Source organism: Actinotignum urematis, from assembly GCF_051264595.1.
GTDB lineage: Bacteria > Actinomycetota > Actinomycetes > Actinomycetales > Actinomycetaceae > Actinotignum > Actinotignum timonense_A.
Genome location: NZ_JBOZBG010000001.1, coordinates 230,686 through 288,356, shown reverse-complemented (window position 1 = coordinate 288,356; position 57,671 = coordinate 230,686). Strand labels below are relative to the sequence as shown.

At 63.1% G+C, this 57,671-nt stretch carries 46 protein-coding genes (2 of these 46 only partly in view); 32 read left to right on the top strand and 14 right to left on the bottom strand.

The window, feature by feature from the left end; genetic code table 11:
• From ACRQDJ_RS01255 to ACRQDJ_RS01235, 5 genes are all read left to right on the top strand, one after another.
• On the top strand, positions 1 to 3,879 hold the 3' portion of the coding sequence (locus ACRQDJ_RS01255; protein ID WP_284904391.1) for a metallophosphoesterase. It extends 864 nt beyond the left edge of the window; the window shows 3,879 of its 4,743 coding nt (coding positions 865–4,743); its start codon lies beyond the left edge, outside the window; it ends in the stop codon at positions 3,877 to 3,879.
• 328 nt (positions 3,880 to 4,207) lie between these two features.
• Complete coding sequence (locus tag ACRQDJ_RS01250) at positions 4,208 to 4,855, top strand: ClpP family protease (protein WP_039898292.1); 648 nt, start codon at positions 4,208 to 4,210, stop codon at positions 4,853 to 4,855.
• Positions 4,856 to 4,974: 119 nt separating this feature from the next.
• On the top strand, positions 4,975 to 5,598 hold the full coding sequence (locus tag ACRQDJ_RS01245; protein WP_087071212.1) for an ATP-dependent Clp protease proteolytic subunit: 624 nt from the start codon (positions 4,975 to 4,977) through the stop codon (positions 5,596 to 5,598).
• Positions 5,599 to 5,836: 238 nt separating this feature from the next.
• Complete coding sequence (gene clpX / locus ACRQDJ_RS01240; protein WP_284904389.1) at positions 5,837 to 7,096, top strand: ATP-dependent Clp protease ATP-binding subunit ClpX; 1,260 nt, start codon at positions 5,837 to 5,839, stop codon at positions 7,094 to 7,096.
• Positions 7,096 to 7,575, top strand: coding sequence for a chorismate mutase (locus ACRQDJ_RS01235; RefSeq protein WP_435717723.1), 480 nt, complete (start codon positions 7,096 to 7,098; stop codon positions 7,573 to 7,575). The genes clpX and ACRQDJ_RS01235 overlap by 1 nt, the downstream gene beginning before the upstream one ends.
• A gap of 77 nt (positions 7,576 to 7,652) precedes the next feature.
• On the opposite strand, the gene ACRQDJ_RS01230 is transcribed toward ACRQDJ_RS01235, so the two are convergent.
• Entirely contained in the window at positions 7,653 to 9,488 is a 1,836-nt protein-coding gene (locus ACRQDJ_RS01230; RefSeq protein WP_026428496.1) for an AMP-dependent synthetase/ligase, read from the bottom strand.
• A gap of 130 nt (positions 9,489 to 9,618) precedes the next feature.
• Here ACRQDJ_RS01230 and ACRQDJ_RS01225 point away from each other — a divergent pair, with 130 nt between their 5' ends.
• The 5 genes from ACRQDJ_RS01225 (at position 9,619) to ACRQDJ_RS01205 (ending at position 15,000) form a co-directional block, all read left to right on the top strand.
• Positions 9,619 to 10,524 carry a PIG-L deacetylase family protein gene (locus ACRQDJ_RS01225; RefSeq protein WP_284904385.1) on the top strand — a complete coding sequence of 302 codons (906 nt, stop codon included), beginning with the start codon at positions 9,619 to 9,621 and terminating at the stop codon, positions 10,522 to 10,524.
• A 151-nt stretch (positions 10,525 to 10,675) separates the two neighbouring features.
• Positions 10,676 to 11,662, top strand: coding sequence for a hypothetical protein (locus ACRQDJ_RS01220; protein WP_435717722.1), 987 nt, complete (start codon positions 10,676 to 10,678; stop codon positions 11,660 to 11,662).
• Complete coding sequence (locus tag ACRQDJ_RS01215; RefSeq protein WP_284904381.1) at positions 11,659 to 12,885, top strand: glycosyltransferase family 2 protein; 1,227 nt, start codon at positions 11,659 to 11,661, stop codon at positions 12,883 to 12,885. The genes ACRQDJ_RS01220 and ACRQDJ_RS01215 overlap by 4 nt, the downstream gene beginning before the upstream one ends.
• A complete protein-coding gene (locus tag ACRQDJ_RS01210; RefSeq protein ID WP_284904379.1) occupies positions 12,882 to 14,300 on the top strand; it encodes a sensor histidine kinase in 1,419 nt (472 codons plus the stop codon). Before ACRQDJ_RS01215 ends, ACRQDJ_RS01210 begins: the two co-directional genes overlap by 4 nt.
• Positions 14,301 to 14,328: 28 nt before the next feature.
• Positions 14,329 to 15,000: a response regulator transcription factor gene (locus ACRQDJ_RS01205; RefSeq protein WP_284904407.1), complete on the top strand. Its 672-nt coding sequence runs from the start codon at positions 14,329 to 14,331 to the stop codon at positions 14,998 to 15,000.
• 71 nt (positions 15,001 to 15,071) lie between these two features.
• Here the strand turns inward: ACRQDJ_RS01205 and ACRQDJ_RS01200 are convergent, their stop codons facing one another.
• From ACRQDJ_RS01200 to proC, 11 genes are all read right to left on the bottom strand, one after another.
• On the bottom strand, positions 15,072 to 15,608 hold the full coding sequence (locus ACRQDJ_RS01200; protein WP_284904377.1) for a hypothetical protein: 537 nt from the start codon (positions 15,606 to 15,608) through the stop codon (positions 15,072 to 15,074).
• Between the two features lie 168 nt (positions 15,609 to 15,776).
• Complete coding sequence (valS, locus tag ACRQDJ_RS01195) at positions 15,777 to 18,419, bottom strand: valine--tRNA ligase (RefSeq protein ID WP_435717721.1); 2,643 nt, start codon at positions 18,417 to 18,419, stop codon at positions 15,777 to 15,779.
• A 94-nt stretch (positions 18,420 to 18,513) separates the two neighbouring features.
• Positions 18,514 to 19,239 (bottom strand): tyrosine-protein phosphatase, encoded by a 726-nt coding sequence (locus ACRQDJ_RS01190; protein ID WP_284904373.1) that lies wholly within the window; start codon positions 19,237 to 19,239, stop codon positions 18,514 to 18,516.
• Entirely contained in the window at positions 19,239 to 20,297 is a 1,059-nt protein-coding gene (locus tag ACRQDJ_RS01185) for a metallophosphoesterase (protein WP_284904370.1), read from the bottom strand. The genes ACRQDJ_RS01190 and ACRQDJ_RS01185 overlap by 1 nt, the downstream gene beginning before the upstream one ends.
• On the bottom strand, positions 20,294 to 21,262 hold the full coding sequence (locus ACRQDJ_RS01180) for an ABC transporter ATP-binding protein (RefSeq protein ID WP_435717720.1): 969 nt from the start codon (positions 21,260 to 21,262) through the stop codon (positions 20,294 to 20,296). The genes ACRQDJ_RS01185 and ACRQDJ_RS01180 overlap by 4 nt, the downstream gene beginning before the upstream one ends.
• Positions 21,259 to 22,110, bottom strand: coding sequence for an ABC transporter ATP-binding protein (locus ACRQDJ_RS01175; RefSeq protein WP_284897190.1), 852 nt, complete (start codon positions 22,108 to 22,110; stop codon positions 21,259 to 21,261). Before ACRQDJ_RS01175 ends, ACRQDJ_RS01180 begins: the two co-directional genes overlap by 4 nt.
• On the bottom strand, positions 22,107 to 22,991 hold the full coding sequence (locus tag ACRQDJ_RS01170) for an ABC transporter permease (protein WP_435717719.1): 885 nt from the start codon (positions 22,989 to 22,991) through the stop codon (positions 22,107 to 22,109). Before ACRQDJ_RS01170 ends, ACRQDJ_RS01175 begins: the two co-directional genes overlap by 4 nt.
• Positions 22,988 to 24,028 carry an ABC transporter permease gene (locus ACRQDJ_RS01165; RefSeq protein WP_284904364.1) on the bottom strand — a complete coding sequence of 347 codons (1,041 nt, stop codon included), beginning with the start codon at positions 24,026 to 24,028 and terminating at the stop codon, positions 22,988 to 22,990. The genes ACRQDJ_RS01170 and ACRQDJ_RS01165 overlap by 4 nt, the downstream gene beginning before the upstream one ends.
• On the bottom strand, positions 24,028 to 25,557 hold the full coding sequence (locus tag ACRQDJ_RS01160; RefSeq protein ID WP_284904363.1) for an ABC transporter substrate-binding protein: 1,530 nt from the start codon (positions 25,555 to 25,557) through the stop codon (positions 24,028 to 24,030). The genes ACRQDJ_RS01165 and ACRQDJ_RS01160 overlap by 1 nt, the downstream gene beginning before the upstream one ends.
• Before the next feature lie 123 nt (positions 25,558 to 25,680).
• The gene (locus tag ACRQDJ_RS01155) at positions 25,681 to 26,022 is read right to left on the bottom strand and encodes a hypothetical protein (protein ID WP_284904362.1); all 342 of its coding nucleotides are present in this window, start codon (positions 26,020 to 26,022) and stop codon (positions 25,681 to 25,683) included.
• Positions 26,023 to 26,823: a pyrroline-5-carboxylate reductase gene (gene proC / locus ACRQDJ_RS01150; protein ID WP_284904361.1), complete on the bottom strand. Its 801-nt coding sequence runs from the start codon at positions 26,821 to 26,823 to the stop codon at positions 26,023 to 26,025. It lies immediately after the preceding gene.
• Between the two features lie 146 nt (positions 26,824 to 26,969).
• On the opposite strand from proC, the gene ACRQDJ_RS01145 reads away from it, so the two are divergent.
• Entirely contained in the window at positions 26,970 to 27,752 is a 783-nt protein-coding gene (locus ACRQDJ_RS01145; RefSeq protein ID WP_284904359.1) for an SDR family oxidoreductase, read from the top strand.
• Between the two features lie 10 nt (positions 27,753 to 27,762).
• On the opposite strand, the gene ACRQDJ_RS01140 is transcribed toward ACRQDJ_RS01145, so the two are convergent.
• On the bottom strand, positions 27,763 to 28,524 hold the full coding sequence (locus ACRQDJ_RS01140) for a pyroglutamyl-peptidase I (protein ID WP_435717718.1): 762 nt from the start codon (positions 28,522 to 28,524) through the stop codon (positions 27,763 to 27,765).
• A gap of 233 nt (positions 28,525 to 28,757) precedes the next feature.
• On the opposite strand from ACRQDJ_RS01140, the gene ACRQDJ_RS01135 reads away from it, so the two are divergent.
• The 12 genes from ACRQDJ_RS01135 (at position 28,758) to ffh (ending at position 49,780) form a co-directional block, all read left to right on the top strand.
• The gene (locus tag ACRQDJ_RS01135; protein WP_284904355.1) at positions 28,758 to 29,099 is read left to right on the top strand and encodes a hypothetical protein; all 342 of its coding nucleotides are present in this window, start codon (positions 28,758 to 28,760) and stop codon (positions 29,097 to 29,099) included.
• Complete coding sequence (locus ACRQDJ_RS01130; RefSeq protein WP_435717717.1) at positions 29,096 to 31,135, top strand: alpha/beta hydrolase; 2,040 nt, start codon at positions 29,096 to 29,098, stop codon at positions 31,133 to 31,135. The genes ACRQDJ_RS01135 and ACRQDJ_RS01130 overlap by 4 nt, the downstream gene beginning before the upstream one ends.
• A gap of 265 nt (positions 31,136 to 31,400) precedes the next feature.
• On the top strand, positions 31,401 to 34,628 hold the full coding sequence (gene ileS / locus ACRQDJ_RS01125; protein WP_284904406.1) for an isoleucine--tRNA ligase: 3,228 nt from the start codon (positions 31,401 to 31,403) through the stop codon (positions 34,626 to 34,628).
• Between the two features lie 140 nt (positions 34,629 to 34,768).
• Entirely contained in the window at positions 34,769 to 36,139 is a 1,371-nt protein-coding gene (gene brnQ / locus ACRQDJ_RS01120) for a branched-chain amino acid transport system II carrier protein (protein ID WP_284904353.1), read from the top strand.
• Positions 36,140 to 36,387: 248 nt separating this feature from the next.
• On the top strand, positions 36,388 to 37,356 hold the full coding sequence (uriH, locus tag ACRQDJ_RS01115) for a uridine-preferring nucleoside hydrolase UriH (protein ID WP_026428515.1): 969 nt from the start codon (positions 36,388 to 36,390) through the stop codon (positions 37,354 to 37,356).
• 95 nt (positions 37,357 to 37,451) lie between these two features.
• On the top strand, positions 37,452 to 38,891 hold the full coding sequence (uriT, locus tag ACRQDJ_RS01110) for a uridine transporter UriT (protein WP_301574946.1): 1,440 nt from the start codon (positions 37,452 to 37,454) through the stop codon (positions 38,889 to 38,891).
• Positions 38,892 to 39,017: 126 nt separating this feature from the next.
• Positions 39,018 to 40,721 carry a bifunctional folylpolyglutamate synthase/dihydrofolate synthase gene (locus ACRQDJ_RS01105; RefSeq protein WP_284904349.1) on the top strand — a complete coding sequence of 568 codons (1,704 nt, stop codon included), beginning with the start codon at positions 39,018 to 39,020 and terminating at the stop codon, positions 40,719 to 40,721.
• Positions 40,722 to 40,859: 138 nt separating this feature from the next.
• Positions 40,860 to 42,419 (top strand): aspartate:alanine exchanger family transporter, encoded by a 1,560-nt coding sequence (locus tag ACRQDJ_RS01100; RefSeq protein WP_284904348.1) that lies wholly within the window; start codon positions 40,860 to 40,862, stop codon positions 42,417 to 42,419.
• Positions 42,420 to 42,590: 171 nt separating this feature from the next.
• The gene (gene smc, locus ACRQDJ_RS01095) at positions 42,591 to 46,148 is read left to right on the top strand and encodes a chromosome segregation protein SMC (protein ID WP_284904347.1); all 3,558 of its coding nucleotides are present in this window, start codon (positions 42,591 to 42,593) and stop codon (positions 46,146 to 46,148) included.
• Positions 46,149 to 46,232: 84 nt separating this feature from the next.
• The gene (locus tag ACRQDJ_RS01090; RefSeq protein WP_284904346.1) at positions 46,233 to 46,775 is read left to right on the top strand and encodes a hypothetical protein; all 543 of its coding nucleotides are present in this window, start codon (positions 46,233 to 46,235) and stop codon (positions 46,773 to 46,775) included.
• Between the two features lie 46 nt (positions 46,776 to 46,821).
• On the top strand, positions 46,822 to 48,012 hold the full coding sequence (ftsY, locus tag ACRQDJ_RS01085; RefSeq protein ID WP_284904344.1) for a signal recognition particle-docking protein FtsY: 1,191 nt from the start codon (positions 46,822 to 46,824) through the stop codon (positions 48,010 to 48,012).
• A 205-nt stretch (positions 48,013 to 48,217) separates the two neighbouring features.
• Positions 48,218 to 49,780, top strand: coding sequence for a signal recognition particle protein (ffh, locus tag ACRQDJ_RS01080; RefSeq protein WP_087071003.1), 1,563 nt, complete (start codon positions 48,218 to 48,220; stop codon positions 49,778 to 49,780).
• Positions 49,781 to 49,842: 62 nt separating this feature from the next.
• On the opposite strand, the gene ACRQDJ_RS01075 is transcribed toward ffh, so the two are convergent.
• Entirely contained in the window at positions 49,843 to 50,919 is a 1,077-nt protein-coding gene (locus ACRQDJ_RS01075) for a cation diffusion facilitator family transporter (protein WP_101595133.1), read from the bottom strand.
• A gap of 305 nt (positions 50,920 to 51,224) precedes the next feature.
• On the opposite strand from ACRQDJ_RS01075, the gene rpsP reads away from it, so the two are divergent.
• From rpsP to ACRQDJ_RS01030, 9 genes are all read left to right on the top strand, one after another.
• Positions 51,225 to 51,704 (top strand): 30S ribosomal protein S16, encoded by a 480-nt coding sequence (gene rpsP / locus ACRQDJ_RS01070; protein ID WP_126135005.1) that lies wholly within the window; start codon positions 51,225 to 51,227, stop codon positions 51,702 to 51,704.
• Entirely contained in the window at positions 51,704 to 51,943 is a 240-nt protein-coding gene (locus ACRQDJ_RS01065) for an RNA-binding protein (RefSeq protein ID WP_026428525.1), read from the top strand. Before rpsP ends, ACRQDJ_RS01065 begins: the two co-directional genes overlap by 1 nt.
• Positions 51,944 to 52,043: 100 nt before the next feature.
• A complete protein-coding gene (gene rimM / locus ACRQDJ_RS01060; RefSeq protein ID WP_284904342.1) occupies positions 52,044 to 52,703 on the top strand; it encodes a ribosome maturation factor RimM in 660 nt (219 codons plus the stop codon).
• 8 nt (positions 52,704 to 52,711) lie between these two features.
• Positions 52,712 to 54,250 (top strand): tRNA (guanosine(37)-N1)-methyltransferase TrmD, encoded by a 1,539-nt coding sequence (trmD, locus tag ACRQDJ_RS01055; RefSeq protein ID WP_284904405.1) that lies wholly within the window; start codon positions 52,712 to 52,714, stop codon positions 54,248 to 54,250.
• A 120-nt stretch (positions 54,251 to 54,370) separates the two neighbouring features.
• Positions 54,371 to 54,724, top strand: coding sequence for a 50S ribosomal protein L19 (gene rplS, locus ACRQDJ_RS01050; RefSeq protein ID WP_016442470.1), 354 nt, complete (start codon positions 54,371 to 54,373; stop codon positions 54,722 to 54,724).
• Between the two features lie 736 nt (positions 54,725 to 55,460).
• Positions 55,461 to 56,516, top strand: a complete 1,056-nt coding sequence (gene lepB, locus ACRQDJ_RS01045; protein ID WP_435717716.1) for a signal peptidase I — start codon at positions 55,461 to 55,463, stop codon at positions 56,514 to 56,516.
• Between the two features lie 5 nt (positions 56,517 to 56,521).
• Positions 56,522 to 57,199: a ribonuclease HII gene (rnhB, locus tag ACRQDJ_RS01040; RefSeq protein WP_284904338.1), complete on the top strand. Its 678-nt coding sequence runs from the start codon at positions 56,522 to 56,524 to the stop codon at positions 57,197 to 57,199.
• Complete coding sequence (locus ACRQDJ_RS01035; protein ID WP_026428528.1) at positions 57,199 to 57,522, top strand: DUF2469 domain-containing protein; 324 nt, start codon at positions 57,199 to 57,201, stop codon at positions 57,520 to 57,522. Before rnhB ends, ACRQDJ_RS01035 begins: the two co-directional genes overlap by 1 nt.
• A gap of 128 nt (positions 57,523 to 57,650) precedes the next feature.
• Positions 57,651 to 57,671: the beginning of a YraN family protein gene (locus ACRQDJ_RS01030; protein ID WP_284904337.1), read on the top strand. It continues 405 nt past the right edge of the window; 21 of the gene's 426 nt are visible here — the first part of the coding sequence; the start codon lies at positions 57,651 to 57,653; its stop codon lies off the right edge, out of view.

Below are 57,671 nucleotides of genomic sequence, written 5' to 3'. Positions count from 1 at the left end.
TGGGATGAATGGTTCCGCTACTTCGCCGGTGATAAGGGCCAGCTGCTCGATTCCATTCCGGTGATCACCTCGCTGGGCAACCACGAAGTGTACGGCTACGGCAGCCCGGAGGATCGCACCGCGGTAGCGCGGGCCCGCGCCGCCTACAACCAGGTATTTGATACCAACGGTTCGGATAACGCGAATGCGCGCGATGCCTACCACCGCACCGATATGGGCCCGGTGACGATCATCAGCCTCGATTCGACCAACGGCACCGATCAGACTCCGAAGACAATGCCGGAAGAAGCCAAGATCGAGGGCAATGACGAAGGCATTACCGCAGCTCAGCTCGGAACCGACACCCAGGGCGTTTTCCCGTACGAGGAATACGCGCGGGACTTCCCCAAGTCGGTGGCGGCCGGCTGGTGGGGCCCGGATGCGGCTCCCGATTCGGTGGATCAGCCCAGCTTTATGCCCGGCTCGGATCAGTACCGCTGGCTTGAAAAGCAGCTGGCTGATGCCCGCGCCAAGGGTCAGATCATTATCGTGCAGTACCACCACGTGGCCTACTCCAACGGTGTGCACGGCACCCCGATGGGTCACAAGTTCCCCGATCAGCAGCCGGGTGTGCCCATGCGCCACCTCCAGCCGCTTTTCGAAAAGTACAATGTGGCCTCCGTTTTCTCCGGCCATGACGAAATGTTCCAGGCCTCCTACGTGGATGAAGCCGGCGACGGGGTGGGCGTGTACCACTGGGACGTCGGGGTAGCCTCCGATGGCCTGCGCGGTGAAAAGATGGTGAAGACGGGGGAGGGCGGTGCCTTCGAGCCGCTGCGTTTCAACTCTCACTCCGTGTGGATGGCGCAGGCTAACGAACCGGAAATGTGGAAGACCAACGAGGCGGGCGTGAAGAAGCTCATCTCGGGCGGCAAGCACTACGGGCACCTCGATATTAAGATCAATCCCTACGCCGGCCCGGCCCTCGATTCCGGGGTGAAGCCGGCCGCCGAAATGGTCATGACCCCCATCTCGCTCTTCCCGATCCTCGATAATAACTACGAGGTGGAAAAGGTGGAACGCCGCGAACTGCTCTCCGGGCAGTTCACCGTGTACCTCGATGCGGAAGGTAACCCGCTGGCGGGCACCCCGCAGGACGGTACCGGTGAGGACGGCACCGGTGAGGCGGAAGAAAAGACCCCGCTTTCGAACTTCGCGCTCGGCGTTATCCCGGACACCCAGTTCTACTCGCGCTACGCCACGGAAGAAACCGGTAACCAATTCGGCGCCATGTACGGCAGCGAGCCCTTCTCCGCTCAGACCTCCTGGATCGCGCAGAACGCTGAGAAGTACGGCATTAAGATGTCCATGCACCTGGGCGATATCGTGGATCAGTACAACCACCCCCAGCAGTGGGAAATCGCCGATAAGGCCATGAAGATTCTCGAGGACGCGGGGCATCCCTACTCGATTCTTGCCGGTAATCACGACGTCGGGGCCGATGCCTCGGATACCGATCCGGTTGGCTACGGCACCTACAAGGAATGGTTCGGCGCCGAGCGCGCTGCCAAGAACTCCACCTTCGTGGAACGCGATCCTTCCGGAGCACACGAATACCACATCCTCAAGGTCAATGGCCAAGATTTCCTGGTCATGAACCTGTCCTGGCAGGCCCAGGATGACGCGCTGCAATGGGCATCCGATGTGCTCGATGCGCATCCCACCACCCCCACGATTGTTAATTCGCATCAGCTGATTAACGTGGAGGGCGACGGCGTGACCCCGCTGGCCACCGAGTTCGGTGAAAAGGTGTGGAATAAGCTCATCCGCAACCACGATCAGGTGTTCCTTACCTTCAACGGCCACCATCACGGCGCGACCACCTGGACGCGCACGAACGACGCCGGCCACCCCGTCTACCAGGTCCTCATGGATTACCAGATGGCCTACATGGGCGGAAACGGCTACATGGGCATGGTGGAATTCGACCTGCCGGGCAATAAGATCTACCAGACCTCCTTCTCACCCTGGGTGATGACGAAGGCCAAGGACACCCTTGTTCCCGACGACCAGGCGATTCTTAACGGTGCGGGCCAAACTTTCGAACTTGACTTCAACTTCGCCGAACGTTTCCCGAACCTCGTGATCGCTGATACGAAGGCTTCTTTGACGACGCCGCAACTGCGCGAGTGGCTTGCCAGCTACGATGCGCCGACCCAGGTGACCCCCACCGCCCCGAGCGGTGCGGAGGACTACCCGAAGGTGGAGAGCACCGTGGCCCACTGGAAGATGCCGGTGGATAAGGTCGAAGGCACCCCGGTTGCCGTGGGTGAGGCCATCGTGGATGCCGTGGGTGGGGATAACTTCACCCGGGCCCCGCTGGACCAGCCCGGTTCCAAGGGAACCGAAGAGGGCGACGTCGTATGGACCCGTGACCACCACCCGCTCTCGGCCAATGCCGGTGCGGTGTGCTTCGCCAACGGCGGGCGTGATAACGCACGGTGGAATAACTTCGTGACCGCTGCCGATGCTGCCGTCAATAACGAGACCTTCGAGAACGGTTTCACCTTCGAAACCTTCATCAAGATCTCCCCGAAGTTCGATAACAAGAACAATGCCTGGATGGCCTGGCTTTCCCGCGATGGCCAGCGCCAGAATATCGCCGGCTACAACAACACCGAGGGTGAGGAACCGCCCTTCGCGTGGGCGATGTCGAACCTGGCGGAAATCCAGTTCTCCTTCGTGGATTCCCAGAAGCCCACTCCGGCCGAATCCTCGGCTTGGTCCGGTGAGATTGTTTCGCGCGATCAGTGGCTCCACCTCGCGGTGGTCAATGATCCGGAGACCAAGATGACCACCATGTACGTGGATGGCGTACCGGTGCTGCGTAATTCGCCGGGCACCGTGGGCGTGGGCACCCAGGGCCTGCCGTGGGTCCTCGGGGCGGGCTCCTACGCCGGTGTGCGTGAATCCGGCTTCCAGGGCTGCATCGGTGAAGTCCGCCTCGTGGGCGAACCGCTGGACTCCAGCAAGTGGCTGACCGCGCGCGCCGGGGAAACCCCGGGTGGCGAGCAGCCCGGCGGTGAAGAGCCGGGCACGGAGCCGAGCATGGAGCCGACTGAGCCGGGCACGGAGCCTACGGAACCGGGCACGGACCCGAGCACGCCGGGGACCGAACCGGGCGATAAGCCGAGTGAAGAGCCGAGCAAGCCGGCGGCGCCGCGGGGCAATCTGCTCTTCAGCTCTACCGCTCTGGCCGGCGGCAACGCCGATCGCGTGACCAGCTACGGTCGCGCTGGCGAAACCATCTTCGTGGGCGATTGGGACGGCGACGGCGTGGACACCCCCGGCGTGCGCCGCGGCAACACCTTCCTGCTCACCAATGCCGCCACCGGCAATGCCCAGTTGCAATTCTCCTTCGGCCGCGCGGATGACGAGATCGTTATCGGCGACTGGAACGGGGACGGCAAGGACACCATCGGGGTGCGCCGCGGAAACACGGTGTACGTGCGCGATGACCTAGCCGGTGGCAACCACACCGCCATGGTTTCCTTCGGGCGCCACGGCGACCAGATGGTGGCCGGTGACTGGGATGGCAACGGGCGCGATGAACTCGCGGTGCGCCGCGGAAACACCGTTTTCGCCCAGGCGTCCTTCGCGGAGACCCAGGCCAAGTCCACCTCCTCCTACGGCCGGCCCGGCGATGTATTCCTTGCCGGTGACTGGAACGGGGACGGCGTGGACGGCATCGGCGTGGTTCGCGGCAATATCTGGCACCTGCGTGAGAACGTAGGTGAAGGCGCCGCGGTGGCCAGCTTCGGCTTCGGCCGCGCCGGCGATGTGTTCCTCGCCGGTGACTGGACCGGGGCGGGCGCTGACCGCCCGGCCGTCAACCGCTAGCGGCTCACTAGCAGTGGCTAGTAGCTAGCCAGCTTTCCAGCGGGAGGGCAGCGAGTATCAGCTCGCCGCCCTCCCGTTCGTTTTCTCGGTTGCGCCGCCGTGACGGGGCACTGGCGCGTGGCACCGTAGCGCTGTGCCGCCACGCTGGCGCGTGCCACCGTGCGCGCCGTCGCCCCGTATCACAGTGACGGCGCCAACCATGCGCCATCAGCGAAAAAGTCTCGAGCCAGGATGATCACGGCGGCCCGCGGGCGTTAAAGTCGCATACGAGTATGGAATCTCCGCGTGGAGGTTCCGAGGAAGGAAAACCGTGACCACATCACCTCGCATGGAAGGCCGGGATAATAACCAGCCTTCAGCATTCGGCGATGCTGTTTACCAGCGCCTCCTCAAGGAAAGAATCATTTGGCTCGGCTCGGAAGTTCGCGATGATAATGCGAATCAGATTTGCGCCCAGATGATGCTCCTTGCCGCGGAGGATCCGGAGAGCGATATTTACCTGTACATTAATTCTCCGGGTGGCTCGGTCACCGCGGGTATGGCCATTTTTGACACCATGCAGTATGTTCAGCCCGATGTTGTAACGGTGGCGATGGGCATGGCAGCCTCGATGGGCCAATTCCTGCTCTCAGCTGGTACCAAGGGTAAGCGTTATATCACCCCGCATACCCGCGTTCTTATGCACCAGCCTTCGGGCGGCGCCGGCGGAGTGGCCGCTGATATTCGCATCAACGCCAACCTCATCTTGCAGATGAAGGAAGAACTGGCCGGGCTCAACGCCAAGCACACCGGCAAGTCGCTGGAACAGATCCTGGAAGATTCCGAACGCGACCACTGGTTCACCGCCCAGGAAGCCCTGGAATACGGCTTCGTGGACCACATTATTTCCAACTCGCAGGTCATGCTCAAGAAGCCGAATAGCGATAATAACGACGGCGCACTCGAAGCCAGCCACGCGGGGGAGGAGCTCTCATGACGATGAATTTCCGAGCCGCGGGTAACCTGCCCGCCATGATGGCCGCCTACGGTGCCGGCAACGTTCCGGGCGCTGGCAACCTACCGAGCGCCGGTTTCGGCCACGGTAGCGCGGGCCCGATGCCCTCCAACCGCTACGTGCTTCCCGATTTCGAAGAACGCACCCCCTACGGGTACAAGCGCTCCAACCCCTACACCAAGCTTTTCGAGGATCGCATTATTTTCCTCGGAGTGCAGGTGGATGACGCTTCGGCCGACGATGTGATGGCGCAGCTGCTCGTCCTCGAATCGATGGACCCGAACTCCCCGGTGACCATGTACATCAACTCCCCGGGCGGTTCTTTCACCGCGCTCACCGCTATTTACGACACGATGCAATACATCAAGCCGCAAATCCAGACCGTGTGCCTGGGCCAGGCGGCTTCTGCGGCGGCGGTGCTGCTGGCGGCCGGCTCCCCGGGGCGGCGCCTGGCGCTCCCCAATGCCCGGGTGCTCATCCACCAGCCGGCAATGGAGGGCATGCAAGGCCAGGCCACGGATATTTCCATCGTGGCTGACGAGCTCGACCGCATGACGGAATGGCTCGTCAACACCCTGGCCCACCACAGCGGGAAGTCTCCCGATGAGGTGCGGGCGGATATCCAGCGCGATAAGATCCTCACCGCCCAACAGGCCAAGGATTACGGCCTGGTGGATAACGTGCTCGAATCGCGTAAAAATGCGGATGTCGTAACCAACGGTTAATGCGATTCTCGCGCTCGTGCTCCGGGCTGTAGCTTCGGGCGGTAGCGCGTATCATGGGCGGGTAGGGGCCAGGTGCTCCTGCCCGCTCACGTGCAAGGGGCGGCGGGGCACGGCGCGGGAGCTGCGTCGTCGTACATCTCACTGACCGGGCGCCCCGCGTGGGAACGTGACCTTTAGGCGCAGATGCGGTGAAATAGGGAAGACGCGCGTACGGCGCGGCCGCGAGGCAAGGAGGAACATGGCGACCGTCGATGCAGCAGAAGCTCTCAAGTGTTCGTTCTGCCAGAAAACCCAACGCCAGGTGAAGAAACTTATCACCGGTTCGGGTGTATATATTTGCAACGAATGCATCGAGCTGTGCAATGAGATTATCGCCGAGGAATTCGGGAAAGAAAACGACGGTTTCTCCCCGAACGAGCTCCCCGTTCCCGCCGATATTTACGCGTTTTTGAATGAGTATGTGGTGGGGCAGGATGCCGCGAAGCGTACGCTTGCCGTGGCCGTGTACAACCACTACAAGCGGCTGCGCGCGAAGGCTGCACCGCGCCCCGCCGACGGGGAAGATACCGTTGAGCTCGGCAAATCCAATATTTTATTGCTCGGACCCACTGGAACGGGGAAAACGTACCTGGCCCAGTCGCTGGCGCGGATGCTCGATGTACCCTTCGCGATTGCCGATGCCACCTCGCTTACCGAAGCCGGGTACGTGGGCGAAGACGTGGAGAATATTTTATTGCGGCTCGTGCAAGCGGCCGGTGATGATGTGAAAAAGGCCGAATCCGGCATTATTTACATCGACGAAATCGATAAAATCACCCGCAAATCTGAAAATCCCTCCATTACCCGCGACGTATCGGGGGAGGGCGTGCAGCAGGCGCTCCTCAAAATCGTGGAGGGGACGGTCGCGGCGGTGCCGCCGCAGGGTGGGCGCAAGCACCCCCAGCAGGAATACCTCCAGATCAACACCTCGAATATTCTTTTTATTTGCGCCGGGGCTTTTGCGGGTTTGGAGGATGTTATTTCCACTCGCGTTGGACGCCACGGTATCGGCTTCGGGGCACAATTGCACGACGCCGACGCCCATTCGGATATGCTCTCGCAGGTCACCCCGGAGGACCTCCACAAATACGGCCTCATCCCGGAGCTGGTGGGGCGCCTGCCCGTTATCGCCACGGTGGAGGCGCTGGGTGAAGGCGACCTGGTGCAGATTCTCACCGAGCCGCGTAATGCCCTCGTCAAGCAGTACACCCGCATGTTTGAGCTGGACGGAGTGCGCCTGACCTTCCAGGACGAGGCGCTGCGCGCCATGGCTCGTGAAGCGATGGAACGGGGCACCGGGGCGCGCGGGCTGCGCTCCATTATGGAGCGGGTGCTCGGCCCGGCCATGTTTGATGTGCCTTCCCGGAAAGATGTGCGGGAAGTGATTGTGACCCGCGCGGCGGTCACCGACGGTGCGCCCGTGGAGATTGTTTCCGCGGCGCAACGGAAGAGCGCCTAGTGAGCGGCGGAGAGACGCGGCATACCCCGGAACCGGAAACGGAGCGCTGCGCGGCAGGCGTGGGGAGTGCTCCGGGTACCGATGGCGCGGATGCGCGCACGGCGCAGCAGGATCGCTGCGCCGCTGAGCTCGGGACGCTCCGAGCGCGCTTGGACGTTTTGGATGCCCAGCTCATTGAGCTGCTGGGGCAACGCAAGCAGGTGACTGATGCCGTGGGGCGCCTCAAGGATCGCTACCGGCTTCCTGCGCGCGATATGGCCCGTGAGGGTGTCCAGCATGTTCGCATTGCTGAGCTGGCGCGCGGGGCCGGGCTGGATCCCGATTTCGCGGTGCGGGTACACAATGTCATTACCTCGCGCGCGGTCGAGGATCACCAGCGTATTTCCCGTGCTTCTCGCGTTGTTCGGGCTTCCCGTGCTTCTTGTGCCGCGCAGGGCGAAGGCGGTGAGCGCGAAGCTGACGATGAAGGCGTGAACTAGCTTCGCACAACACCGGGAGAAACGAATCGGGGCGTGGACTAAGGTAGCCCACGCCCCGCTCCCAACCGAACTATGCGCTAGTCGCGGTTCTTATCGCCCTTATCCCCGTAAATATCGCGCCCGATCACGGTGGCGAAATCACGGAGCACCGCGGTGCGCTTCACCTTGAGGGAAGCGGTGAGGTAGCCGTTCTCCGGGGTGAAATCAATGGGCAGAATAACGAATTTACGGATGGATTCCGCGCGGGAGACCGCTTCGTTGGTGCGCTTAATGGCGCGATCCACCGAGGCGATAATCTGCGGATCGTGCACGGCTTCCGATACAGACATGGCCGGCAGATTCTTATTCTTCAGCCAGATGGGAAGCATCTCCGCATCCAGGGTGATGAGCGCACCCACGAAAGGCCGCTGGTCACCCACCACGACCACCTGCGAAATAAGCGGGTGGCCGCGCAGGCGGTCCTCCAGGATTGCGGGGGAGACGTTCTTCCCGCCGGCCGTCACAATAAGTTCCTTCTTCCGCCCGGTAATCCACACGAAGCCATCTTCGATCTTGCCGAGATCCCCGGTGCGATACCAGCCATCTTCGGTAAACGCCTTGGCGGTTTCTTCGGGATTATTCAGGTACTTATGGAAAACGTGATCGCCCTTGACGAGCACTTCGCCGTCGGTATCAATAGCCACGTGGCAGCCGGGATAGGCCGGACCCACCGAACCGATCCGCTGGTGGTTGAAGCGATTCACCGTGGTCGGTGCGGACGTTTCCGTTGCACCGTAGCCTTCAAAAATATTAATTCCGATGCCGCGGAAGAAATGCCCGAGCCGTGCCCCCAGCGGCGCGCCACCCGAAATCACATTCTCCAGGTTCCCGCCGGTAATTTCCTTAATCTTGGAGTAGACGAGGCGTTCGCCCACTTCATGCTGGGCCCGCAGCGCCAGCGAAGGCCCGGCCGCGCTATCGAGGGCCCGCGAATAGGCGATCGCCACTTTCGCGTAGTAGCGGAAAATCTTTTGCTTCACGCCGGTGGACTGGGCATCCGCCGCGTTATAGATCTTCTCGAAAACGCGCGGCACCGCCAAAATATAATGCGGCTTGAAAGACTTCATGTCCTCAACAAGGTTGTGGGTATCGGGGCAGTGCCCGATGGTATTACCCGCGTAGAAGGCCACCAGGTTAATGAAACGCGCGAAAACATGGGCCATGGGGAGGAAGAGCAGAGTGCGCTTCTCGCCGGAGAGGATCGGGGCGAGATTATCATCCAGCGGCCCGTTAATAACGACGTGCAGCAGGTTACGGTGGCTGAGCACCACACCCTTGGGCCGGCCTGTCGAGCCAGAGGTGTAGATGACGGTAGCTTCGTCGTCGGCATGCATCGCATCGATACGGCGGTCAATCTCAGCGTCGAGATCCATGGTGCCGCGCGCGGAAATCCGGGCCAGGTCATCATCAGAAATAACGAAAATATCGGTGAAGAAATCAAAATCGGACCGGAACGGCGCCATAACCGCGGCCATCTGCTGATTTTCGACGACGGCGAAGCGGCAGTGCGCATCCTCCACAATCCAGCGAGCCTGCTCCGTGGAATCGGTTTCGTACACGGTCACGGCCATCGCACCGATGGACCACAGCGCGAAATCCACCACGCAGAATTCGTAGCGGGTGTGGCACATGAGGGCGATACGATCCCCGGGCTGGACGCCCATCGCGATAAAACCGCGTGCCAGCGCGCGATACTCAGATTCGAAAGTCCGCCATGCCACCGGCACCCATTGCCCCAGTGAGGCTTTGCGCGCCACCACGGTGCGCTCGGGCTGTTCGCGTGCGATATTACGGAAAACCCACGGAATCGTCATTTCATCGGTGATATGAATCTTTCCGGGAGTGAAAACTTCAGTCCGCTCGATTTCGGCCATGATTCTCCTCAAGGTTACGCGTGAGTAAGTAAAGTGTACGGCACGCGCGGGAAACGGGGGTGGAGGCGCGATGAGAGAGTTCTCATCACCTCCTCACCGCGATATTAACACGGGGCGGAACACTGGAGCCATGACGATCTCCATGAATGCTCTGCTTGCCGTGCTCCTTCTTGTAACGGCCCTATCCGTTGTCCTTCTCGAAACTTCAGTACGACGACGCATCCGCGCCTTCCGGCCTCTCCAGCTTTTCACGCTGGGGAGTGCTTTCCTCCTCGTCCCGGCTAATATCGCTTTGCTGGGCGGGAACGCGCCCGGGAACCTAGAACGGTGGGTGAGCCTGGGCTCCGTCGCGGCGCTGGCCACCCAGCTTGTTCTTCTTATCAGCGGCTGGATTCCGGTGGGGGCGGCGGCACCTACGCGCCGTATCCTCGCCGTCGGGGCGCATCCCGATGATCTGGAATTAGCCTGCGGGGGTACCTTGGCGCGCTTGGCCGATGCGGGGCACGAGATTCACGCCATCGTGGCCGCGGACGGTGCAGTGGGAGGCAATGCCGGGGAGCGGGCCGGGGAGGCCCAGCGCGCCGGTACTTTCCTCGGGGTGACCTCGCTGCGCACCCTCGGCCTGCCCGATACCCGCCTAGCCGAGCATGAAAATACCCTTACCGGTGCTATCGAAGAAAAAATCCGCACCCTCAATCCGGATATTATTTTCACGCATTCGGCTCATGACCAGCACCAGGATCACACCGCCGTGCACCGCGCCACCATGCGGGCCGGGCGGCGCCACCCGGCGATTCTCTGCTACGAATCACCCTCCGCCACCGCGAACTTTTCCCCGCAGGTATTCGTGGATATTACCGAATACACCGGGGTGAAAAGCGCCGGGGTGGCCATCCACGCCGACCAGATGAACAAGCCGTATATGGCCGGCGACGTGCTCACCGCCAAAGCTAATTTCCGGGGCGAACAAGCCAAAATGGAGGCCGCGGAAGCTTTTGAGGCGATGCGCATTCCTGCTTTCCGGGGTGTGCTCTAAATCCTCGTGGCGTGCTCTCAGCCCGGGTACGTGCCTGCGCGCGCCGCGGGCACCGTTGCCCCGTTCCTGCTCTGCTACACCGCACGCACCACGAGCACCGTCGCACCGTCCTTCGCCCCGTTCCCTCCCTCTCTTACCTATAAGGACCATCATGATGAATCATTCACCTCTCAGTTCCCGCCCGCGCGTGCTCGTTACCGGGGCCAGCGGCCCGGCCGGCTCCTCCCTCCTCACCCAGCTGGGGGAGCGCGGGATTCCAGTGCTCGGCGTCGATATGGCGCCCCGTCCCCACCCCGATGGCCTCAGGATTCTCCAATGCCCGCCGGCCACGGCCCCGGATTTTGTGAGCGCACTGGCCGCCATCTGCGAGGAATACTCGATTGACCTCCTCATCCCCACCGTGGATGAAGAACTCTCCGTCCTCGCACCGCTGCGCACCGCCCTGCTCCACCGCGCCCGCATCGCGGTAGCCCCCACCGCCGCGGTGGCGATTGCTGCCGATAAATGGCTCACCCATCGGGTAGCGGAGAGTAGCGGCCTGGCCGTGCCCCGCAGTTTGGAGGCTCCCACCCTCACCGAGGAAGGCGCTTATTGGCTCGGCTTCCCCTACGTGGTACGCCCGCGGGTGGCACGCGGCGGGCGCGGGGTGCGCCTGGAAACAACATTCCCACCCGCCACGCCACTGCGCGATACCGAGATGGTCTCCGCCTTCCTGCCCGGTACCGAATACTGCGCGCAGCTCTACCTGCCCGCCCCGGGAAGCGTGCGGCGCGACGGGGCAGTGAACGGTGCAGGAAGCGGCGCGCGGGGCGGTGCGCGGCGTCGCCCCACCGTCGTCGTACTAGAAAAAACCAGTCTGGCCTCCGGACAGCACGGAAATGCGACCGGGGTTCGGCGGGTGGAAGCCCCGGACGTCGCCGAGCTGGCGCTCGCGGCGGCGCGGGCGGTGGGCCTGAGCGGCGCGGCAGATGTGGATATCCGCCGCGATACCCAAGGCCACCCTGCCCTTATCGAAATCAATGCCCGCTTCGGTGCGCATAGCGCCCACGCTCCCGAATTACTGGACGCGCTCCTGGAGGCTTACGCACCCACGGAGCCTGCTTCGGAAGCTCGCAGCACCGTTGAGGTGACGGCATGACCACCCTGCTTCTCATTCTTGCCGTACCCACCCTCATCCTCACCGCGGTGACCTGGATGATGTACCCGGCTGCCATCTTGGGGGAGCTGCGCCAGCAGCCCCGCCGGCTCTACGGTGCGCACACCAAAGTCTCGGTGATTATCCCGGCCTACAACGAGGAAGTGGTGCTCGGCGCTTGCTTGCGCTCCATCCTCGCCACTGGCTGGCGCCGTCTGGAAGTGATCGTCGTTGATGATGGTTCCACCGATGCCACCGCCGCCGTTGCCGCACCGTTTACCAGTGATCCGCGTGTCACCTTCCTCAGCAAGCCGAACGGCGGGAAAGGCAGCGCCCTGAATCTTGGTATTGCCCAGGCCACCGGGGAGATCCTTATTTTCGTGGATGCTGACGGACTCTTCACCCCCACCACCATTCCGGAGCTCCTGGCAGGGTTCCGCCACCCCGGGGTGGGCGCCGTATGCGGGAATGACCAGCCGGTCAATATCACCGGTCCCCTCACTGCGCTGCTTGCCCTCATGACCCACGTCGGAACCGGCATGACGCGCCGTGCCTTGGCACTGGTGGGAATGCTCCCCATCGTGGCAGGAAATTCCGGGGCCTTCCGCGCTGATGCGGTGCGCCGGGTAGGAGGCTTCCGGGAAGATACCCTGGGGGAGGATCTCGAGCTCACCTGGCGGATCCACTTCGCCGGCTGGGACGTGGAATTTGCGCCCCATGCCCTGGTGCTGGCCGAAGTTCCCGCCACCCTGCCCGCACTGTGGAAACAGCGAGTGCGCTGGCAACGCGGCCTCATCCAGACCGCCCGCATCCACCGCTCCCGCCTTACCTCCCCGTGGCGGCGCCCCATTGATGCCTACCTGCCCATCAATCTTTTCTCGCTCGTTGTTGCCCCGGTGCTCCAGGTCGCCACCCTCGCGGTGTGGGCAGTGGCAGCACTCAGCGGTGCGGCCCCGCACTGGATGAATGTACTGGTGGGAGCGGGACTGGTAATGGCGCTGGGCGTAACGGTGCTCTCCCTGATCCTGGATCGTGCCTGGCGCGACCTGCGCCTTCTTCCCGCCCTACCCCTGTGGCTCCCCTTCTCCTGGATGATGAGCGCCGCCACGGTGCGCGCGATCTGGCTAGAAATACGCGGAAAAGCCAGTGAATGGAATAAGCTGGAACGAACGGGCGTGCACACCGTGCCGCTCCCGCCCGCCGCCGTCGAACGGGAAACAATGTGACATCACGTCCTATTACGATTCGTTTTCGGATTGCCGCCACCATGGTCGCGCTCGTCGCGGTTGTGCTGGCGGCAACCGGCGTTGCCGTCGTCCTCACCGAAAGTCGCATGTGGCGCGCCCAGGTGGATGCCACCCTGGTGCGGGTGGCAGACGAATTTCGGGTACTGGCCGAAAACGGAGTCGATCCGGAAACCGGGCAGCCCTTTGCCGGGCCATCCCAACTCATCGAAACCTACCTCTCGCGCACCGTCCTCTCCGAAGCCGAAGGGGAAATGGGGATTGTGGATGGGCGAGTCGCCTGGGTGGGCGGCGATACCAGCCCGGTGCGCCCCGAGGAAGATGCCGGACTGGTGCGCCATCTTCTCCCACTCACCCGGAGTGCTGAGATAACGATGGGGACCTACGCGGGGGCCCAGCGCGAATACCGCTATATCGTGGTGCCGGTGCAGTTTTCCGACTCGCAGCCCGGCGCGCTCGTGCACGTCTACCTTCTTGACGTCATTAGTGCCCGTATCTGGAATCTCATGACGGTGCTAGCGGTGGTCTACCTGGTGGCCGTCATCGGCGTCGTCGCCATCGCGTGGCGACTGGTGGGGCAGCTGCTGCGCCCCGTGGAGCAACTGCGCGCCACGGCCGAAAATATTACCGCCAATGCGGATTTGTCCCGGCGGGTCCCGGTGGAAGGGCGCGACGACCTGGCGCGGTTATCAACGGCGATGAATACCATGCTCGATTCCCTGGAAACCATGGATGCCGATCAGCGCCAACTTTTAGACGACGTCGGGCACGAGCTACGCACCCCCATCACGATCGTGCGCGGGCACCTGGAGCTCATGGATGCCACCGATCCGAGCGACGCCGCGGATACTCGCGCCCTCGCCCTCGAAGAACTCGACCGCATGAATTCGCTGGTTGGAGATTTACTCACCCTCGCGAAAGCTGAGCGATCCGATTTTGTGGTGCCCCGCGAGGTTGATATAGCCGCGCTCACCGAGCGGATCTTCGATAAAGCCACCGGGCTGGGCCCGCGCGCCTGGAACCTGGGCGCCGTGGCCAGCGGGCAGGCGTACCTGGACCCGGAGCGCATCACCCAGGCGGTGCTGCAATTGGCGGCGAACGCGGTCAAATACTCCGACGAAGGCACCCCGGTGGAGATTTCTTCAAGCGTGGTAGCGGGGCGGGTGAGTTTCACGGTGGAAGACGCCGGGTGCGGGATCGCCCCGGAGGATACCGAACGTATTATGGAGCGTTTTGCGCGTGGGCGTAATACCGGGCGTTCGGAAGGGTCCGGGCTCGGGCTCGCGATTGTTAGCTCTATCGCCCGGGCCCACGGTGGGGAAGTTACGGTGCGCTCACGGGTGGGGGAGGGATCCGTATTTACCTTGAGTTTGCCCAGCGTTTACCTGGGTTCGTGATAGCCTCACAACCGGAGAAGGGAGCATGATGAGCACCATCCTCATCGTCGAGGACGAAGAGCGCATTGCCCGCTTTATTGCGAAGGGCCTGAAAGCAGCCGGCTACACTTCCACCACCGCATCAAGCGGTGGGGAGGCTGTGGACCTGGCTGTTCATATTCCTTTCGATCTTATTATTTTGGATATTGGCCTGCCGGATATTGACGGTTTCGCGGTGCTCGAGCGCCTGCGCGGGCAGGGCCTGGACACCCCGGTTATTCTCCTCACCGCCCGCACCTCCGTGACGGACCGCGTAGCCGGGCTCGAGGGCGGGGCTGATGATTACATGGCGAAACCTTTTTCTTTCGAAGAACTGCTCGCGCGTATCCGTTTGCGTTTGCGCGACGCCGCAGCCACCCCGGCGCCAGCTAGCTCCGCCACCCAGCTTTCCCACGGCGGTATCATCCTGGATTTACTCTCCCACCACGCCCACGTGGGCGGGAAACAGGTGGAGCTGTCCGCCCGCGAATTTACCCTGCTGGAAACCTTCATGCGCCACCCGGGGCAGGTGCTATCCCGCGAGCAACTGCTCTCCCGGGTCTGGGGTTACGATTTCGATCCCGGTTCCAATGTGGTGGATGTGTACGTGCGTTATCTGCGCGGGAAAATCGGGCGGGACCGTATCGAAACGGTGCGGGGAATGGGCTACCGCCTGAGCTAAGGCAGCGCGGCCTTCTGGGTGAAGGAACGGTGCTGCTAGCTCAGGCGGTAGTGCCGGGGTGTGTGACTGGTTTAGTCGTCGTCCTCGTCGTCCCAGTCGTCATCGTCGTTATCATCCCAATCATCGTCATCCGCGTCATCATCGTCCCAGTCATTATCGGAGTACTGGGGCGGTGCGGGGCGCGCGGGAGCCGGTGCCACTCGCTGCGGCGCGGGTGCCGGCGCTGCCGGGGCGGGGACTGGCGCCGGCGCCGGGGCGACGTTAGCGGGGGACGGGGCAGTGCCCGCGGGCGGCGTCGTCGTACTATTTGGGGCATCACCGGTGAACAGGTGCGCATTTTCGGCTACATCAACCAAAAGACTGCGCAGGGTGGCGCGCTGTGCGTTGTTGAGCGGCGGGCGCTCCGTGGGCGCAGAAGCCGACGCGGTGCTGCCGGCACCAGTGGCACCAGTGCCGCCAGCGGACGGGGAAGACGGCGCCGTGACGGTGACGGCGGGGCCCACCGACTGGGTGCCGCTCCCGCTCACGGCGTGGGCAAGCTGCATCCCCAAGAAACCGAGGAGCGCCAGCCCGAGAAGTACGGCAAGAAGTTTCACACGAGTTGTCATGTCCCTAAGTACACCGGAGCGAGATGACGGGGCCAGGAAACAATCATGAGAATCTTTTCATGTACGCGAAGTGGCGGGCCCGCTTTCGCAGACCCGCCACCAGGATTCACTCAATCGCGCGCCACGCTATGTGGAGCGCTGCGCCTTCGCGCCGTTGTTCTTGCGACGCTACTTCCGCTTCGGCTCCGGCTCGTCCAGCTCGTAATCACCGATGGTGATCTGCTCGCTGGCCTGCGTATCCGGCGTGAAGCGGAGCTCCCCGCGCACGTGGGCGGCGCGCACCAGGTCCGCGCGCACCTCCTCGAGCAGTGCGGTATTTCCGCGCAGCTCCACCCGAGCGAAACTGGTGCGCTGTGACACCTTCGCCGCGGATTTCACGCCGCGCAGCACCGTGAGTGCCTGACCTGCCACCTCGAGCAGCTCCGCATTCCCGGAACCCGCTGCCTCGCGCAGCGGCGCCGCCTCCGGCCACGGCGCCCGGTGCACCGAACCGGTACGGTACCAGCTCCACACCTCAGCGGTGGCATAGGGGATAAAGGGCGCCAGCAAGCGCAGGAAAGTATCCACCGCAATCGCCAGCGTCACCCGGGCGCTCTCCGCCTCCGGCGTATCCGAATAGGCGCGATCCTTGACCAGCTCCAGGTAATCATCACAGAAGGTCCAGAAGGCCGTTTCGGCCACTTCCAGAGCACGGGTGTGATCAAAAGCCTCAAAAGCGGCGGTGGCTTCCTCCACCACGCGCGCCAGATCGGCCAGCAGAGCCCGATCAATCGGCTCGGTCACGCGGGAAGCATCCAGGCAGACCGGTGAGCCTTCCCCGCCCATGCCCAGCGCAAACTTCGAGGCGTTGAGCACCTTCATGGCCAGACGGCGCCCCACCTTCATCTGCTTTTCGTCGAAGGCGGCGTCCACGCCCAGGCGCGCGGAGGCAGCCCAGTAGCGCACCGCGTCCGCACCGTGCCGCACCAGCAGATCCATAGGGGTCACCACATTGCCCTTGGACTTGGACATCTTCTTGTGGTCTGGATCCAGAATCCACCCGGAGATCGTGGCGTGCTTCCAGGGTAGGTCCCCGAATTCGAGGTGCGCGCGCACCACGGTGGAGAAGAGCCAGGTACGGATAATGTCTTGACCCTGCGGGCGCACATCCATGGGATACACGCGCTCGAAAAGATCCTCATCGGTGAGCCAGCCCCCGGCGATCTGCGGGGAGAGTGACGACGTGGCCCAGGTATCCAAAATATCGGTTTCCCCGGCGAAGCCGCCCGGCTTGCCGCGCTGATCTTCGGTATAGCCGGCTGGCACGTCACTGGAAGGATCCACGGGAAGGCTGGATTCCTCCGGGGTAATGACGGCGTCGTACTTTACTTCGCCGTTCTCCGAAATCTCGTACCACACCGGAATCGGCACCCCGAAGAAACGCTGGCGGGAGATAAGCCAGTCAGAGTTGAGCCCCTTGACCCAGTTGTCGTAGCGCACGTGCATGAAATCGGGGTGGAAAGCCAGCTGGTTACCGGCCTCAATAAGGTTATCGCGTAGCTCCTTGCCGTTGCTTTCCACGTGGGAACGCCCACCGTTGCGGATGTACCACTGGCGTGAGGTAACAATTTCGAGCGGCTTATCGCCTTTCTCAAAGAAGTTGGTCTTACGCATGGTCGGCTTCTCATCACCGATCATTTCCCCGGTTTCCTTGAGTTTTTCCACCAGTGCCTTACGGGCGGAGAAGGTGGTTTTCCCGGCCATATCCGCGTACATGGCGCGCCCGGCCTCCGAGGTGATCCACTCGGGGGTATCGCGCACCAGGCGTCCGTCCTTACCAAGCACATTGTGTAGCGGCAGCTGCAATTCGCGCCACCACTCCACGTCCGTGACATCGCCGAAGGTGCAGCACATGGCGATACCGGCGCCCTTGTCCATTTCCGCCTTGGGGTGGGCGAGCACCGGAACTTCCATATCGAAAATCGGCACGCGCACCGTGGTCCCGAAAAGATGCTGGTAGTGGGTGTCATCAGGGTGCGCGATGAGGGCCACGCAAGCGGGCAGCAGCTCCGGGCGGGTGGTTTCGATGACGACGTCGCCGCTCGCACCGTGGAAAGCCAGGGCATGATAGGCACCCGGATAATCGCGGGCCTCGAGCTCGGCCTGCGCCACCGCGGTTTGGAAGGTAATATCCCACAGGCCCGGGGCCTGCGCCTGGTAGGCTTCCCCGCGCGCGAGGTTACGCAGGAAGGCGGTTTGGGCTACCTTCTGGGCCTTCTCTCCGATGGTCTGGTAATTCTGCTTCCAGTCCACGGACAGCCCCAGGTAGCGCCACAGGGCTTCAAATTGTTTTTCGTCCTCTTCGGACAGCTTCCAGCACAGCTCGATGAAATTACGCCGCGAAATGGGTACTTGGTCGGCGTACTTAATGGATTTTGCGCCGCCCTGGTGCGGGGGCACGAAATTCGGGTCGTAGGGGAGGGACGCATCCCCGCGCACCCCGTAGTAGTTTTGAACGCGCCGCTCGGTAGGCAGGCCGTTATCATCCCAGCCCATCGGGTAGAACACCGATTTTCCGCGCATGCGCTGGTAGCGGGCCACGGTATCGGTGTGAGTGTAGGAAAAAACGTGGCCGATATGCAGCGAGCCAGAAACCGTGGGCGGCGGGGTATCTACCGAAAATACTTCGGAACGGGTAGCGGTGCGGTCGAAAGCATAGGTGCCTTCTTCTTCCCACCGTTCGCTCCAGGTAGTTTCAAGACCGTCGAGAGTGGCACGGTCCGGTACCTCCGTGTGATCGAGGAGTTCGGACTCTTGGTTAAAACTAGTCATGGGGCTATTGTTTCACGCCCCGTGCGCTGCGGGAAACTGCGCCATACGTGAGAGGGGCGACGGCGCAGCTACGGCGCGCGGTGCCCGGGCGCCGTTAGCGGCTGGTATCCGGTTCCACCAGGTGGGCGCGCAACAGGTCAAACACCGCCGGATCAATCCCGTGCCCGAGGAGGTACTCGCGCGCCCCGCCGGCCGCTTCAATGCGCACCGTGGCGGCGCTCAAGGCTTCTTCGGTCACGTATACGGCGCGGTGCGCGGCGGCCCCCGGGATATATTCGCGCCCCATCACGAAAGCAAGATCTTCCTGGTAGCTTTCGCCCAGCGCCGTGGCAGAAGTGAGGTAATCAGCCAGGATTGTTTCGCGGCTCGCCCCGAGGATGGAGAGGATAAGCCCGGTGACCACCCCGGTGCGGTCCTTACCTGCGGTGCAGTGGATAAGCACCCCGCCTTCGGCCGATAATTCCGCCGCGGCGGTGACCGCCTGCGCCAATTGCCCACCGAAATTTCGAGCCATCTGCATATACAGGTCGGCGAGTTCAGACCACTCCAGGTGGGCAAGCTGATTGTTGAAAATAGGCACAGAGGCAACGCTCACCCCGTAATCTGCCCAATTGGTGGTGCCGGCGCGTTCAGCGTCGTCGCGCAAATCAATAACGCCGGTAATACCCTGCGCTCTCAAAAAATCTCCCAGGCTGTCATCGTGGCGGAACGCCGCGGAGGAACGCAGCAGGGCGCGCTCGCGGATATGCCCGCCGGCCACCGGGGTGCCGCCCAAGGAACGGAGATTATGCAGGCCGAGGGGCAGGCGTGGGGAAGTCATCACTGTCCTTTCGATCCGGTATCAAGCGTGTTTTCCAGGAGGTAGGAACCCGGGCCGTCCCAGGCCAGCGGGTCGCTCGGGCTCCAGCCGGGCCGCCCGGCTCGCCTCCCGATAGTCACCACTTCTTCCGGACTATACGCAAAGATTTCCTCGCCCGGTTCGATGCCGCCAGACGGTGCCGCCACGGAACCATCCAGGTAGGTAATATCCTGCTGGATACTGGCCTCGCTTAGCTGCACCACCGAAAAAGCCGAACGGGCTCGCGCGCTTTCCCATTCGGGACCCCGCCCGAGCGTGGTTTCATTGGCGAGGGCCGGGCCAACCACCACCGGTACCCCGCCAGCGCGCCCACGCCCGGCCAGATGGTAGTGACCCGCCAGCACGAGGTCGGGCGCCACCTCCCAGGATTGGAAACCCTGCGCCAGGCGCGGGGCATCCATGAGGCGCAGTGCCCCGTGGAGCACCGTGGGGGCCGCCAGCGGCGGGTGATGGAGGACGAGGACAGAGTGGAGCGGCTCATCGCCCGCCCCGCGGAAGTACCCACCGGCGCCGGCCGGTGACGGCGCCCCGCCCGCCGTGGGTGCGCCGCCCGCCGTGGGCGCACCGTTCGCGTTGGTCACGGCATCCTCGATATGGTGAATCTGATCGCCGAGGTAGCCGAAGCCGCGCCCGGGAACGGAGCTATCTGCCGCAACGAAGCGCCAGCGCGCTTCTCCCACCGTGATATCGGTGACGGAAAAAATCGGGTCCAGGGGCGCGCCGGGCAGGCCGAGGGCCTCGCGCATCGCCGCACGCCGGTCATGATTCCCGCAGGCCCAAATCACCGGTGCACCCCACCGTTGCGCGAGCGGGGCAAGGGTGCGGGCCGCGAAGGTATAGGACGCGGGGGTGCCGTCATCGGAAATATCCCCGGAGACCACGATGGCGTGGCAGGGCGCGAGCTCGCCGGCGCCGGCCACGGCCGCTTCCAGCAGCCCGGAGGTGTCAATTTTTCCGTAATGGCGGGCGCGCTCGGCTAGAAGATGGGTATCGGACAGGTGCAGGATGCGCAGGCTCATAGGTCATCGTCTCCCTCGGATGGTGTGGCGGATACGGTGGGCGCGGTGGGCGTGGCGGGTACGGTGGGCACGGTGGGCACGGTGGGCACGGCGGACGGCGCGGCATTCTCCGGTCGTGGCGCTTCGGGCAGCAGCGGCACCGCCGCAATAAGTTCCCGGGTGGCGGGGTGGCGCGGGTGCTCCAGTACCTGCGCCGTGGGGGCATATTCGACGACGGCGCCCCCGCGCAGCACCAGGGTGTCCTCGCACAGATTCTGGACAATGCCCAAGTCATGAGAGATGACAATGAGGGTGAGATCAAGGCGGGCGCGCAGATCATGGAGAAGCTCGAGGACGGTGGCCCGCACCGACACGTCGAGGGCGGAGACGGGCTCGTCGGCAATAAGAACCTTGGGTTGGCAGGCCACGGCGCGTGCAATTGCCACCCGCTGGCGTTGCCCGCCCGAAAGCTCATGCGGATAGCGCGAGCCCCACTCCGGGTTGAGATCCACGGCGGCCAGCGCATCACGCACCATCTCCCGGTGTTTGCCGGGAACGCGCAGCAGACGCAGCGGTTCTTCAATAATCCGGCCCACCGTCATACGCGGATTGAGGGAAGCAAAAGGATCTTGCAGCACCAGCTGGACTTCGTGGCGCAACCGGGTTACCCCGAGCTTCCCGTAGCGCACCTCCTGGCCCCGGTAGGTGATCGATCCGCCGCTCGGCTCAAGTAAGCCAAGCATCATGCGGCTAAGCGTGGTTTTCCCCGAGCCGGATTCGCCAATAATTCCCAGCGACCGCCCCGCACGTACGTCGAAAGACGTGGGTGCCAGAGCCAGGGTGCTTCCGTAGGATTTAGTGACGTTCTGGCAGCTGAACAGCACATCCCCGGCTTCAACGGGCCAGTCCTTTTCCAACGGTGCGCGGGAGGTTATGCGCAGGGCGGCCTCGCGCGGATCCCAGGTTTTTTCCGGTGTGCTTGTCATGATTGGTCACCTCCGGGCACCAGCGAGCTTCGCGGATCACCCGCCTGCGTATCGCCGCCCCGCCCTGCCGGGCGCTGCAAACTAGTGGCACGAGCCGCGGCCACGAGGCCCTGGGTGTAGGGATGGACGGGGCGGAGCAAAATATCTTCGGCGCTGCCTTCTTCCACCAATTCGCCCCGGCGCAGCACGAGGATGCGTTCGGAGGTGTGGTAGGCCACCGCCATATCGTGGGTGATCATAAGAACGGCGGTGCCGTGCTCGCGGGCGGCATCATCCATGAGCTGCAAAATATGGGCCTGCACCGTGGCATCCAGGGCGGTTGTCGGTTCGTCGGCGATCAGGAGGGCGGGGGCCAAACTCATCGCCATGGCAATAACCACGCGTTGGCGTTGCCCTCCGGAAAGCTCATGGGGGAAGCGGTTAATAATACGCTCGGGGCTAGGGAGCTCGACCATGCGGGCCAGCTCGCTGGCCCGCTGCGTCGTCGCCGATTTTTTTAATCCCGTATGAATACGCGAGGCCGCCACTAACTGGTGCTTAATGCGCACCACCGGATTGAGCGCCGTATGCGGTTCCTGGAAAATACAGCCGATACGGCGCCCCCGAATTTTCTGGAACTCCGCATCCGAAGCACCCACCAATTCGCGCCCCTCGAAACGAATCGAACCGGTCACGCGCGCCGCCCGGGGGAGGAGCCCCTGGATCGCCATCGCCGTCATCGATTTTCCAGACCCGGATTCCCCAATAAGGCAGACGCGCTCCCCGGCCTCCACCGTGAAGGACACTCCCCGCACCACTTCGGTGGAACCGAAAGCCACGGTGAGATCACGTACCTCAAGAAGGCTCATCGTGTCTCCCTTCCGCGCGGATCGAGTACGTCGCGCAGGCCGTCCCCCAAGAGGTTAAATCCGATAATCGTCAGGACAATCGCGGTGGCCGGAATGAGAATAACCGTCGGGTGGGAATACATGAAACTCTGGTAGGTGGAAAGCATCCGCCCCCAGGACGGCGTGGGCGGCGGGGTGCCCAGCCCCAGGTAGGACAGCCCCGCTTCCGCCAGCGTGGCCGTTCCCATGATCTGGGTGACACGCACGATCAGCGTGGGCGTGATCGCCGGGAAAATATGGCGCGAAAGAATCCACCAGGAACGCGCCCCCGCGGCCACCGCCAGGAGCACGTGGTCGGAGGCGGTGGCACGGCGCAATTCGGGCAGGACGGTGCGGGTGACCGCCGGGGCAGAACCCAGCCCGATGGCAACGGTGGAGGTGAGGGTGGAGCCGGAAAATGCGGTGACGAGAATGAGGGCAATAATGAGGGTGGGGAACGCGACCCACACATCGGTGAGCCGCTCCGTTAGGGAACCGAGCCAACGCGGGGCATACACGATAATCGAGGCGAGGAGCAGCCCGACCACCAGGGCCACCGCCGCCCCGCCCACGCTGGTGAGCACCGCGACCCGCGAACCGAGCACCATGAGGGAGAAAATATCACGCCCCAGCTGGTCGGCACCGAACCAATGCGCCCCGTTCGGGCGGGCCCAGGACGCCCGCGCATCCACGCTTTCGGGATCATAAGGCACCCAAATAAAGGACAGCAGGAACGTTGCCAGCACCGCCGCCACCACCACGGTGCCGATGAGGCCGGCCGGATTGCGCAGCAGCGCCCGCAACCGGGCCCGCCACGGGGAAGCCGCGGAGAGAGCCCGCAGAGCCGGAGACGGGGTACTCATCGCAACCTCACTCTCGGGTCGAGGAGGCGGGAGGCCACATTGGAGAGCATCATGAGGAGAATAACCGCCCCGGAGAGCACCATGAGGAAGCCCTGGACGGTAACAATATCGCGGGTCGATACGCTAGCAACCAGATGGTGCCCGATGCCGGGAAGGGCGAAGACCTGTTCAACCACCACGGTGCCCATGAGGAGGGCCGCGGCGTCAAGTGCAATAACGGCGAGGAGCGGAAGCCAGGCGTTCCGCAGCGCCTGGGTGAGGAGGGCGCGCCGGCGGCTCATCCCCTGGGCGCGGGCGGTGCGCACATAATCCTGGCCGAGCTGTTCCAGCACGGCGGAGCGCACGTAGCGCACCAGTCCCGCCGTTTGCGGAATCGCGAGGGTAATGGCGGGCAGAACGAGGCTACGGAGCGCCGCACCCGGATCGCCCCATCCCTCACGCGGGAACCCGGTGGAGGGAAGATGGAGCGGGGTCGCCAGGTACATAACGAGCAGCATCCCCACGATGAACGTAGGGACCGCGATACCCAGTTGGGAAAGCCAGGAGACCAGGCGCCCGGCCAGGGTGGTGGAACGAGCCGCGGCATACACCCCGATAAGAAGGGCAAAAATAACCGCCAAACTCAAGGACATGAGCGCGAGCGGCACGGTGACCTGGAGCTTCGTGACGAGCTCGTGGGTCACGGAAAGGGAAGAAAAGGGGGAGGTGCCGAAATCGCCGGTGAGGGCGGCACCTAACCAGCTCAGGTACTGGATGATAAGCGGGCGATCCCAGCCGTGCTCAGCCCGAATCGCCTCAATTTGCGCATCGGTAGCATCCAGGCCCCCGATAATGACAGCCGGGTCACCGGGCAGGGTGTGGAGCGCGAAAAAAATAACGAAGGAGGCGAGGAATAACGCCGCCACCGCCCACCCCAGCGCGGCGAGCACGATGCGGGCGGTGCGCGACGTCGTGGTGCGGAGCACCGTTTCGCGGTCCACGGTGCCGGAGGCGCTATGCACCCCCGGCACCTGCGCGAGCGCGAGTGGTTCAGCCATTAACGCGCAACCTGAATATCAGCGGCGTAGAAGCGAGAACCGGTCCGGTTGGTCGGGAACCCGGAGACCCCTTCCCGGGAGAAAATAATGGCCTTGGGGCTGTAGAGCCAATCCGAGGCAGCATCTTCGGAAACGAAAGCGGCCAGTTCACCGAGCTTCTTATCGCGTTCTTCCAGCGAGCTGGCGGTCATCGCTTCCTTATTGAGCTGCTGGGCCTGCGCGCTGTCATAATGCCAGTAATAGCTGGGGTTGGAATAGTAGGTGAGGGTCCACGGATCCACGTGGAGCACCATGGTCAGATCGTAATTTCCCCCGCGGTAGACCTCATCGAGCCAGCTAGAAAACTCCATCCGATCAATCGTCACATTAATGCCGATCTCCTTGAGCTGGGCAGCCACATATTCGGAAATGGCCGAATCGTAATTATTGGCCACCCGCAGGTTGAGGGAAAGATTCTCAAAACCGGCCTTTTTGAGCAGCTCGCGGGCGGCTTGGGGATCATACGAATCAATCTCGTTGAGGGAATCGCTCCACCAGGCCATCCCGGGGGAGACCATGGAACCGACCCGCACCATAGTCCCGCCGAGCGCGGTAATGAGGCCGTCCTTATCGATGCCCTTGCGGATAGCGGTGCGCACATCCTTATTGGCCAGCGCCGGGTTGGAGTGGTTGAAGCCGAGCGTCATCCACGAGGTTTCGGTGCCCTGCGAGGTAATAATCGCCGGGTCGGCGGCGAAACGCTCCACCGTATCGGTGTTCTGGGTGGTGAGAATATCAATTTGTCCCGAGGCGAGCGCATTCGCGGCTGCGGTCTGGTCCGCGTAATAGTGGTAGACCACTTCCTTGGTGCCGGCCGGATCGCCCCAGTAGTTATCGTTACGCTCCAGGGTAATGGTGGAGCCGGTCTTCCACTCACCGATGGTGAACGGCCCGGTGCCGTTCGATTCCTTATTCAAATCGACCGTATTATCGGAGGGCACCATCATGGCGGCGTCCGTGGACATGCTGTCCAAGAAATTCATATTCGGTTCGGAAAGGGTGACGACGACGGTATGCGGGTCGGAAGCCTGCGCTGATTTAAACGTTCGCATGAGCTTATGATCGGGATTCTTCGACCCCTCAGCAGCAGAAGCTTCCAGGGTGGCCACCACATCCGCGGCATCAAAATCGGAACCGTCGTGGAATTTCACCCCTTCGCGCAGATGGAAGGTGTAGTTGAGCCCATCCTCGGAAATATCCCAGGAGGTGGCCAGAGCCGGCAAAATATCACCATTTTCGGCGCGGCGGGTGAGTCCTTCATAAACATTATCGATAACAAGCTGATCGAGAGCCGCGCCGGAAACCGAGGTCGGATCCAGGCCGGTGGGTTCCAAAATAAAACCAACGTGCACCGAAGCATCCGGGTTCGCATTCTGAACCGGGGCCGGGCCGCTGGCGGGGGAGGAAGCCGCATCGGAGGGCGGGTTGGTTGAGCATCCGGACAGCGCGAGTCCGGCAACGAGCAGGGCGACGCCCGCAAAACGCTTCATATCTGTTCCCATCAGGTAGTGAAGTCAAAATATGGCTCGGCGCATCTCAGCTCGGACACGTCGCCATATATGTATCTATCGAGTCAATGTGAACCGTTGGAAAACGTGGAGTTAAAAGGCGAGCTACCTCTCCTTTGCGTCAGTATCGCGGATAGAGCGGGACGCGCGGGTCCCGGGTTTGGCACGCTTGGCGCGCCGGCGAGCCTCAGCGGCTTCGCTTTCCAGATCGTGCACCACGAGGCGAGCGTGGCGCGCGGTCAAGATGGGGTGGATTTTCTTCACGGCGCGCATGGCGGTGGCGGTTCCCTCCGCCGCGGCCGTCAAAATACGTTCTTTTTCTTCCGCGGTCCATTCGTGGGTGCGCATAAAACGCAGCGAGCGGGCTTCGCGCAGCATGGAAATTCCCCACAGCAGCAGCACCACCAGGAAAATCCCAGCGAAGCCGAGGATTGACAGTCCGTTCATTTAGCTGAGATTCCTATCTTTATCGATACTGGCTTGCACGCCGCGCACGACGGCCGCCCCGAAACCGGCGCGTTCTAATTCCACCACACCGGCCACGGTGGTGCCCCCCGGGGACTGCACCGTATCGGCCAAATCGGCCGGAGAAAGCTCACTTGCGAGCACCAGACGCGCCGCACCTTCCACCGCCTGCGCGGCGATGCGCACCGCCTGCGCGGCCGGGAGCCCATCGGCAACGGCGGCACGTTTGAGGGCATCAATATAGGTAAAAGTGAAAGCCGGGGAACATCCGGCGAGCGCGGAAAAAACGGAAAAATGTTTTTCTTCCAGGGTGATATGAGCACCCACGGCGGCGAAGACCTCCCGCACCGCGTCCTGCTGGGCGGGGGTGACGGAACTCGAGAAGCACAACGCCGTCATGGAGGCACGCACGCTGGCAGCCACATTCGGCATGGCGCGCACGAGCGGCTGACCCGGGGCGAGATGGCGGGCGAGGGTGGCAAGCTCAAGGCCCGCCGCGATGGAGACGATAACGGTGCCAGATTCCCGTGCGACGTCGTTAATTTCTTCTAGAACATCCGCAACCGCGTACGGTTTCACGGCGACGACGACGATTCCGTCACCCACGGCCGTGACCAGCTCGGTATTCGAGGTGGCCGGGCGCGCCCCCGTTTCCTCCGCGAAGTCGCGCGCCGCCTGCACATCTTTCGCAGAAACGACGACGGACGCCGGATCCGCGCCCGCGGCAAGCACCCCGCGCGCCAGGGCCCCGCCCATATGTCCGGTTCCAATAAAGCCGATCACGAGCAATTCCTTTCTACCAGCTAGGCCCGGTGCTCCCGCAGCGGCGCTGAGCGAACACCGGGTATGCTCTCCGCGTTTTATTTTAGGCTGAAGAAAGGTGTTTTATGGCCGGCGTGGCTCTCACCCGGCAGAACGGAGGGTTTGACATGTCACATCGAGTACTTGTAACCGGAGCGTCCAGCGGCATCGGGGCGGCGAGCGTCCGCGCCTTGCGCGCGGCTGGATTCGAGGTGATCGCCACCGCACGGCGCGAAGATCGGCTCCGCCAGCTCGCCGAACAAACCGGGTGCAGTTACGTGGTTGCGGACTTGACGGAGGAAGGCGACGTCGCACGGCTCGCCGCCACCGTAGCGGAAGCCGGCGGGGTGGACTCCCTGGTCAATAACGCCGGTGGGGCCCGCGGGCAAGACAAGGTGACGGACGCAAAAATCGAGGACTGGGAGTGGATGTACCGCGTGAACGTACTGGGTACCCTGCGCCTCACCCGGGCCCTACTCCCGCATATGCGGGAGAACGGTGGCAGCATCCTCTTTGTGACCTCTACTGCGGCGCAGGAAACCTACGTGGGCGGGGCCGGATACACGGCGGCCAAGCACGCCGAACGCATGATTAAAGACACCCTGCGCCTGGAACTGGTGGGCGAACCGGTACGGCTCATGGAGCTGCGCCCCGGCATGGTGATGACGGAGGAATTTTCTAAGAATCGACTCGGATCAGATGCCGCAGCCCAGAACGTTTATGCCGGGGTAGCTGAGCCGCTCCTTGCCGAGGATATTGCTGAGACGGTGGTATGGATGCTCTCCCGCCCCGCCCACGTCAATATCGATTCGGTGGTTATCCGCCCCGTGGCCCAGGCGAATTCGTGGACGGTGGCCCGTACCGGCAGCGACGTGGTAGACCTACCCTCCTCCGGGCTGGATGGGGAGTAGTGGCCGGAGGTTACAGTTTCTCGGCGACCTGCCGGGCAAGCTCCGCAATCGCCGCGGCGATCCCGCGGCCGAGCTCATCAAAGGTGGTGGCAGGCCGGGGGAGCGCCGGTGCGGCGGTCTCGGCTGACGGTGCGGCGTGCGCCGTGTCGGTTAGTGGTGCGGCGTGCGCCGTCTTGGTCCGTGGTGCGGGCTGCGGCGCGGGCTGGGACACCGCTGCGGACGGTGCGTCGGTTTCCGCGCCCACCGTGGCCACTCCGACGGTGCGCAGGGCCGGTACGTGAATGAAGAGGCCGGGAACAGGAAGCTGGACCACGCGGTAGGCAATGTTATTGCAGAGGTAGCGCCCCGGATCTCGGCTCGTTTCCGCATTGATACCTGCCCCGTTAATAGCGCGAGTAATATCCGCCACCAGCACGGGGCTCGTGGCGATAGCAGGCCCGCCCGGAATCACGGGTTCGCCATCAGGTTGAGCTCCCGCATTATCCGGAATTCGGGCGATATTCTCATTAAAAGCTTGGAGCTCCGGGGTGATAGCGCTACGCCCGCCCGCTTCTCCGATGGCAATGACCGCATCGGGGTGAAAACGTTCCACCGCCTCGGCCAGCACCTTCCCGGCGCTCGCGAACACCACCGGCAACATGGCCGTCGCGACCTCCACCTCGCAAGGAAGATCCATATCTCGAAGATGAGGGATGGCTTGCAGCGCTGCCTCCCGGCTCGCATTTTCGGTATCGGCACCAAAAGGCTCAAAATAAGTCACTAAAACACGCACACTTCACCCTACCGCGCCCCTACCTGTGGATAACTACACGCGCCGAACTCCGCCTGTGGATGGGCCCTGGACGGATCTTTCCCTGCCTGACACCATCGGCTCAAGCGCTTGGCAGGAGGAGCCGGCGCCCAGAAAACAAGCGACGCCAGTTCAACGAAAGTAAGCGGCGCCAGCGCACAGAAGTCAAACGTAGCCAGCGCGAAGGAAACAGGAGCGAACAAGGGGAGGTCACGGTGGATGGTGTTCTTATCACGGAATCTGCAACGGCGGAGCTGCGCGCCGCGCTCGCGGACGTGAGTGCCGCGCTGGCCCCGCTGCGGGTGGATACCGTGCCAGGAGCGGTAGCGGCGGCATTGGCTGGCACCCCGCCGCCGGCCAGCGTGAGCGCGGGATGCGCGGCCCTGGATAGGCGTACCCGCGATATCGCGGCCCGAGCCGATGAGCTAGCTGCCTCCCTCGCCCTGGCCTGGCGCATCTACCAGGAGGCAGACGGCGGGGCAGGCGCGGATATTTCTGCCCTGGATATTGCGGGCACGAATATTTCTGGTTTGGATATCGCGGGGGTTGGAAGATGAAAGATCTCAGGGTGACGTGGGGGCAACTATGCAGCTGGAACGGGGCCCTGCTCGGAGCGGTCCTCGGTGAGGTGGCGGCCGTACGCCGGCGCTGTGAAGAAGCCAGCTGGCAGCTGCGCCAGCTAGCCGCGCGCTCCTTGGCGGGGGAGTGGGAAGGTTACGGGGCGCGTGCCTTCCTCTCCGATGTGCGGGCCCTGGCCGCGCGCGCCGCCGCGCACACCGACCATATCGACCACCTCATCCAGGCTCTCGGGGAGGCCCAGCATAAAATCACCCGCACCCAAACGGCCGTGAGCGAAGCCCTTTCCCGGGCGGCGGCTTCCGGAATGGAGATCACCCCCACCGGTGAGGTTGTCGATCCGCTCGATGGCGCGGATGCCACCGGGGTAGTGGATTGGGAACGCCGCCAGGTAGCGGTCCGGATTAGGGCGGAGGTAGAGGCAGCCTACGGGTCGGCCGATAATACCCTCAGCTATCTGGACACGGTTTTTACCCAGCTGGCAGCCGGGCAGATAGCCCCGGACGCTCGCACCAACCACTACCATTCGGTCGGGCGGGTGCCGGTCGGGAAAAGTGCGGCCTATGTGCAGGCCTGGTGGGCATCCCTGGGCGATGCCGAGCGCTCTTATGTGCTCGCGCATTACCCCCAGGATCTGGGAAATTTAGACGGAATACCCTATGCGGTGCGGGACCGCGCCAATATTGCCGTTGCCCGCCATGACGAAGAGATGGCCCGCGCCTACTACGATCCGATCCTGGCCGAGCTCTCCGCGGAGATCGCCAGCGCCCGGGCGGATCTTGAGGGTAATTTAGGGAAAACTGATCGGGAGATTCGCACCGCACAGCTTGGTGCGGCCCAGCTGCGTTACGCCACCATAACCGCCAACCTGGCTGCTTACGCCATGATCCGCACCCAGCGCTGCCTGGATCGCAATTGGCGCGAGCATATCTCCGCGGCCCCGGTTCGGTCCGCTTCGCCCCGTGATTCAAAGCTGTACTCATCGCGAACCACGGGGCGATCATCCGCGGCGCACTCGTCCGCCGCGCGACTGTCCGCGGGGCGCGCAGCTCCGGCGCACTCACCCGCGCCGCGTTCCTCCCCGCTGGCAGGCCCCGCACAGTCCGCCCAGTCCGGCCAGCCACGCCAACTCCTCGTGTACCGCGGGCCGAACCGAGCCCGTACCGGAACCGGTGCAGAATTGCGCACCATCCAGGTGGCCCTATCTCAAGGGAATGTGGATACTGCCTCGTCTATCACCATTGAGGTAGGTGGGATGACCACCAATGTGGTGAATTCCCTCGATTCCCATATGGAAGCAGCCGGCCGCTTGGCTACCCTCCAGCAGGAAATTCTCACCGCTCGCGGGGAAACGGGAAGCCCGGCGGTGGTGACCTGGTTTGATTACGCCGCCCCGCAAAGTGCGCTGGATTCCTCTCTCTACACCCCAGCGCGGGCCCGGGAAGGCGCGGCCAGCCTCGCGCGCTTCGCGGAGGGAATTGCCCAGGTCCGCGGGGAAGATTGCCCGCGTATCAATCTGCTGGGGCATTCCTACGGTTCGGTGACGGCCTCAGCGGCCGCGGAGCAGGCTAGGCACGGCGTCGTCGATACCCTTGTGGTGTACGGAACACCCGGGGTTGTGGCCGAAGGATGGGATATGAATACCGGGGCGCACGGGGCCGGAAGCGCCGCCTCCAATCATGTCCTTTCCAATAAGAAAGACATTATTAACGTGGTCAATGCGCTGGGCGGGGGAGCGGTGTCGGGCGGGCATACCGACGCGCTCGGCTTCAATCCGCGCCAGGACCCGGATTTCACCGCGCATCATTTCTCCGGGCGCGGCGGTTTCTTCTCCCAGCATTCGGAATATTTGGAAAACGCGGATTCCCCGCAGATGCGCGAATTGGCGCGCATCACCACGGAGCCTGCCACGGGGCCCGGGGCGCCGCCCGCCACGCTTGCGCCGCCCCGCGAACCACCCGCCGGAGCTGCGCCGTCGCACCCATCCCCACCGGTCCGCCCGCCACCCGGAAGCTAGATGCGCCCCGCGCGCGGAAGGGCTACAATGAGCGGCGTTGGCTATGACCCGGCAATCACCGGTGAGCTCTCGGAAGAACAGCCGCGCGGCCCTGCCCCGCAGCCCAGTAGAACCGAGCGGGTGGATCCGTCAGCGTCCTAATGAAGCGGTTACCCGCCGTACCACGCGTGCGGCGAGTAGCAAATGAGGTGGTACCGCGGTACCGGATATCCGGCGTCGTCCTCATTCCGAATAGGTTTGAGACACGAGGAGACACCGCGTGGATATGTATCCGCTTCATCGCGAGGGCGGCGTGCCCGCCTCCCCGAACTTCCCGAAGATGGAAGAAGGCACCCTCGCTTTCTGGAAGAAAGACAATACGTTCCAGTCCTCCGTTGAGCAGCGTGAATCCGGGCCGCACGGCTCCAATGAATTCGTTTTCTACGACGGCCCGCCGTTCGCCAACGGCCTGCCCCATTACGGTCACCTTCTCACCGGTTACGTCAAGGACGTGGTGGGGCGCTACCAGACCATGCGGGGGCGCCGGGTCGAGCGCCGCTTTGGGTGGGACACCCACGGCCTGCCGGCCGAACTGGAAGCCCAGCGTATCCTCGGGATTGATTCCACCGATGAGATCGAGGATATGGGCATCGCCACCTTCAACGAGGCCTGCCGCTCCTCGGTGCTGCGCTACACCAAGGAATGGGAAGAATATGTGACCCGCCAGGCGCGCTGGGTCGATTTTTCCCACGATTACAAGACCCTGGACACCACCTACATGGAATCGGTGCTGTGGGCCTTCAAGACCCTGTACGACAAGGGCTTGGCCTATGACGGCTACCGGGTGCTGCCCTACTGCTGGAATGACGAAACGCCGCTATCCAATCACGAATTGAAGATGGATGACGACGTCTACAAGGACCGCCAGGACCTCAGCTTGACCGTGGGGCTGCGCCTGGAAACCGGCGAACTTGCCCTTATTTGGACGACGACGCCCTGGACGCTCCCCTCCAATTTGGCGATCGCGGTGGGCCCGGATATTGAGTACCTCACCGTGGTTCCGCGCGAAGGCAAGCTGGAAGGCGAGCGGGTGGTTATTTCCGCCGCGCGCCTGGAATCCTACGCGAAGGAACTGGGTGAAGATCCGGAAGTCGTGGATCGCTTCCCCGGCTCGCAGCTGGTGGGCCGCGCCTACGCCCCGATTTTCGATTACTTCATGAACCGGGCGGCGGACGAAGCCCCCGGCCCGCATGCTTACCACGTTATTGCCGGGAACTTCGTGACCACCGAAGACGGTACCGGGCTAGTTCATATCGCCCCCGCCTTCGGTGAAGACGATATGTTCGCCTGCCAGGAAGTGGGCATCCGCCCCGTGGTGCCGGTGGACGGTGCCGGGCGTTTCACCTCCGAGGTGCCCGATTACGAAGGCACCCAGGTTTTTGATGCCAATCTGCCCATCACCCGCGATCTGCGCGAGGGAACCGGGCCGCTGGCACGCCGCCCGGAAAACGAGCGCGCCGTGCTGGTCCAAGAACGCTCCTACCTGCACTCCTACCCGCATTGCTGGCGCTGCCGCAAACCGCTCATCTACAAGGCGGTCTCTTCGTGGTTCGTGCGGGTAAGTGCCTTCCGGGATCGCATGGTCGAGCTCAACGAACAGATCGAATGGACCCCGGCGCATATCAAGCACGGCCAATTCGGCAACTGGCTGGCCGGAGCGCGCGACTGGTCCATTTCCCGCAACCGCTTCTGGGGCAGCCCCATCCCGGTGTGGCGCTCCGATGACCCCAACTATCCACGCGAAGATGTGTACGGTTCCCTGGAAGCACTTGAGCGTGATTTCGGGCGCCTGCCGCGCAACGAGAAGGGCGAGGTGGATCTCCACCGCCCCTATATCGATGAGCTGACCCGCCCCAACCCGGACGATCCCACTGGCAAGTCCACCATGCGGCGCATTACCGATGTTTTGGACTGCTGGTTCGAATCCGGCTCCATGCCCTACGCCCAGGTCCACTACCCCTTCGAAAATAAGGACTGGTTCGAGGACCACTACCCGGGGGACTTCATCGTCGAGTACATCGGCCAGACCCGCGGGTGGTTCTACACCCTCCACGTGTTGGCCACCGCGCTCTTTGACCGCCCGGCCTTCCGCACCTGTATCTCCCACGGCATCGTGCTGGGTGATGACGGCCAGAAGATGTCGAAATCGTTGCGCAACTACCCGGATGTTTACGAAATGTTCGATGAGGTCGGCGCGGATGCGATGCGTTTCTTCCTCATGAATTCGCCGATTGTGCGCGGCGGGAACCTCATCGTGACCGAACGCGCGCTGCGCGATACGGTGCGCCAGGTGCTGCTGCCGCTGTGGAATGCCTACTACTTCTTCGCGCTTTACGCCTCGACGTGCTCGAAGGGGGAGGGGTACCGCGCCCAGCCGGTGAGTGACCCCTCCGGTCTGGATGTGATGGACCGCTACCTGCTGGCCAGCATTAAGGACCTGGCCGATAAGGTGCGCACCGACCTGGATAACTACGATATTCCGGCCGCCTGCGACCGGGTGCGCGGCTTCCTGGACGTGCTGACCAACTGGTACGTGCGCACCTCCCGGGATCGCTTCTGGAATGAGGACCACGCCGCCTTCGATACGCTCTACACGGCTCTCGAAGTGCTCATGCGGGTTATGGCGCCCCTCGCGCCGCTCGTGACCGAAGAAATCTGGAAGGGGCTGACCGGCGGGCGCTCCGTCCACCTGGAAGACTGGCCTGAACTGCCTGATTCCTGGAAGGACGATGCGCTGCGCGAAGCGATGGACGAGGCGCGCGCCGTCGTCTCCGCCGCGCACTCGCTGCGCAAAACCCACCAGTTGCGTGTGCGCCAACCGCTGCGCACCCTCACCATCGTCACCGACCGTGACCTGGCCCCCTTCACCGATCTCATCGCCCTGGAAGTGAACGTCAAGAATGTTGAACTCAAGGACGTGGCGCAATCGGGGATGAAGGTGAGCCGCGACCTCAAGGTCCTCCCGCGCGAACTGGATCCCCAGCTGCGCAAGATGACCTCCGCGCTGTTCCAGGCCGCCAAGGCCGGGAACTGGAGCGAGGACGGTGCGGACGCGGTGCTGCATACCGACCCGGAGGTACGCCTGGCGCCCGGTCAGTTTGAGATCACCGTATCGGTGGAAGCCGACCCGGGTTCAGTGGCCGCGGCGCTCGATTCCGGGTCCTTCATCGCCTTGGATACCGAGGTGGACGAGGAACTGGAAGCCGAAGGTTACGCCCGCGACGTCGTGCGCGCCGTGCAGGACGAACGCAAGAACGCGCAGCTGCACGTGGCCGACCGGATCTCCCTTAAGCTCACGGTGCCCGCCGAGCGCGTCGATGCGGTTACCCGCTACCTGCCCTTCATCCAGGAGGAAACCCTCGCGGTGGAGGCACAGGTGACGGCGGGCGCGGACGGCGCTGCGGGCGCTGCGGGCGCACCGCTCGGCATCGAGGTGACGAAAGTCGCGCACTAAAAACGCGGTATCACACGGCGCGCTCTGTAACGGCGCGCCGTGATCCTCTAGAGTAGGGTGCCTTGCATGGGCCGCGGTGGATCACCATAGTCTCCGCCGCGGCCCGGCACCGTTCTCACAATCCACACGAAGGTTCAGGGATGAAAAACTCGCGGGTCCTCACGCTCGCTGTGACCGGCTTGGCGCTCTTCGCCATGTTCTTCGGGGCGGGAAATCTTATTTTCCCGGTCATGCTCGGCATTCAAGCCGGCACGAATACCCCGCTGGCCATCGCCGGGTTTATCGGCACCGGGGTGATTCTCCCCGCCATTGGCCTCATCGCCGCCACCTCCAGCCGCGACGGCACCCCGCAAGATATTGCGACCCGTATCGGCCGTATCCCCGGTCACGCGCTGCTGTGGGCGATTTTTATTACCACCGGCGTTTTGTACGCGGTGCCGCGAGTGGCTGCGGTGAGTTTCGAGGTTGCGGTCCGCCCCGTGATGCACGACGACGCCGCAGCCCGCCCCGCCCTCCTCGTTTTCTCCGCTGTGTTCTTCGTGGTGGCCGTGCTCGTGGCCCTCAACCCGGGCAAAATGGTGGACCGAGTAGGAGGTATCCTCACCCCCGCTCTCGTGATCCTCATGGCGATTCTTATTACGGTGGTGGTGTTCAACCTGCCGCCCCAGGTTTCGCTCCCGCAAGCACCGTATGCGCCCAATGCGCTCACCGGCGGGCTGCTGAGCGGGTATATGACGATGGACGCGCTGGCGGCCTTCGTCTTCGGGCTGGTGATTGTGTCATCGTTGCGAGCCAAGGGATTCGCCTCCCGCGGGGCGCTCTTCGGGGGAGCGGCGGGAGTAGCCCTCATCGCAGCCCTTATCCTCGCCGCGATCTACCTGGGGCTCTCCCAGATCGGGGTGCGGGTGGCCACCGAAGGCTTCGCCAACGGTGCGGATGCTTTAGCCGCCGTCTCCGAGCGTTTCTTCGGGCGGGGCGGTCAGCTCATTTTCGGTGCCATCACCATCCTGGCGTGTTTGACCACAGCGATTGGCCTGCTGGGCGCCGCCACCCAGTTCTACCGCAGCTACCTTCCGGGCCTGGCCTACCGCCCCCTCCTCATCGGGCAGGGAATGTTCGCTTTTGCCATGTCCACGCTGGGGCTGGAAGGAATCCTCAATTTCATTAACCCGATCAACCGCTTTATTTATCCCATCGCGATTGTGCTTATTTTCGTGACGCTTGTTGATCTTGCGGTTCCCGGACGCCTCCACTGGTCCTACCGGGCTTCCGCCTGGATCGCGGCGCCTTTCGCTCTCCTGGACGGCTTGGTTGTGACCGAATGGGATATTTTCGCCCCCGTGGGTGAGCTTCTGGCGATAGTGCCGCTCGGGGAAGAAGGCTTGGCCTGGGCCGGGCCGGCGCTCCTTGGCTTCGTGTTCGGTCTGGCAGCGGACGGGATCCAGGGGCGGTTGTTCCCGCCGGCACTGGTGCGGGGCACGGCGGCGCCGACGGAGGCGCCAGTATCCTGAGACGGGGTGTTGCGGGGCGCCAGTATCCTGAAACGGGGTTGTCGTGAGGCGCCAGTATCTCCTGACGATGCTCCGGTAGGCGGCTTACGGTGCGGCGGGGAGCCTATCTGCACGTGCCGGGAAGCCAGTGGTGCTCCCGAGGGTGCCTACGGGGCGCCGGTGAACGCTCGCGGTGAAACCGTTCTTTCTATGTTTTAATGAAAGCACGTAGAACTCCGCGGGAGTTCCCCAAGGATGTGGAGAGAAACATGGCAACACAGCACACCCCGGAAAAAATCATTTTGGATTGCGATCCCGGTCATGACGACGCCGTTGCGATGCTGCTGGCGTGGGCAAATCCGCAGATTGATCTGCTTGCCGTCACCACGGTGGGCGGCAACCAAACGCTAAAGAAAGTTACGAATAATGCCCTCGCCGTGGGCACCGTTATGAAAATGACGGGAGTGCCTTTCGCGGCCGGATGCGACCGCCCGCTGGTACGCCCGGTGGAAGTCGCCCCCGATATTCACGGTGATACCGGTCTGGACGGCACAGAATTACCTACCCCGGCTATCGAGCTTGATTCCCGGCACGCCGTCGATCTCATTATTGACACTGTTATGGCGCACGAACCGGGTACCGTCACCCTTGTCCCCACCGGCCCGCTCACCAATATCGCGCTCGCGGTACGCAAGGAACCGCGCCTGGCCGAGCGCGTCAAGCAGGTGGTTCTCATGGGTGGGGGCTACCACGTTGGAAACTGGTCCGCGGTGGCCGAATTCAACATCAAGATCGACCCGGAAGCGGCGCATATCGTTTTCAACGAGCCGTGGAAGGTGGTCATGGTTGGCCTGGATCTTACCCACCAGGCCCTCTGCACCCCGGAAGCCTACGCGAAGATTGACGCGGTGGGCACCCAGCCGGCCCGCTTCGTCCACGAACTCATGGACTTCTTCCGTGCCTCCTACCAGGACGCGCAGGGCTTCGATTACCCGCCGGTCCACGATCCGTGCGCCGTGGCCTACCTTATCGACCCGACCATCGTGGAAACGGTGCAGGTGCCCATCGATGTGGAACTCACCGGCACCCTCACCGTGGGGATGACGGTGGCTGATTTCCGCGGCCCCATTCCCGAAGATTGCCACACCTGGGCTGCGACCCGGCTCGATCACGGGCGTTTCTGGGATCTCATCGCCGATGCGCTGGAGCGCGTGGGCGAACACCACTACCTGGGCTAATCACGGGGCTAAGCCCCGTCCAACCCAACCTTTATGAACGGAGGACGGCGCTGCCACGGTGCGGCGTCGTCCTCCCCGGTGAGAAAGAAAAAACTATGGCATCTTCCGTTCCCGCGCGTGCCGGCCAGGCGCAATCCGGTTCGCGCACGAATATTATCGTGCTGATGGCCGCGCTACTGTGCGCGGTCTTCGCTTTCCAGCTCAACGCCTCCATGCTCTCCCCAGCGCTGCACACCATGAGCGTGGAACTGAACGCGACTGACGTGGAAATCGGCGTGACCCAAACGGCGTTCTTCGCCTCCGCCGCGCTCTTCTCCCTCTTCCTGCCGCGCTGGGGTGACCTGATCGGGCGCAAGAAGATTCTGTTGGGCATGCTCCTGGCCACCGGGATCGGATGCGTGGTTTCCGCACTGGCGCCCAATGTCACCATCCTCGGTATCGGGCGCGTGATTCAGGGGACGGCGGGGCCGATGGTGCCCCTCACTCTCGTCATGCTGCACCAGGAAGTACCCGAGCCGCGCCGTTACGCCAAGTACATGGCGATCTTGACCTCCGTCAACGGCGGTATCGCCGGGGTGGACGCCCTGCTGGGCGGTTGGCTCGCCGGTAACTGGGGCTTCCGCTCCGTTTTCGCGTGCATGGCGGTTGTGTGCGCCATCGCTTTCGTGGCGTCGATGTTCGGAACCCGCGAATCGCAGGGTGACCGCACCCCGATGGACTGGCCCGGCGTTATCGCACTGCTCATCGTTTTCGGCTGCGTCTACTTCGCCTTCAACGAATTGGGCAAGCTCGGGGATGCGCGCTGGTGGCTCATCGGTGTGGAAATCCTGGTAGCGGCCGTATCCGCGGTGATTTTCTGGAAGATCGAATCTTCGCGCGCCCACCCGCTGGTGGCCACTCGCTACCTCAAGCAACGGCGCACCTGGGCGCTGCTATCCACCACCCTCTTCACCATGACGGGGGTATTCGCGGTCATGAACGGCCTCATCCCGAACCTCGCGCAGCTGGAAGCCAGCGCCGGTGGCCTGGAGCTCCCGGCAGAAACAGTATCCTTCGTGACGCTGACGCCCTACGCTATCGCCGGCCTCATTATGGGCCCGATTGCCGGGCAGCTCGCTTCACGCTTCGGCTACAAGAAGGTGCTCCAGGCGGGGCTGCTCTCCACGGTCATTTTCCTCGGTATCGCGGTCTTCGGTGTTGGGGCATCCTCGAAGTCGCTTATCTTCTTCCTGTGCGTGGCCATCGGTATCACCTACGCCGGCACCGTCAATATCATGCTCAACGGCTTGGGCGTTGTGCTTTCCCCGGCCGATAACCAGGGTTACCTGCCGGGCATGAATGCCGGCGCTTTCAACCTGGGTGCCGGGCTCTCCTTCGCGATCCTGACCGCCGTGGCTACCGCCGTGGGCGGCACCGAGAATGTGGTGGGCGGGTACCAGGCCGGAATCGCGGTGGGCGCGGTCCTCGTGATCATCGCGCTCCTGCTTTCCACCCTCATCCCCTCGGTGGAGAACGCCGAGGAATCTGCGTCCTAAACATATGTCGCCTGAGGATCTGCTCGGGCACCGGTAGACGACCGGGAACGGGGCCCACGGGGCTGGCAGCGCCAGTCGCACCGTGGGCCCCGTGGTATATGCTGGTGTGCCGTGGAAAGGGCAGGTATGGGGACGAATAACGCGAAGCACGACGGCACCGGCCACAACGGTGCGGGGTACGACGACGCACAGAACTATTGCGAGGGGGAACTGGAGCATGCCGGGGACTTTGGCCCGGGGGGAACATCTGAGGCTCCCGATGCGGAGGAGCCCCGTGATCCGGAAGGTGCACGGGATCTGGAGGATCCCCGTGATCCGAAAGAAGCGCTGGATCCGGAGGCGGCGCGGGAAGCCGAACTTGATGCGGCACTCACCGAGGTCCTCAGCTCCGGGCTTTTTGGGGACGAAGCCGTTATCCGGGAGGTCAAAGAATCACCCGATCCCATTATCGAGCTAGCGGATACCACCGCGGAGGAAGACCGAGTGGAGGACATCTACCGCGATATCCTCACCCGCGCTCCTGAACACAAGGTGCAGCCTTCCCTTGAACGCGTCCAGATGTGCTTGGATTTACTTGGCAACCCGCACCATTCCTACCGGTGCGTGCACGTGACGGGCACCAACGGAAAAACCTCGACGGTGCGCATGATCGAAGCACTGCTGCGCGAGCATGGCCTACGCACCGGGCGCTTTACCTCCCCGCACCTGGTCTCGGTACGCGAACGCATCGCCATCGACGGGCATAACATTTCCCGGGCGGATTTCATTCAGGCCTGGGAAGATGTCGCGCCTTTCGTTGAGCTCGTGGATCAGCGTTCCCAAGCGGAGGGCGGGCCGCGCATGAGCTTCTTCGAAGTTTTCGTGGTCATGGCCTACGTAGCTTTCGCGGCCGCACCCATCGATGTGGCCGTGGTCGAAGTTGGTATGGGGGGACGGTGGGATGCCACCAATGTGATCGACGGCGACGTCGCCGTCCTCACCCCCATAGCCCTGGACCACGAACGCTGGCTCGGGCACACCATCGCGCAGATCGCCGGGGAGAAAGTAGGGATTATTAAGCCCGGAGCCAGCGTGGTGAGCGCCGCCCAACCCGAGGACGCCGCTGCGGCTATCGCTCAGGCAGCCCACCAGGCTCGCGCCCACGTATCCGTTTACGGGAAAGATATCGAGGTGCTTGGGCGGGAGACAGCGGTAGGCGGTCAGCTTATGACGGTGCGTACCCCCGCGGCTCGCTACGACGATATTCCCCTCGCGCTGCGCGGCTCCTACCAGGCGGAGAACGCGGCCCTCGCACTCACGGCGGTTGAAGCATTCTTCGGCGGGCGCGCGCTTTCCGGTGACGTCGTCGAACATGCTCTGATGGCCGTGACCTCGCCCGGACGTCTCGAAGTGGTGCGCACTTCGCCCACCGTCCTCGTGGACGCGGCCCACAACCCCCACGGTGCGGCGCATACCGCCGCCGCGCTGGAAGAGTACTATCCCGGCCGGCGTGTTGGGGTGCTCGCCATGATGGCAGATAAGGACGTGGAAGGAACTCTCGGGCAGTTCGAGCCGGTACTGGATGCCGTTGTGGTCACCGATATGCCCGGTGAGCGGGCGATGGACGCCGAGGAACTGGCAGAGCTGGCGCGGGAGGTCTTCGGGGAGGATCGGGTGCGGGTGGAACGCGATCTGCTTGCCGCGATTGACGAGGCTGCCGGATGGGCCGAGGCCGAGGCCGGTGAGGAGCTCGCCACGCCGGTGGTGGCGGTCCTCGGTTCGGTCTACCTGGCGGGTATGGCGCGCCAGATCATGGGCAAAGGGACTCCTGATGAAGCTCCCACTGAGTAAAGACGGGGCCGGCACGGGGCACTGACGTGATGCCGCGGTGCGCAAAGGCGATGGCGCGGTGCACTAAGGTGCTGGCGCGGCGCGCTGAATTGGTAGAATCGGTAACGATCTACCAGTCTTCAACTCCGAGGTGGCACTGTGCTCGATATTCTCGCCAGCAATACCGTTCTCGTTGTTTTCATCGTGGTGGCGCTCGGTGCCGCCTTCGGGGCGATTCCTTTTGGTCCCCTGAAATTTGGGGCAGCGGGGGCGCTTTTCATCGGTTTGCTCGTCGGCGCGGTGGTTCCGCCCTCCACTTCGCTCCTTGTGCTGCTGCAAGATCTGGGCCTGGGAATTTTCGTTTATATGATCGGCTTGGAAGCCGGGGAAACCTTCTTCCAGGAGATCCGTAAACAGTTGGGCCTCATGCTCGCTTCGGTTATTGCGATTACGGCCGGGGCGGCAGCCGCGGTGGGACTGGGGGAGCTCCTCGGTTTGCTCCGTGGTACCGCCGTGGGTGTTTTCGCCGGCTCGCTTACCTCCACTCCCTCGCTTGCGCTCGCCCAGGAAATGACCGACCCGGATAACCCCGCCGTGGGCTATTCCATTGGTTATCCGGTCGGGGTCACGCTCGCCATCGTCATGGTCGCTATTTTCATTAACCGGGAATGGAAAGCACGTAACGATCAGCTTGACCCCGATGATGTGGAATTGGAACAAGCAACCGTATATGTGGATCGGGAGATTTCCGCGGAGCAGATGCGGGATATTGCCGGCCAGCAGGTGCGATTCGTAGCCATGCGGCGCAATAGGCGCTGGCATGTGCTCGATATGGAACGGGCTCTGGAACCGGGGGACCGGGTTCGTATTTTTGCTTCCCGAGCCGCACTTTCCGAAGCTATCGAACGCCTGGGTAGCCGCATGCGTCATCGGCGCCTGACCGATCCGTATCTGACGGTGCACCGTTTCACGGTATCCAATCGAGATATTGCCGGCCTCACGGTGGGTTCCCTCCCGCTTTACCGCCGCTTCGAAGCTCGAGTGACGGTGATTCGCCGTGCCGATGATGAAATCCTGGCCACCCCGGAAACCTACCTGGAAATGGGCGACGTGGTAGAAGTCGCCCTACCTACCTCACGGGTCGAGGAACTCGAAGAATACTTCGGCGATTCAGTCTCCAGTTCCTCGGAACTGGACTGGGTAGCGGCAGCCGGCGGGCTTGCCCTCGGCTTCGCCCTTGGACTAGTGGAAATCCCGCTTCCGGGTGGCGCGGCTTTCTCCCTGGGTGCGGCCGGCGGCCCGCTCGTGGTGGGGCTGATCCTCGGAGCGGTGCACCGCACCGGTCGGGTGCCCTGGCAGCTCCCGCGCCCCGCGAATCTCACCCTGCGCCAGTTCGGGCTCATGCTCTTCCTCGCGGCGGTGGGCCTCAACTCCGGTTCTGCTTTTGCCTCCACCGTTTTCACAATGGTGGGCTTGAAATCGCTGCTCTTGGCCGCGGCGGTGAGCATCGTCGGATGCGGGGTTATGATGGCGGCTGCCTGGATCCTCGGTTCCTCCGCCACCCGTTCTTCGGGTGCGGTGGCCGGACTGCTCGGCCAGCCGGCGGTGCTCTCCTACGCCACCTCGCGCACCACCGATAACCGAGTGATGACCGGCTACGCCACCACCTTCGCGATTGCGCTCATTTATAAGATCGTCGTCGTCCCCTTCATGTTCTAGGAACCCGTAACGGTGCGGCGCACCGTCGCACCTTAGCCGCGCACCGTTGCACCGTTAACGGCTTCTGTCGCCGAGCCGCGGCGTGCCACGAATGGCGTCGGTGCTCCTTAGCACCGTATCGACGCCCCGTCGGAGTCCCACCGGTGGTGCCGTCTGGCATAATCTGTAATCGTGCACTTAAAAACCTTGACCATGCGAGGATTCAAATCCTTTGCCACCGCCACCACAGTGCGCTTTGAACCCGGAATTAACGCGGTGGTCGGCCCTAATGGTTCAGGGAAATCCAACGTGGTGGACGCCCTCGCCTGGGTGATGGGCGAGCAGGGCGCGAAAACTCTACGGGGTGGCTCCATGGCGGATGTTATTTTCGCCGGCACCTCGCGTCGTCCCGCGCTCGGACGCGCGGAAGTTTCCCTCACCATCGATAATTCCGATGGCGTGCTCCCCATCGAATATTCCGAAGTGACCATCACCCGTACTCTCTTCCGCGCCGGCGGCTCCGAATACGCCATTAACGGCACCCCGGCACGCCTCCTCGATGTCCAGGAACTGCTCTCGGATACCGGCATGGGGCGGGAAATGCACGTCATTATCGGGCAGGGCCGCCTCGACGAAGTTCTCACCTCCAGTCCCGAAGAGCGCCGCAATATCGTTGAAGAAGCCGCCGGGGTGCTCAAACACCGCCGTCGCAAAGAAAAAACTCTGCGTAAACTCGAAGCGATGAAGGGCTCGTTCACGCGGGTGGAGGATCTCACCGCGGAGCTGCGCCGTCAGCTCGGACCGCTCGCCAAACAGGCGGAGGCCGCCCGCCGTGCCCAGGTTATCCAAGCCACCGAGCGCGACGCTCGGGCCCGCCTTCTCGCTGATGATCTAGCACAGGCGCAGGCGCGGCTGGAAGCCGGGGCTGCCGAAGACCAGCGCACCGCCCAGCTACGTGAAGAAAACCAAGCGGCCCTCACCCAGGCCCGCGCCGCCCTCGCCGAGGCAGAAGAACACCATGCGCGCCTGAGTCCCCAGCTCTCTGCGTTGCGCGATAGCTCCGAGCGGCTCGCCTCCCTCGAGGAACGATTCCGCGCCATGGACGAACTGGCGCGCGAACGCGAACGCACCCTGAGCACCATGCCGGCACGGGGCGGGCAAGACGACCCCGAGGAGCTCCAGGCGCGCGCCGTCCGGGCTCGCGCTGAAGAAGAAGAACTGGAGGGGCGCGTACGTGAGGCCCAGGACGCCCTGCGCACCGTCCTTACCCAGCGTGAGGAAACTGAAACCGCGGAATCTGCCGCTGAGCGAGCCTATAACCAGGCGAGCCGTGCCCGTGCTGACGCGCGGGAGAACGCCGCGCGCCGGGCCGGGAAAGTTTCCGCGGTGCGCTCTCGGCTCGAAGCACTCCAAGCCGAAATTGAACGCGTAGAGAAGGACGTGGCGGCCGCGCGCCAGCGCGTGCAAACCACCAGCGTGCAGGTTACGGCTATCGAAGAAGAACTCGTTGCCACCTCCGCCGGGGACGATACCCTCGCCACCACTCACGAAGAACATACTCGGGCTCATCTCGCGGCCCGCGCCGCCGTGGAAGACGCCCGTGCGAACGAGGCGCGTGCTCGCGAGGAAATGGCGCGCTTACAAGCGATTGTCGATACTCTCGCGCTCTCGCTGGAACCCGAAGATGCCACTGCCTGGGCTATCGAGCACGGTGCGGCCCTGTTGCGCGACCACCTCCACGTGGAACGCGGATGGGAAAGCGCGGCGGAAAATGCGCTGATGGGCGCCGCATCCGGCGCGGTGGTGGACAATCTGGACAGCGCCGTCGATATTTTGCGGGGTGCCGCGCAGGCGCAAGCCGGGCGCCTTACCCTCACCATTACGGGAGGGAAGAACGACGACGCCGCAGCTGCCGCCCGCGAAGCTGCGCTCAATGCTGCTTTCGAAACGGTGCGCCCAGATCCGGATGCCGCAGTTCATGCCCTGGCGGTGGTGAGCGGGTCCCAGGCAGGCAGCGATCTAGCTGGCCTCCTCACACAGCTCCTGGCAGGCACCGCCCTCACTGCCGATCTTGTGACCGCCCGTCAGCTCGTGAGTGCCGGGGCTCCCCGTGCGGTGACACGGAGCGGAGACATTATCACTGCGTGCACCGCTACCGGGGGAGAGGCCACCGCCGCTGCTACCCTCGCCCGCCAAGCTGCCTACCAGGAGGCCTCCGAGCAGCTTGATGCCGCCGCCACCGCAGCCGACGAGGCAGCCGCGGCGCTCCGGAAAGCGGAGAGCGCTGAAGAAGATGCCCGCGCCCGCGCCGAAGCTTCCGGGAGTGAACTGACGGCGCGCGATTCTAACCTGGCCGCCGCCACCGCCCAATTGGGGGCCCTGCGCCAGGCCCTCTCCGCCGCGCGCGCCGATGAAGAGCGCACCGTCGCCCGCGCCGCCTCCTTGCGGGAAGATATCGCCGCCCGGCAAGCAGAGCTGGATAGCTTCGCGGAGCCTGAAGAAGATACTGCCGATATTCCAGGTGATGGCGAACTTGCCCGGCTCTCTCAGCAGCGCGATAGCGCGCATGAGGCCGCCGTGGGAGCCCGCAAACAGGAAACGGAGGCTCGGCTGGCGCTGCGCACCGCCGAAGAACGCTTCCGGGCCCTGAGCGGGCGGGCTGATGCCCTGGATAACCGGGCCCGGCTGGCCCGCGAACGTATTGAGCGGGAAGAACGCGCCCGCCAGATCCGTGGCCAGCACGCGGTGCTGGCGGGGCAGGTCGCAGCCGGGGCGGTGCGCGCCTTGGCTCACGTGCGCAGCCTACGTGCCGAGGTGGCCGAGCGGCGTCGTCGGGTAGAAGAAGAACAACACGGCGCCGAGGGGCAGCTCACGCACCTACGCGAACGCGTCGATCAGCTACGCACCCGCGAACGCGAGCTCGCAGATTCCACCCACGCCCGCGAACTGGCGACCGCCCGTGCCCGCATGGAATACGAGCAGCTAGCCACCCGTGCCCTCGAGGACCTGGGCGTCGATAGCACTACCCTCGTCGAAGAATTCGGACCGCATATCCAGGTGCCCACCGAGGACGGTGCGGTGCCCTACATTCGCGCCGAACAGGAACGGCGCCTGGCTACGGCGCAGCGTGCCCTCGCGAGGCTGGGCACCATTAACCCGCTCGCCCTGGAGGAACACGCCGCGCTGGAAGAACGTCAAAAGTACCTCGCCCAGCAACTTGATGACCTGAAGAAAACCCGCGCCGACCTTCTCGATATTGTGGCGGAGCTTGATGAACGAGTCACCCTCGTTATGAAAGCCGCGCTTAGCGATAGTAGCGCCCGTTTTGAGCAGGTTTTTGCTCGCCTTTTCCCGGGTGGGGAAGGGCGCCTTATTATCACCGACCCGGAGAATGTGCTGACCACCGGGGTGGAAATTGAGGCGCGGCCGCCCGGTAAACGCGTCAAGCGGCTGTCCCTGCTTTCTGGTGGGGAGCGCTCGCTCACCGCTATTGCTTTCCTCGTGGCGATCTTTATGGCTCGCCCCTCCCCGTTCTATGTGATGGACGAGGTGGAAGCCGCCCTTGATGACGTTAATCTGGGGCGCCTTCTCGAGATTTTCCGGGAATTGCAGCGCTCTTCCCAGCTCCTGGTCATCACCCACCAGAAACGCACCATGGAAATTGCCGATGCGCTATACGGGGTGGCAATGCGCGAAGACGGGGTATCCACCGTGGTTTCCCAGCGCATGTCTGAGCTGCGCGAACAATGAGACTTACGTTGCAGTTCGGTAACAATTCCGCTCGCGGGCGGGTTGGAGGTAGCCGTCCGCCGCAAAAATTCTCATAATGAGACCGTGCCCCTTATCATCGTTGTTATCGCCATCATTATCGCTGCCGCAGCGCTGGTGTATGCCCTGTCCTTTGCGCGGAATTCCGGGAAAAGCGCTGGAACATCCGTCGCGGAATCTTTTGACGCGTGGCGCTCTGATGAACTGGATATGGACACCTATGACATCGTCCACCACGATACGGCAGTAGACGATATGTTCGAGGCTTTCGCGCACGAATCCGAAGCTTATATCACTTCCGAAACCCTCGATGAGCACTTTGACCGCGCGCGGGAAACGGAGCGTGAAATCTCGGAAACGGTGCGCCGCAACAGTGAAAAACTGCGGGCTCGTATTCCCGCCCCGCCGCTGCGCCGTCGCGCCGTGAGCGCCGAAGAAGAAAACCGCGCGGAAGTGGAGGGCGCGGGCGTCGCAGGAGTCGTGGACGGTGTGGATGGTGCGGACGTCGTGGGCGTTGCTGCGGAGGCACCGGAAGAAAGCCACGGCACGGACGTCGCAGAAAGTTTCGCGCCTGAGGATACTGACGAGCGCGAACGGCGCAGCGCCTAAAACCTTCTAGGTGGAAAAACTTGTCCCCCTCTGCAAGACTGGAGGGGTGGATAATCCTGTAGTTCTTGCACTTGTCATCGCTGGCGTTGCCGCCCTCCTCCTCGTTCCCCTCGTCATTTCCCTGGTCAAAAAGAACCAGCGGCGCGAGGAATTGGAACGCCGGGATACCCCAGTTCTTGAAGGGGATGGTGCGGCAGAAGCCGCGGAGGGTACCGATGCGGAAGCACCCGGCGAAACTCCCGGTGAAAGCACCAGCGATGCCACCCCGGCTATTGTTACCGTTCCGGCTGTTGAACAACCCGAATCGATTCCCTCCCGGATGCAGCGCCTGCGGGCCCGGCTGGCTCGCTCGGGCGGTTTCGGGCAGGCACTTTTGGCGATTCTCTCGCGCGGGGATCTTTCCGCGGCCGACTGGGAAGAACTGGAAGATACCCTCATCATGGCCGATGTGGGGCTGGATGCTACCAGTGAGATCATGGAGGGCCTGCGCTCGCGGGTGAAAATTGAAAGCACCAGCGACCCGCAGCGGGTACGCGAAATTTTGCGTGAGGAACTGCTGCGCCACGTGGGTCCGGATATGGATCGCTCCCTCAACCTCACCCGCAGCGAAGCGGATTCCGGCGCGGTGCATCCCGCGGCGGTTCTTATGGTGGGCGTGAACGGCACCGGGAAAACCACCACGGTGGGTAAGCTCGCGCGCCTGCTGCGCGCGCAGGGAACCACGGTGCTGCTCGGGGCTGCTGATACCTTCCGGGCGGCCGCAGCGGATCAGCTGGTCACCTGGGGCGACCGCGTGGGAGTCGATGTGGTGCGTTCGGATCGCGAAGGTGCCGATCCGGCCTCCGTCGCTTTCGATGCGGTGGCGCAGGCCGATGCTGCCGGAGTGGACGTAGTGATTGTGGATACCGCTGGACGCCTCCAAAATAAGGCCGGGCTTATGGACGAACTTGGAAAAATCAAGCGCGTTATGGAACGCACCGCGCCGGTCAATGAAGTTCTTCTCGTCCTGGATGCCACCACGGGGCAAAACGGGATGCAGCAGGCCCGCGTTTTCGCGGAGGTCACCGGGCTGACCGGTATTGTGCTCACCAAGCTGGACGGCACCGCCAAGGGCGGCATCGTTATTTCGGTGCAGCGTGAACTGGGCGTGCCCGTCAAACTGGTGGGCCTGGGGGAGGGGCCGGACGACCTGGCTCCCTTCGACCCGGAAGATTTCGTCGATTCCCTACTGAACTAAGTGGGGGAAGTACGGGAAGTGCGGAGCGTGGGGCAAGGAGCGGGCAGAGACGCGCGGGCTGGTATCCCGGCGCCACGTTTGCGGGTAGCTCTACCGCCGCACCATACCTCCGCATCAGCGGGCACGCCGCCGCACCAGCGGCGAATATGCGCGCCCGCGCCCCCTGCTTTACAATGGAACGAGTTTTTGACGCGAAGGCTGGCCAGTGTTTAATAATCTTTCCGACCGGATTTCCGGTGCATTCAAGAATCTGCGCTCCAAGGGTGTTCTCACCCAGGCGGATGTAGAAACCACCATTAGCGAGATTCGGCGTGCCCTCTTGGACGCCGATGTCGCGCTTCCCGTGGTGCGCGAGTTCACCGCCGCGGTGCGCGAACGAGCCACCGGTGCGGTGCGCTCCCAGGCCCTCAACCCGTCCCAGCAGATCGTCAAAATTGTTAATGACGAACTCATCGAGATTCTCGGCGGGGAAACTCGGGAACTGAATTTTGCGCAGGGGCGGCCCACCGTGGTCATGCTCGCCGGCCTCCAGGGCGCGGGTAAAACCACGCTGGCTGGTAAGCTCGGGCGTTGGTTCGCCCGCGGGGGCCGCAAGGCGCTTCTCGTGGCCTCCGATTTGCAGCGCCCCAACGCCGTGCAACAGCTCCAGGTGGTGGGCGAACGCGCCGGGGTGGATGTATGGGCTCCCGAACCCGGTAACGGGGTGGGTGACCCCATCCAGGTGGCCGCCAGTGGCGTGGACTACGCCGCCGCGAACGGCTACGGCGCCGTCGTGGTGGACACCGCCGGGCGTTTGGGTATCGACGAGGTCCTCATGCAGCAGGCCGCCGATATCCGGGCCGCCGTCAATCCCGACGAAGTACTCTTCGTTATCGATGCCATGATCGGCCAGGACGCGGTTGCCACCGCGAAGGCCTTCCAAGATGGCGTTGGCTTCACCGGCGTGGTTATCACCAAGCTCGATGGCGATACCCGCGGCGGCGCGGCGCTCTCGGTGCGCGGCGTGACCGGCAAACCGATTCTCTTCGCCTCCACCGGTGAAAAACTGGAAGATTTCGAACGCTTCCACGCCGACCGCATGGCTTCCCGCATCCTCGATATGGGCGATATTCTCTCCCTTATCGAACGGGCCGAAGCCACCTGGACGCAAGAACAGCAGCGCGAACTCTCGGAAAAAATGAGCGAGGGGTCCTTCGACCTCAATGACTTCCTCGTGCAAATGAATCAAATCAAGCGGATGGGTTCCCTCAAGAAACTCATGGGGATGCTGCCCGGAATGGGGCAGTACCGCGAAGCCCTCGAGCAGTGGGATGAATCCTCGATGGGGCGCGTGGAGGCCATTATCCAATCCATGACGCCCGCCGAGCGCCGTACCCCGAAAATCCTCAACGGTTCGCGCCGTCAGCGCATCGCTCGCGGTTCGGGGACCACCGTCCAGGAAGTCAATCAGCTGGTGCAGCGCTTTGAGGGTGCTGCGAAAATGATGACGCAGATGAGTCGCGGGGGCGGGATGCCGGGAATGCCCGGCATGCCCGGCGTTGGCGGGGGCTCACGCAAACAGAAACGCGCGAAGAAGAACGTTTCGGGCGGCAAGAAGGGGCGTTCGGGGAATCCGGCGAAACGCGCCCGCCAGGAAGCCGAAGCAGCGGCGGCACGGCAGCGTGCCGAACAGGGCTCGGCCTTCGGCAAGGGAGCTCAGCTTCCCGGCGCTGCTCAAGCGGGGCCCGATATGGCAAGTATGGAAGAGCTCAAGCGCTTCCTTAAATAATGCCGACGACGGCGCAGCGGGCAGGAGGAATCTTGCCCGCTACGTTGTTCTTGGCCACGTGGTTATTTCTGGGAGGGAGCGGCGTCGTCGTTCTTCCCCGTGGTTAAAGCCTCCACCACGATATCCGGCACCGCATCAGAAATACCGCCCAACGGCACGTAACCTTCCGGAATGTCCTCGTAGGAACGCGGGTCTTCCAAGGGCTCGACGTGGATGAGGGCACGCAGGTGGGGCACGGCGGCGCGTAATTCCTCCGCGATATCCTCGGCGAGTTCGTGGCCCTCGCGCACCGTCCAGGTGGAGGGCACCAGCAGATCAAAATTACAAAACGATTCACGGCCCGCCACCCGGGTTTGCAGGCCGTGGAAACGCACCTCGCGGCGGGTATGCGAACGGAGAATCGCTACGATTTTTTCGGTATCCGGGTCGGGAAGGGCTGCGTCCATGAGGCCCGCCAGCGACTCACGCAGCAGCTTTACCCCGGTGAGCAGGATATTGGCCGCGACCAGGATAGCGACGATGGGATCGAGAAGAGGCTGATCGGTTAGCGCCACCAGCCCCACACCCACGATCACCCCGGCGGAGGTGATCACGTCGGTCAGGAGATGTTTGCCGTCGGCGCGCAGGGTGGGGGAACGGTGCTTCGCACCGGCGCGCAGCAGGATGGCGCCGACAAGCCCATTGACCAGTGACGCGAGCGCCACGATGCCCAGCCCCCATCCCAGGTCCGAGAGCGGCTGGGGGTGAATAATGCGATCAACTGCGGAAAAAATAATAAAACCGGCCGCCGCGAAAATCATCGCGCCTTCCACGGCGGAAGAAAAATATTCAGCCTTCGAGCGCCCGTAGGTATAGCGCTCATTGGCGGGTTTCGCAGCCGCGGAAAGAGCCAGCACAGCAACGACAGCCGCTGCCAGATTGACCAGCGATTCCGAGGCGTCGGAGAGGAGACCCACCGAACCCGTGAGCCAGTATCCGGCCGCTTTGAGCGCAATGGTGATGAGGGCTGCCGCAACGGAGAGCCAGGCATAGCGCACCAGTTTTGAGGTAGGAGCGGCTGCGGTGGCGGGGGAGTCCACGGCGGCGACGGTGCCCGCAGGCGCGGCGGCAGGAGAGACGGTGGTATTCACGCCTCCCATCTTGCCAGGCACCGTGGGGCTTGTCAGGTTGAAACGGTGGGACGGTGGGATGGAGCGATGGTGAGACGGTGGGCTCGAACCGCGGCTATAGCGGCATCGCCCCGTCGTGGCGGCGTAAGTGATCTCACCGAACGTCCGCACATTGCCGGTTCCCTCCGCCGGGAAATTCTGGCAGAATAGCTAGATGTACTTGGAAGATGCCGGGTCCCTCTCAACCCGGTGTCATCTGTGTTCACGGGTTGCACGGTGCGCGTCCCCCAACCGGCCGGGTAACCCACCCCAATGAGAAAGGATTGACCACAAAAGTGGCAGTCAAAATTCGTTTGAAGCGCATGGGTAAGATCCGTGCGGCCCAGTACCGTATCGTCGTGGCGGATTCGCGTGTCAAGCGCGATGGCAAGGTTATTGAGGAAATCGGTTACTACGATCCCAATACCCAGCCGTCCACCATCCGCATTGATTCTGATCGGGCCCAGTACTGGCTCGGCGTGGGTGCTCAGCCCACCGAAGCCGTGCTCGCGCAGCTCAAGGTGACCGGTGACTGGCAGAAGTTCAAGGGATACAAGGATGGCCAGGAAGGCCGCCTGCGTGTTCCGGAAACTGTGAACGCTGAAGAAGCGCGCGCCGCAGCGGTCAAGAAGGTCCAGGACGACGCCGAAAAGCGCCGTGCTGCCGCCGCCGAAGCGAAGGCGAAGGCCGAAGCGGAAGCTGCGGCTGCTGCCGCCGCTGAAGCTGGGGAAGCCGAAGCTGGCGAAGCTACCGAAGCGGAAACTGAGGAAGCCTAATGCTGACGGACGCTCTGGAACACCTGGTCAAGGGAATTGTTGATTACCCGGATGATGTCAAGGTCTCGGCATCACGTAATCGTCGTGGCGAACTTTTGGAAGTTCGGGTTAACCCTGACGATCTCGGTCGGGTGATCGGCCGCGGCGGGCGCACCGCCAAGGCTCTGCGTACCGTCGTCAACGCGCTTTCGGATGAAGGCTCCGTGCGCGTGGATGTTATCGAAACGGATCGTAACTAACGTAGCGGCATACCGGCCCTCAACCTTTCGGGGTTGCGGGCCGGTTTTGTATGAGCCACCACCGTTGCCCGCCGTGTGCGGGAGCTGAAAGAAGGACACGATGCAACTAACGGTAGCTATTATCGGGGCACCGCACGGACTCAAAGGGGAAGTCCGCCTGGATGTGCGCACGGATTCACCTGCACGCCGCCTCGCGGTCGGGACCCAGCTAGAAACCGATCCGGCGGATTTCGGGCCGCTCACCATCACCCGCACCCGCGAATACCGGGGAGTCACTTACGCGCTCTTCGCTGAATCAACCACCCGCGATACCGCCGAAGCACTGCGCGGGGTGCGACTCATCGTGGAAACCGATGAAGATGAGCCCGAAGAAGACGCTTACTACGCCCACGAGCTACGCGGTCTGGAAGTACTCGACCCGGAAGGCTACGAGCTCGGAATTATCACCGGTTTGGAAAATGGCCCCGCCCAGGATGTCCTGGTGGTGCGTGAGCCTGATGGCCGCATCGCCCGCGTTCCCTTCGTGCGTGAGATTGTGACCGCCGTGGATCTGGACGACCATTGCGTCGTCGTGGATGCCCCGGCCGGGCTTTTCTCCGATGACGACATGATCGTGGTGGAAGGTGATGACCTGGCCGGTGCCCTCAGTGCCGCGGGGGAAAGTGGCCTGGGGAAAAGCAGCGCAGGTGAAAACGGCGCGGACCAAAGCACCTCCGAAGCGAATACTACGGAGGAAGACGGTGCGGAGGAAGCTGAGTAATGGCGGGCTTGCGCATTGACCTCGTCTCGGTTTTCCCGGAATTCTTCGATGTCCTCGATTTATCACTGGTGGGCAAGGCGCGCCGTCGCGACGTCGTCGATATTCGCACCCACAATCTGCGCGACTGGACCAGCGACGTCCACCGCACCGTGGACGATACCCCCATCGGGGGCGGGGCTGGCATGGTCATGAAACCTGACGTCTGGGGCCGTGCGCTCGATGACCTTATCGGTCCGAGCGCACCGGAAACAATCACCCTTGCTATTCCCACCCCCTCCGGGCGGCCCCTCACCCAGCGCCTCGTGGAAGACCTGGCAACCCGGGAACGTATCATTATCGCCTGCGGGCGCTACGAGGGAATCGATGCGCGGGTAGCTGAACATTACCGCGGGCACGGGGTGCGCGTGGAGGAGTTTTCCCTCGGGGACTATGTCCTCAACGGTGGGGAAGTGGCGGCAGTGGCTCTCGTGGAGGCCGTTACCCGTCTCATTCCCGGCATGGTGGGTAACCCGGAGTCCCTCGTGGAAGAATCGCACGGTGCGGCAGGTTTGCTCGAATACCGTGTCTACACCCGCCCCGTTAGCTGGCGAGAGCTCGAGGTACCCGCGGTGCTGCTGAGCGGTAACCACGGGGCGGTGGCGCGTTACCGGCGCGACGAAGCTATCGCGCGCACCGCTGCGCGCCGTCCCGATATGATCGCGGAGCTGAATACCTCGCAGCTGGACAAACACGACCGGCCGGCGCTCGCGGCGGCGGGCTATGTGTGGCGCACCAGCGACGTACACCCGGTGGCGGTGGATACTGAGGTCCTGGGGGCTGCTGGCGCCGTCGTTTCCGGCGACGGGGCGCAACCGAACAAAACGTTTTCGGGTGGAGCACTCGAGAACGGGCTGGACCCGGCCGGCGCGTTCCTGGGCGAGACTCGACCGGCCGGCGCGTTCCCGGACGGGGCGCGACGGCGCACCGCAACCGAGCTGGCTGAGCTGGCCACCCGTACCTTCCCCGATGCATGCCCGCGTTACCTCAGCGAGGCGGATATCGCCGCTTTCGTAGCTGAGAATCTTTCCGTCGCAGCTTTCGAAAACTACCTTGCCGACCCGCACTGGATGGCGGTGGTGGTGCGTGCCGCCAGCGGAGAGTCACGCGGGGAATTGCTGGGGTACAGTCTCACCTTGCTGCCCGATAGCGTGGTGGGAATGGAGGGCGACGACGTAGCCGGGCGTGAGGACGGTGCGCCATTCACGCGCCTTCCGGAACGGGAGGGCCCGTTGCTTGAGCTCTCTAAGTTCTATGTGGAGCGCAGCTGGCACGGCAGCGGGGTAGCGGATCTGCTCTGGCGGGCAACGGTGGAGGCGTGCCGGGCCCGAATCCCTGATGTTGAGGCGGCGCCAACACCCTACCTGTGGCTCGGAACGAATAAAGACAATCGGCGGGCCCAACGTTTCTACAAACGCTGTGGTTTCCGAAAAGTAGCAACCCGGGAATTCCAGGTGGGTGAGGTAATCAACTCGGATCTTATTTTTGCCTGTCCGCTGACTGTGGCATAATAGTGGAGTTTCCTCGCTTTCATAATGCGCTGAGCCTGCCGCAGGGGGTCGCGCATCGGCGAGATCTTAACCGATAACAGCGCCCCTGGCCTGCGTGCAGAGGCGGAAAGTGAATGAATAATGCAGACTCTTGATGTAGTTGATGCTTCGCGTTTGCGCGACGATATCCCCGATTTCCGCGCCGGTGACACCGTGCGTGTGAACGTGCGCGTCGTGGAAGGTAACCGCACCCGTACCCAGGCGTTCCAGGGTGTTGTTATCGCCCGCCAGGGTGATGGCCTGCGCGCCACCTTCGATGTCCGCAAGATTTCCTTCGGGGTGGGCGTGGAGCGTAAGTTCCCGGTGCATTCGCCTTCCATCGAATCAATCGAAGTGATTACCCGCGGTCGGGTGCGTCGCGCCAAGCTGTACTACCTGCGTGATCGCCACGGTAAGGCAGCGAAGATTCGCGAACGTCGCACCGACTCCAAGTAAGGAACGGTACGAACTTCTCGTTCACATATGGACCCGCATCTCGGTGCGGGTCCATTTTTATACCCATGCTGGTCCTGGTTACTAACCCGCGATAGCTGCGAATTTCTCCCGGTATCCGCCAGTAACCGAAGGTAGCAGCAAATAACGGTGAGCGAGGGCTGGAGCATTCCTGGAGCCTCGCCAAAATAGCGTGGCACGACGGCGCGGATAACCTTAGGTACGCTCAAGCGCGCTGGTAGCATGGAATACGCATATCTTTTATCTATTTCAGGCGGAGGGGCGTATGGGCGAGGGCACGTCAGGCGGGTCACGGGCATCGGAGGATGCCTCGCGGTGGCCAGCAGGGCGGACCCACCGGAGCCAGGCTCGCGGCCGCCGGGCCGCTACCCCTACCTCCACCCCTACCCCACCTGAGCTGCCGGAGCCGTACGCGGCCCCGGCGTTCCTCGAACCTTCAGCTGTGCCGGACGTGGATGAGCTACCGGATCTCGATGAGCTATTTGACGCGGAGGAGTCACCAGCCTCGGAGGCCACTCCCGCCGCTGCTTCCATCGCTCCTGCAGTAGCTCCCGTCGCTTTCACCGGAGCTCCAGCCGCTCGCGGCACCGTTACCGCCGCAGCTGCTTCCGCCGCGACCCCCGCAACGGGGCACACCTCAGCAACACCAGCACCAGGGCCAGATTCCGAGCCAGCGCCTTGCCCGCCCACACCACCAGAATCCAACGGAGCAAAAAACGTGTCGGAGGGGCCCGCTAAGATAAATGCAGCTGAAGCCCGCTTACGGCTGACGCTCACGGAGCAGCTCTCCAATGCTGATGAAGGCCTCTATGCCGAAGCTTTGCGAGATGATCTAGCCCGGGCGGAAGCACATGTCAATCACGGAGGAGTCACCATGAATACAACGGACGGTCAGTCCTCCGCTGCCAATATGGAGCAGCCGCCCTCGTACCCTCCTGAGGTTGCTCCGGTACGCCCCGATGCTGAGACCCGGGAAGCCCCCGTGCGTAATTCACGTTTGCGCAGCGTAGTGGAGATGGCCCTGACTGTCGCCGTCGTTCTTCTGGTTTCCGTCATTATCAAAACCTTCTTTATCCAAGCTTTTAACGTGCCTTCCGGTTCCATGGAAACTACGCTGAGTACCGGGGATAAGTTCTTCGTGAACCGCATGGTGACCGATAATGAGGACTTACGCCGCGGCGATATCGTGGTCTTTGTGGACCCGGGCGGCTGGCTGGATGATGTGGAAGAAAACCGCTCCTGGATTGCCCAAACCGGCACTCGTATCCTGCAAGGCATCGGGCTTCTTCCGGCGGATTCTGGCCACTACCTGGTGAAACGAATTATTGCGAAGGGTGGGGATACCGTCAGCTGCTGCGGAGAAGATGGCCGTTTGCAGGTCAACGGCGTGCCGATCACGGAGGAATATCTCAATTACGGGGTTTCACCCTCCTTGCAGAAATTTGAAGTGAAGGTCCCGGAAGGTTACCTGTGGATGATGGGGGATAACCGCGCCAATTCGAAGGATTCGCGCTGGCACCAGCGTGAATCCGGAAACGGATTCGTGCCGGTAGATAATGTGGTGGGCCGGGCCTGGTACGTTTTTGCTCCGTGGAGCCGCCACGGGCGCCTACCTGATATGAGCCACGTTTTCGCCGGTGTTCCCGAACCTGCTGCGCCCGCAAGTGTGCGGCTTGCGCTGCCGGAGAACCCCGTTGATCCGCGCTCCTTATACGCGGCCACGGCGGCCCAGCCGGGGCTGCCTAGCTCCACGCTCTCCGGGCAGGGCAGGTAGCACGCGTGCAGGAACCTGATCGTACAGTTGAAAAAGAACTGTTAGCTCGGCTCGAGGAACGCGGCGGGCGTATTCTCGCCGCCGTGGATGAAGTGGGTCGCGGTGCTATCGCCGGGCCGGTCTGCGTGGGTATTGCTCTCCTGGACAGAAATACTCCGGATGCTTTCCCGCCCGGATTACGCGATTCGAAAATGCTGAGCGCGCACCGCCGCGAAACGATCTACCAGGCAGCCCGCGATTGGCCGCTAGCGGTTGCGGTAGGAAGCGCCCCCGCCAGCGTTATCGATCAGGTCGGAATTATTGAAGCATTGCGCTGCGCAGCCGCGGACGCCCTCGCCCAGCTGGAAAAAGAAGGACTGCACCCCGATGCCGTTCTTCTTGATGGAAAGCACAATTGGTGGGCCCAGGATTCCCTTTTCGATGCCGAACCGACCGTCCCGCAGCTTCCGGTCACCACCGTGATTAAAGGGGATGCTTCCTGCGCCGGGGTTGCCGCGGCCTCCGTCGTCGCTAAAGTTGAACGAGACCGCTATATGGAGGCGCTCGCGAAAGAATTTCCCGATTACGATTGGGAACATAACAAAGGGTACGGTACGCCCTCCCACCTCGAAGCTATCGCGCAGGTGGGGCCGAGCCCGTATCATCGAATGTCGTGGCATTTGCCCGCGGTAAGGAGTGAATAATGAGCGAGATTGACGGCTACGAAGCCGAACTGGAACTCGCGTTATATCGCGAGTACCGCGATGTTGTGAAGATTTTTCGGTACGTGGTGGAAACCGAACGGCGTTTCTACCTCGCCAACGACGTAGACGTGAAAGTGCGATCCTCCACGGCAGGGGATGTGTTCTTCGAAGTGAATCTCACCGATGCGTGGGTGTGGGATATCTACCGCACCTCCCGGTTCATCCGCTCGGTACGCGTGGTGACCTTCAAAGACGTCAATATTGAAGAGCTCAACCAGACCGATATTACCCGCGAACTCGATCTGCCCGGCTCCTCTCTTTAATTGGAGGCTGTTGCGTTGTGAGTTCTCGGGGAGCTCGCTTTTATCCACAGGTTTCTGAAACGACGACGCTATCCCCAGCCACGCACCCCTCGAGCAACCATCGGTAATTTCCGCGCCACACTAGGGGCATGTACCAGTGTGAAACTTTG

What these genes read in the sequence shown, in the direction of transcription:
- ACRQDJ_RS01250 (WP_039898292.1), top strand. Translation starts at nt 4,208, where the DNA reads ATGGAAGGCCGGGATAATAACCAGCCTTCAGCATTCGGCGATGCTGTT.
- ACRQDJ_RS01245 (WP_087071212.1), top strand. Translation starts at nt 4,975, where the DNA reads ATGCCCTCCAACCGCTACGTGCTTCCCGATTTCGAAGAACGCACCCCC.
- clpX (WP_284904389.1), top strand. Translation starts at nt 5,837, where the DNA reads ATGGCGACCGTCGATGCAGCAGAAGCTCTCAAGTGTTCGTTCTGCCAG.
- ACRQDJ_RS01230 (WP_026428496.1), bottom strand. Translation starts at nt 9,488, where the DNA reads ATGGCCGAAATCGAGCGGACTGAAGTTTTCACTCCCGGAAAGATTCAT.
- ACRQDJ_RS01225 (WP_284904385.1), top strand. Translation starts at nt 9,619, where the DNA reads ATGACGATCTCCATGAATGCTCTGCTTGCCGTGCTCCTTCTTGTAACG.
- ACRQDJ_RS01220 (WP_435717722.1), top strand. Translation starts at nt 10,676, where the DNA reads ATGATGAATCATTCACCTCTCAGTTCCCGCCCGCGCGTGCTCGTTACC.
- ACRQDJ_RS01215 (WP_284904381.1), top strand. Translation starts at nt 11,659, where the DNA reads ATGACCACCCTGCTTCTCATTCTTGCCGTACCCACCCTCATCCTCACC.
- ACRQDJ_RS01205 (WP_284904407.1), top strand. Translation starts at nt 14,329, where the DNA reads ATGAGCACCATCCTCATCGTCGAGGACGAAGAGCGCATTGCCCGCTTT.
- ACRQDJ_RS01200 (WP_284904377.1), bottom strand. Translation starts at nt 15,608, where the DNA reads ATGACAACTCGTGTGAAACTTCTTGCCGTACTTCTCGGGCTGGCGCTC.
- valS (WP_435717721.1), bottom strand. Translation starts at nt 18,419, where the DNA reads ATGACTAGTTTTAACCAAGAGTCCGAACTCCTCGATCACACGGAGGTA.
- ACRQDJ_RS01190 (WP_284904373.1), bottom strand. Translation starts at nt 19,239, where the DNA reads ATGACTTCCCCACGCCTGCCCCTCGGCCTGCATAATCTCCGTTCCTTG.
- ACRQDJ_RS01185 (WP_284904370.1), bottom strand. Translation starts at nt 20,297, where the DNA reads ATGAGCCTGCGCATCCTGCACCTGTCCGATACCCATCTTCTAGCCGAG.
- ACRQDJ_RS01180 (WP_435717720.1), bottom strand. Translation starts at nt 21,262, where the DNA reads ATGACAAGCACACCGGAAAAAACCTGGGATCCGCGCGAGGCCGCCCTG.
- ACRQDJ_RS01175 (WP_284897190.1), bottom strand. Translation starts at nt 22,110, where the DNA reads ATGAGCCTTCTTGAGGTACGTGATCTCACCGTGGCTTTCGGTTCCACC.
- ACRQDJ_RS01170 (WP_435717719.1), bottom strand. Translation starts at nt 22,991, where the DNA reads ATGAGTACCCCGTCTCCGGCTCTGCGGGCTCTCTCCGCGGCTTCCCCG.
- ACRQDJ_RS01165 (WP_284904364.1), bottom strand. Translation starts at nt 24,028, where the DNA reads ATGGCTGAACCACTCGCGCTCGCGCAGGTGCCGGGGGTGCATAGCGCC.
- ACRQDJ_RS01160 (WP_284904363.1), bottom strand. Translation starts at nt 25,557, where the DNA reads ATGAAGCGTTTTGCGGGCGTCGCCCTGCTCGTTGCCGGACTCGCGCTG.
- ACRQDJ_RS01155 (WP_284904362.1), bottom strand. Translation starts at nt 26,022, where the DNA reads ATGAACGGACTGTCAATCCTCGGCTTCGCTGGGATTTTCCTGGTGGTG.
- ACRQDJ_RS01145 (WP_284904359.1), top strand. Translation starts at nt 26,970, where the DNA reads ATGTCACATCGAGTACTTGTAACCGGAGCGTCCAGCGGCATCGGGGCG.
- ACRQDJ_RS01130 (WP_435717717.1), top strand. Translation starts at nt 29,096, where the DNA reads ATGAAAGATCTCAGGGTGACGTGGGGGCAACTATGCAGCTGGAACGGG.
- ileS (WP_284904406.1), top strand. Translation starts at nt 31,401, where the DNA reads ATGTATCCGCTTCATCGCGAGGGCGGCGTGCCCGCCTCCCCGAACTTC.
- brnQ (WP_284904353.1), top strand. Translation starts at nt 34,769, where the DNA reads ATGAAAAACTCGCGGGTCCTCACGCTCGCTGTGACCGGCTTGGCGCTC.
- uriH (WP_026428515.1), top strand. Translation starts at nt 36,388, where the DNA reads ATGGCAACACAGCACACCCCGGAAAAAATCATTTTGGATTGCGATCCC.
- uriT (WP_301574946.1), top strand. Translation starts at nt 37,452, where the DNA reads ATGGCATCTTCCGTTCCCGCGCGTGCCGGCCAGGCGCAATCCGGTTCG.
- ACRQDJ_RS01105 (WP_284904349.1), top strand. Translation starts at nt 39,018, where the DNA reads ATGGGGACGAATAACGCGAAGCACGACGGCACCGGCCACAACGGTGCG.
- ACRQDJ_RS01075 (WP_101595133.1), bottom strand. Translation starts at nt 50,919, where the DNA reads ATGGGAGGCGTGAATACCACCGTCTCTCCTGCCGCCGCGCCTGCGGGC.
- ACRQDJ_RS01065 (WP_026428525.1), top strand. Translation starts at nt 51,704, where the DNA reads ATGCTGACGGACGCTCTGGAACACCTGGTCAAGGGAATTGTTGATTAC.
- rimM (WP_284904342.1), top strand. Translation starts at nt 52,044, where the DNA reads ATGCAACTAACGGTAGCTATTATCGGGGCACCGCACGGACTCAAAGGG.
- rplS (WP_016442470.1), top strand. Translation starts at nt 54,371, where the DNA reads ATGCAGACTCTTGATGTAGTTGATGCTTCGCGTTTGCGCGACGATATC.
- ACRQDJ_RS01035 (WP_026428528.1), top strand. Translation starts at nt 57,199, where the DNA reads ATGAGCGAGATTGACGGCTACGAAGCCGAACTGGAACTCGCGTTATAT.